This window comes from Alteromonas salexigens (assembly GCF_025628895.1).
Taxonomy (GTDB): Bacteria; Pseudomonadota; Gammaproteobacteria; order Enterobacterales; family Alteromonadaceae; genus Alteromonas; species Alteromonas salexigens.
In genome coordinates this window covers 57,672-115,342 of sequence record NZ_JAOTJC010000002.1, presented here as the reverse complement: position 1 = coordinate 115,342, position 57,671 = coordinate 57,672, and the positions used below count along the sequence as shown (strand labels likewise).

The following is a 57,671-nucleotide window of genomic DNA, read 5'->3' as shown; positions in this document are numbered from 1 at the left end:
TACGGTTACCGAAGAACTTACTAATGTTGACGGGTGTGGGGACACAATGTGCCTGGAGGCTCATTGCCTTAACTTACTTCAGCTGCGCCAGCCTGACCTGCAAATAGGGCGGGTAGCCAGATGACATGGCTATTTGGATGTAGTGATAAAAAACGGAGGGCCCGGCCTCCGTTTTTTATCCTGCTACCGTAAAGAGTTAACTGTCTGTTTCGCCCTTGCGGTAAGGAATATCTTCATCCATTTGCGCTATTTGCTGCGTACGTCGTAACGGCGAGCCGGTGTGCCGGGCCAGCCACGCGTACGCGGTAGGCACCACAAATAACGTCATAAACGCAGACACCAGCACCCCGGAGAAAATTACCATACCAATCACGGTGCGACTCTCCGCGCCAGGGCCGGTGGCCAGGACCAGCGGTAAAGAGCTAAAAATAGTGGTGAAACCGGTCATCACTATTGGACGCAGTCGTTGGCGGGCAGCGCGGCGTAACGCTTCCTCAAATTCTATCCCGGCGTCACGCAGCTGGTTGGCAAATTCCACAATAAGGATGCCGTTCTTCGCCGCCAGCCCTATCAGCATCACCAGACCAATCTGACTGTAAATGTTCACCGTCAGCCCGCTCAGATACAGCCCGATAAACGCCCCCACCAGCGCCAGTGGCACGGTAAGCATGATAACCAGCGGATGGATCCAGCTTTCGAACTGGGCAGCCAGAATGAGATACGTCACCGCCAACGCCAGTATAAAGACATAAATAAACGAATTACCGGCTTCCTGATACAGCTGCGACTCGCCTTTGTAGTCAATTGACACAGTGTCGGGCAATTCTGTCTGAACAATGTTTTCCAGATAGGCCAGTGCTTCACCCACTGTGTAGCCCTCAGCAAGATTCGCTGAAATAGTAATGGCGCGCATACGGTTATAGCGGTTCAGTCGCGATGAAGTGGCTTGCTCGGTGAACGTTAGCAGGTTGTCCATAGGAATTAATTCGCCACTGCGCTGCGAACGCACATACAGATTGTCTATACTGCTGGGGCTACGATAATCGGCTTCGATGCCCTCCATAATGACATTGTACTCTTCGCCACGGTCCAGAAAGGTCGAGACTCGTCGCTGGCCCAGCATAACTTCCAGCGTGCGACCAATATCACTGATGGATACGCCCAGATCAGCGGCGCGGTCGCGGTCAATATTAATCAGCAGCTGGGGAAAGGTCTCTTTGTAATCAGAGTCCATGCGGATCAGATTAGGGTTTTCTGCGGCCCGCGCCATCACGGTGTCCCGCCAGTCTACCAGATTTTCGTACGTATCCCCCTGCAACACGAACTCAACGGGCCGGCCAAAGCCGCCGCTGATACCACTTCGCATGATGGCAAAGGAGCGCACATCCGGCACTGCATTGAGCTTTTCGCTGATTTCATCCATCAACTCAAACGTACTGTGCTCCCGTTCGTCCCAGGGCGCAGCACCGACAATAGCAATACCGGCATTGCCTCCGAAGCCAGGTGTGCGCACCAGTAACCGTCCAATGCGTCCGTCCTCCCGGTAGGGCATCAGAATGTCTTCAATCTTCTTGAGATTTTCTGCATTGCTTTTGAAGCTTGCGCCTTCCTGTGCCTGCATCAAAATGAAGAAGTTGCCGCGATCTTCACGGGGAACAAATTCACTTGGCACCCGCTCAGACAGCTGCACAATCAGCGTGACCGCCACGGCCAGCAACAGCACCATCAGCAGCGGCTGGTGCAGAGTTTTACCCAGGCTGTTGTAGTAAGCAGATTCCAGCTTACTGAAGCGGCTGTCCATCCAGCTGCCAAAACCTGACGAGCGCTGGCGCTTTTTCAGTAATAACGAGCTCATCATGGGTGACAGTGTCAGTGCGGTTACGCTGGAAAATGCCACCGCGGCCGCAATGGCCAGCGCAAACTCGGTGAACAGGCGGCCGATATTGCCTTCCAGGAAAATAAGCGGCACAAACACGGAGATTAGTACCAGGGTGGTGGCTATTACCGCAAAGCCGACTTCTTTGGCCCCGCGGTAGGCAGCCAGCATAGGAGGCTCGCCCATTTCAATGCGCCGGTAAATGTTTTCCAGTACCACAATGGCATCATCCACCACCAGACCAATGGCCAGCACCATGGCTAACAAGGTTAGCAGGTTAATGGAGAAATCCAGTGAATACATCACGATGAATGCGGCAATCAGTGACACCGGTACCGTCACTGCCGGGATCAGAGTAGCGCGAATGTTACCCAGAAACAGGTAAATCACCACCACCACCATGAGCATGGCGATGCCCAGCGTGTTATAGACCTCACTGATAGACTCTTCAATGAACACAGAAGAGTCGTAGCTGGGTACGATAAAGATGTTATCGGGCAGGGTTTTCTCGATGTTTTCGATTTGTTCCCTCGCCGCCCGGGCCACTTCCAGCGTGTTGGCTTTCGACTGCTTAACAATCCCCAGTCCTATCATGTTAACGCCGTCACCACGAAACTCGGTTTTGTCATCTTCGGCCGCCAGCTCTACCGAGGCAATTTCACCCAGACGCACCAGATAGCCGTCCTGACCGCTCGCCACGGTTAACTGCGCAAAATCATCAGGGGTTAAGTAGCTGCGTGCCACACGTACTTCAAAGTCACGATCCTCAGACTCTACCTCACCGGCCGGCAGCTCTACGTTCTCCGAGCGGATCACCTGCTCCACATCGGTGACAGTGACGCCCCGGGCCGCCATCGCATTGCGGTCCAGAAACACTTTCATGGCATAAGTACGACCACCGCCCACTCTCACCCGGGCCACGCCCTCGACAATGGACAAGCGGTCCACCAGGAACCGTTCGGCGTAATCGGTCAGCTCCATGGTGTTAAGATTGGTACTGCGCAGGTTGTACCACACCACCACATTCTCATCGGAATTGGCTTTAGCCACCTCCGGCGGCTCCGCCTGGTCGGGCAAATTGTTCAGCGCCCGGCTAACCCGCTCCCGTACGTCGTTGGCAGCAGCATCAATATCACGGCTTAGTTTGAACTCGATGGTGATATCAGAGCGGCCATTGCGACTGGTGGAGGTGATATTTTTGATGCCCTCGATCCCCGAAATCCGATCCTCCAGCAACTGGGTGATCCGGGTCTCTACAATGTTTGCCGATGCCCCGGGGTACTGAGTATTGATGCTTACTATGGGCGGATCGATATCCGGGTATTCCCGCAGAGACAGCATACTGACCGCCACAATCCCAAAAATAATCAGCAGCAGGTTAACTACTGTGGCAAAGACCGGGCGTTTAACAGAAACGTCTGACAACCACATGGTTACTCTCCCTGGCCGTCATTCAGTACATTCACCCTGGAGCCGTCCCGTACCCGCAGGGTGCCTTCGGTGACGATGCGCTCTCCTGCGCTCAGGCCACTGGTAATCTCGACCAGACCAGGTTTGCGTTCACCAATGGTCACTTCCGTTTCACGTACGGTGTCGCCGTCCAGCACAAACACATATTGTTTGTCCTGCACCGGTACCAGCGATTTTTCCGGCACAACAAACGCGTCCAGCACCCGTTTTTCTACCGTAATTCTTAACAGCATACCTGGCCGTAACCGTCCGTCGCTGTTATCCAGCTGCGCACGTACCAACACCGAGCGGCTCACCGGATCGATACGCGAGTCCACCGTAGTAATCGTGCCGCTGAAGGTCTGGCCCGGGTAGGCTACCGAGCTGGCGGCAATTTTCTGGCCCACGGCCAGACTGGCCAGATGATTCTCTGCCACACTGAAATCCACTTTGATAATACTGATATCATCCAGCGTCGTTATCACATCGGCGGGGCGTACCAGCGCGCCCTTACTCACTGCGCGAATGCCCAGTAACCCGGCGAACGGTGCCCGGATCTGCAAATCTGCCAGCTGCGCCCGGGCCACGTCCAGCTGTGCGGTAAGCGCTTTTACCCGCGCCTGTTGCTCATCAAACAGCTGCTCTGAGGCGGCACTGGTCGCCCGCAGGTTTTTTACTCGCTTAAGCTGTCGCCGGGCTTCCGCAATATTCGCTTCCAGCTCCTGAATACGGGCCAGCTCTTCCTGGTTGTTAAGCTGGATAAGAACCTGACCGGCGGTAACTGTCTCACCATCATCGAAATTTACTTCAGCGACTACATCGGTATCCTGCGCGGTAATAGTCACGGACTCATTGGCTTTGGCCGTGCCCAGCGCCTCAATGGTAATAGGAAAAGGTTGCCTGATGACTTCTGCTACGCGTACAGGGGTGGGACGTTGTTCACGGCCCTGTGACTGTGTTTCCTCGGGAAGATATAAGTACACCAGCAAGGCGCCCAGCATTACAATGGCTATCAGTAACGGTGAAAATACGGCTTTTAGAGACATTATCCATTCCTATTGGTTACAGGGCCACGCGTGCTAAAGTACCCATTCAACAGCGTTTCCCTGTACTACATGATAAAAAATCATCTGTAATGATCTGTAATAAGGTGCAGTGCGACGCTGACCACCGCGTGTCTGGTGGCTTAATTTTAATTGTGAGGCGCGCGCTGTCGGCCCGCTCTTGGAACAGCTCTATTTTACCGGGATTTATGTATAAGAATTTTCGCTTATCAGTAATTTTAGCGGTTTTAACGATTTTTGGCTGTGCGGATAACGCCCCGCAGCCACCGGTATGCCGTACCAGTGCGTCTGTAAGCATTGAAGGAAGCGCCGCTGCCTGTATTATCCGTACGCAAAACACCCTGCTGTTTATCACACACCGTCTGTCCGGCAAACTGGATGTGCCCGGCGGCGGACGTACTGATGACAGCTCGCTGGCCTGCACGGCGCACCGCGAGACCTGGGAAGAGACCGGTCTGAATGTGGAGGTTGGGCCGGTGCTGGGTACCACCGCCAATGGCATGGTTCTGTTTTACTGTGCAGAGTCGGCCAACCTGGCTGCCCTGCCCTCTGAGTTCGCCGCGCCCGGCTGGGCAGCAGTGGAAGTCGCCGGACTGCAAAAAACCTCCCCGTTTGAACTGCGCCACGAGCAACTGCGTTTTGCCGACGACCTGGTCCCGCTACGGGACGCGTTTGTGCAGGCAGGCAAGCTTCAGGCGAGCTTGCCGGAAGACGCCAGGTAGCCATTCGTTATGCCATATTCCACGTTGCCGGTTGTTGCTGCTGAGCTGCTCTGGTAATTTCTAGCTCTACACAGCTCACAGGAGAATTCCATTGTTCGAACTGCAAGACCGCAGCCTTAAAGGCAAGGTGTCTGACGAAGAATGGCAAGCCCGGGTAGACCTTGCTGCCTGCTACCGCCTGGTTGCCGACATGCGCTGGGGCGACCTTATTTATACCCATATTTCGGCAAAAGTGCCCGGCACCTCACACTATCTGGTCAACGCGTTTGGTCTCACATTTGAAGAAGTCACCGCATCCAACCTGGTGAAAGTGGACTTGCAGGGCAATGTCCTGGATGACAGCGACTATGGCATCAATCCGGCTGGCTTCACCATTCACAGTGCCATCCATGAAGCCCGCGAAGATGCCCACTGCGTGGTCCATCTGCATACGCTGGCCACCATCGCTGTAGCCAGCTCTGAGTGCGGTTTACAACCGTGGAGCCAGTACGCCATGTTCTCGCTGCCGTCACTCAGTTATCACGGCTATGAAGGGCTGGCGGTGGATGATAACGAGCGTCAGCGTTTGCAGGACGACCTGGGCGACACCAACCATATGTTGCTGCCCAACCACGGCGCGCTTACTCTGGGCCCCACGGTGGGTGACGCCTTTATGCGCTTCTACGACTTACAACGCGCCTGCGAAATTCAGCTGGCACTCATGCAGTCGAATGAGGAGGTCATCGCCATTCCTCCTGCCATCGTAGAGAACATCTATGCCCAGGCAAAGGTCGTGCACAGTGGCGAGACCGGTGGCACAAAGGCCTGGCCGGCCATGCTGCGTAAAGCCTACCGGCTCGACCCCGGATTTTGTGAATAAGCCCCCATTTCAGGAACAATATGAAAATTACCAAAGTTGAAATTTTTGATACTCACTGCCCTAAGCGACCAGCATGGAATCCGGTCTTTGTGCGGGTCTACACCGACGAAGGGATCACCGGTGTCGGCGAAGCGGGGCTGGCGTATGATCTGGGCCACAGCGCCGCGGCACATATGGTCAAAGAAATTGCCGAAGCCATGCTGATCGGCTGGAACCCGTTTAACACCGAAGGCCTGTGGGCCCGCATGCTGCGGGAGAGCTTTTGGGGACTGGGCGGTGGCCCGGTGATTTATGCTGCCATGAGCGCGATCGACACGGCACTATGGGACATTCGCGGCAAAGCGCTGGGCGTGCCGGTCTATGAACTACTGGGCGGCAAAACCAACGGTAAGCTACGTTGCTATGCCAGTCAGCTGCAGTTCGACTGGGATAAAGAAGTCACCAAACTCAATCACCCTGACGACTATGCCCGAGCCACCGAGAAAGCCTTGAAAGACGGCTATGATGCCGTGAAAGTCGACCCTATCGTATATGATAAAGAGGGCGTGACGCACTACGACCGCACCAAGCTGTTTACGAAAGCAGAAATGAAATTGTTTAAAGCCCGCTTGCAGGCCATCCGTGACACCATGGGTGATGAGGGCGATATCATTTTTGAGTGCCACAGCCTGCTGGGCGCCAGCACGGCTATCCAACTGGGTGACATGGTTGAGGAGCTGGGCTGTTTATATTACGAAGAGCCGGTCAATTACCTGAACGCTAAGCTACACGATAAAGTGGCCCGCCGGGTTAATGTGCCTATCGCTGGCGGCGAACGGCTGTATAACCGCTGGGACGTGCGGCCCTATCTGGAAGATCAGTCGGTGGATGTGCTACAGCCCGATGTGGGGCTGTGCGGTGGATTTACTGAAACCAAAAAAGTGTGTGACTACGCCGATATTTATGATGTGCGCATTCAGGCGCACGTTTGCGGCGGGCCGGTAGCGACAGCGGCCAGTCTGCATTTGGAAACTGCCATTCCAAACTTCCTTATTCATGAGCACCACACCTATGCCATTAAAGACTGGAACCGTGAGCTGTGTATACAGGATCCGCAACCGGTGAATGGCTTCATTGAAGCACCGGATACGCCGGGAATTGGTATTGAGCTGAATGACGAGGTGGTGTACCGCTCACCACATATGGTTGTGACAGAGCTGAAGTAAGCCGGCTCAGGAGAACCGGTAATAATGCGCCGCGTTGTCGTATACCACGGCATCGCGGTACGCGTGCGGCAGCTGTTGCGCTACCTGTTGCCAGTATCGCCGGTAGCTGTATTGCCAGGAAATGAGGGGGAAGTTGCTGGCCAGCATCACCCGCTCTTTTCCAAAATGCTGCACGGCAAACTCGGTCGTGCGGGTAAGCTCTCGCCAGTTCAGTGGCCGGAAACACATCTCAAACCCCGACACTTTCACCGCCAGATTCTTAAACCGGGATAACATCCGCATCGCCGTCTGCCACTGCCGGGAAAAACTAGCTGCATCGGCCACGCCGCCGGCATGATTTAACACCACCTGGAGACGGGGATAGCGCTGCAACACTGCTGCCAGTTGTTGCACAGCTGCGGTATCAGTGATGGCTAACTGCGCCTCAAACACCAGGTTGCTATCGGCCAGACAGCCGAGATGATGCCTGACCTGTGGCTGGCGCAACAGGTCCGCCGCCCGGTCATCCAGAATATCGCGGACGCCGACCACCTGCCCGCATGTGGCCAGCGCACTCAACTGAGCACTAAAATGCGGTGATGAGAGTGCCACGCTGCCGATAACACGCATAGGCAAACGGCAGTGTTGTTGCAACCAGTGCACTTCACGCCAGGGCCTGACGTTATCGAAACCCGCTTCAATATGCACATATCCCTGCATGCCCGGCACGTTTAGCTCATGCTCAGACACATCCCGTCGCAATGCCGCCTTCTGAGGCCAGAAAGGGGGATTGTCCGCAGCAAGCCACTGATAATTGCCGCGGGCCTGTGAAAACAGATGGATATGGGGATCGATAAAACGCATGAAAAGCCTATTGAGCAGTATATCCGCCGTCGATGCTGTGCAGACTGCCGGTAATAAAGCCGGCTTTGTCGCTCCCCAGAAAATACACCAGTTCCGCGACTTCTTCCGGTGTTCCCAGCCGACCCAGCGGCTGTTCGGCTGCCTCGCTGGCTACAACCTGCTGTTTGTCCTCACCGGCCTGCGCTACATAGTTGTCGATGGCGTTATGAAACAGCGGCGTTTCGATGGTGCCCGGGCACACCGCATTGGCACGGATGCCATAAGAGGCATAATCCAGAGCCGTGGTTCTGGCCATGGACGCCAGCGACGCTTTCGACAGGTTGTAAGCAAACGAGCTGCGCTTCCCTACCATAGCCTGGTCGGAAGACATCAGCACAATACTGCCGCTCTGTTGAGCCTTCATCGTCGGCAGCACCGCCTGTACGGCATGGTAGGCGCCTTTCACATTAATACTGAAAACTTTGTCCAATAAGGCTTCATCGGTTTCTTCAATGGTGGCCGATACGTGGATCCCGGCATTAGACACCAGCACATCCAGCCGCCCGTGTTGCCTGGCAAAGCGTTCGATTGCGTCATGCACCTGGGTGGCATTCGTCACATCACACTGCTGCCAGGTAATATAACCGTGGCGTTCCTGTGGCTCAGCCACATCCAGATTCAATACCCGATAGCCTGCCCCGGCGAATTTGTTGCACACAGCCAGGCCAATCCCCACACTGCCACCTGTGACAATACACACTGCCTGTTCACTGCTCATAACTTATCTTCCCGCCGGTTAACGTGCCCTAAGCATGCCAATGCTGACAGTAAAAGCAAGACTACGCCGGTCAGATTTTGGGGAAAGCTGGTGAAACAGACTACTCTCAGAGAAACATTTATGCGTATAATACGATCAAATTTAAACACCTGTTTGAAAAGGAGTGCAGCATGCCTCAATACCAGGCTCCTCTAGCCGATTTTCAATTTCTGATGCAAGACTGGCTGGCACTGAACGATCACTATGCCCACCTGGGGTTAGATGACTTCGATGGCGAGCTGGCCAATGAAGTGGTGGCCCAGGGCGCCAAGTTTGCCACCGACGTAGTGGCTCCCCTTAACCGCTCGGGCGATGAGCAAGGCTGTACGCTGGCAGACGGGAAAGTGACGACCCCAGAGGGTTTCGCTGCAGCGTACCAGGAATACATTGCCAATGGCTGGAACGCCATGCTGGGCCCCGTGGACTATGAAGGCCAGGGCCTGCCTTACACCATGGCGGTGCCGGTTCATGAAATGCTGAACTCTGCCAATCTGAGCTGGCGGCTGACCACCATGCTGACCGAAAGCGCGGTGCTGGCTATGCGCAAGCATGCCACCAAAGAGCTGAAAGACCTTTATCTGAGTAAGCTGGTCACCGGTGAGTGGACCGGCACCATGAATCTCACCGAGCCCCAGGCCGGCACCGATCTGGCGTTGCTGTCTACCAAAGCGGAGCCGCAGGACGATGGCAGCTACGCTATCACCGGTAACAAGATATTCATTACCGGTGGCGATCAGGACTGGAGCAGCAACGTTATTCACATGGTACTGGCAAGGCTGCCGGACGCTCCTAAAGGCGTTAAGGGCATTAGCCTGTTTCTGGTTCCTAAATTACTGTTGGATGAGAACGGTGAACCTGCAGAGCCTAATGCGCTGTCGGTGGGCAGTATCGAACATAAAATGGGAATTAAAGCGAGCCCGACCTGTGTAATGAACTACGACGGGGCCACCGGCTGGCTGGTTGGAGAGCCGCATCAGGGACTGGCGTGTATGTTCACTATGATGAATGATGCCCGTTTCCAGGTGGGTCTGCAGGGGCTTGGCGCTGCAGAAGCGTCTTTTCAGGGCGCGCTGACTTATGCCCGCGAGCGCCAACAGTCGCGGGCACCACAAGGGGTACAACAACCCGATGAAAAAGCCGACGCCATTGTTTTTCAGCCGGATGTGGCGCGTATGCTGCTCACCCAGAAAACCCTGACCGAAGGGTGTCGGGCGCTGTCTATGCTGTATGCTAAGTACATGGATATTGAACATCACGGCAGCGCTGACGAACAACGTGAAGCCGGCAAAGTCATCCAGTTTCTCACGCCGGTTTGCAAGGCCTTTATGACCGATATGGGGCTGGAAGTCACCAACCATGGTATTCAGGTATTTGGTGGACACGGCTATATTCGGGAATGGGGAATGGAGCAGCTGGCCCGTGATGTGCGGATTGCCCAGTTATATGAAGGCACCAATGGTATTCAGGCGCTGGATTTAATTGGCCGTAAACTCACCCGGGATGGTGGCGACATGCTGGCGGCCACCTGTGATGCGTTTGGCGAACTTATCAGTGCGATGGACAACCAGGAGCGTCGTGCCCATGCACAGGCCCTGCTGGATGACTGGCGCGCTACCTCGGCGGATTGCCTGGGTATGGAGCCTGCGGATGTCGCGGTAGCGGCCTGTGATTATCTGGCCTATACCGCCTATTCCTTGCTGGGCGTACTGTGGTACAGCATGGCAGATGCAGCGCAACAGTCTGATAATTCAACGCTGGCGGCAGCCAAAGAAAAATGCTGCGCGTTCTATGAAGCCCGCATATTGCCCCGCCGCGACAGCCACCGACTGGCCTTTCAGTCCGGCGCCGCGAATGTGCTGAGCGTCACTGGCAGTGAATTCGATTACCTGTAAGCGAGAGTTCTACACAAATAACAACGCCCCGTAATCCGGGGCGTTGTTTATTTTCACACAATGGTTTTTATCAGCCCGGTAAGACCGGAGCAGATAAGGCCAGGTTACTTTCTGGCAACCACCGCTGACATTTCTTCGTCAAACCATTCCTGCAACATGTGTTTTTCGTAACGCAGCTGGTCGTTGTAGCGACTGCTGGCGATGGTATCCATAAACCCCATGTCTTTTAGGGACACGTCAGCACTTTTTACCACCGCGCCGGTGCTGTCAGTGAGCGTATAGCTAAACTCAATGCGTGGAATGCCAATCCGCCGGATCACCCGTACATCGGATCCCGTGGCATGACCAAAGCCAACAAAGCTACTTGGCCATACCTGCCCGGCTAAATCCAGGTTCGTCACGGTGACCGCCAGGGTATTATCGTCTGGCAGTACTTTCGCCATTCTGGCAAAATGTTTATCCAGACCACGGAAAACCCGCTCCCGAAACCCCTTACGGGATTCGTTGGCAGGACGCACGTCTGTGTAGGAGTCTGGCTCTTGCCAGGTGACCTCTACCTGAGCAGCAGAGATTGCGGGCAATGATGTTGCTGCAAGCATCAACGCCGGAACAAAGGTACGTAACTTCATAGTATTCCCCTCCTATCGTTACCCTTAGTATACGCGCCAAGCCTGAATTTAGCCTGAACGGGTAACCGGGTTATGCAGCAGGGTGGTTTGTTGAATCGAGGAGCAGAAATAGCGCAGTGACGCACCGGAAATGTACGGATTTTTATCCCCGCGTACACAGTATAAATCATAAAAATGATTCACCTGAGATTTGCTTTCCAGCACTTCATGCAGGTAGTTTTTTTGATACGGGCGCATGGCTTCAAAATTAGGCGTGACCTGTTCCGACAGCTTCGCCAGTTCGGCCTGATCTGGTACCTCAGACAAGGCCACCAGCCAGTCTGATACCGTACGCTGCGCATCAGCAAACAGATATTGCACAAACGAGGATTGCAGCACTATCACCAGCACCACAATTTCTGTGAAAATCATTAACGACCGGAACATTTCTTCATCGCGCGAGCTGCGCGCCACCTTTTTATAACTATGACAGAGTGATGATAGCCACACTTATGCAATGATGCGGTAGTAACTTTCATACACAGATATGGCGATCAATAAATAACCGCTACCCATGCAATGGGTGCCACTACATCAGCCAATGCCAGCGGGCACTCCGGCGTAGCGACTACCATGGCAAACCTGTGACTGTTCAGGCTAAAATAGCCTTCTGCGGCTGGCTGAGTAAGTCCGCACATAATTCAGTTAACGGCATCCTCCCCGCAAGTCTTCCTACCGGGGTTGCCATGGCTGTTATACTCATCATCGCACACATGCATTTTTGCCACACAAAGGTTGTTGAATGAAAGATCAGATCCCGGTAAAGAATGTCACACCGGTGAAAGTCCATAAACCTGCCAATGCGGACAAGGGCCAGCGTTACGCTTCACGCAGCCGTATTTACGTGCGAGCGGTAAAAGGGCCGCTGGAAACATTCCGGCGCTTTTTCGGTTTTTTCTTTCTGGCGCTGTTCGCCGTTATACCGTGGCTGCGCTATGAGGGGCGGCAGGCCGTGCTGCTGGATATCATGGAGCAGCGCTTTACCTTATTCGGCCTGACCCTGTGGCCTCAGGATCTGACCCTGCTGGCCTATATCCTGATTGTCTCTGCGTTTGCCTTGTTTTTTGTTACCACCTTTGCCGGCCGGGTATGGTGTGGCTTTATGTGTCCGCAAACCACCTGGACCTATATTTATGTCTGGCTGGAGAAGAAGATAGAAGGCAGCCGGAACAAGCGGATCAAGCTTGACCAGCGGCCGATGGACGCAGACAAATTCTGGCGTAAAACCCTCAAGCAGACTGCCTGGGTGGCGGTGGCACTGGTCACCTCACTCACTTTCGTGGGCTACTTTACTCCAATCGGCCCGTTATTTATCGACTTTTTCACCTTTAATACCAGTTTTGCCGCCGCTTTCTGGGTGCTGTTTTTCGCCGCCTGTACCTATGGGAACGCCGGCTATATGCGGGAGATAATGTGTACGCATATTTGCCCGTACGCCCGTTTTCAGTCAGCCATGTTCGACAAAGACACCTTCACCGTGGCCTATGATGCCAAACGGGGTGAGAAACGCGGCCCCCGCTCCCGCAAATTGTCTTATGAAGAAGTGAAAGAGAAAGGCATGGGGGACTGCATCGACTGTAACCTGTGCGTTCAGGTTTGCCCTACCGGTATTGATATCCGCAATGGCCTGCAATACGAATGCATTAATTGTGGTGCCTGCGTCGATGCCTGTAACGGCGTAATGGACAAGATGAATTACCCTAAAGGGCTGATTAGCTTCACCTCCGAGCAACAGCTGGAAGGGGGCAAAACCAAAATCATCCGACCCAAGCTGGTTGGGTACTTTGTGGTGCTGATGGTGATGATAGGGCTGCTGACGGCTAATATCCTGTTGCGGGTACCGCTGGAAGTCGACATCATCCGGGACCGCAACTCGCTCTACCGGGAAACCAACGACGGATTAATTGAAAATGTTTACACGCTGAAGATCCTCAATAAATCTCAGGAAACCCAGACCTACAATATTGCCATTACCGGTCTGCCGGACTACCGGTTTATTGGTGAAACCTCGGTCACGGTTGCAGGGGGTGAAGTATTCAGTAACCCGGTCTCGGTGGCGACGGACGCCTATAACCTGGAAGAAACCGTGACCGATATCCGCTTCCGTGTCTCTACAACAGAGGCTGACGGTGATAAAGTAGTGGTCGACGAACCCACTAAATTCCTCTATCGGTAGTAACCATGACAGATTTCGCTTTTTCGGGGCTTGAGCCGGATACCATCCTCAATGCCCTGGAAGCGCACGGCATTTTTCTTCAGACGGGGCTGCTGGCGTTAAACAGCTATGAAAACCGGGTATACCAGTTTCAGGCCGATGACGGCCAGCGGATGGTGGTGAAGTTTTATCGGCCGGGGCGCTGGACCGACGAACAGATTCAGGAAGAACACGACTTTGCGCTGGAACTGGCAGCGGCAGACATTCCTATGGTACCGCCGTTACTATTCAACGGTCAGACGCTGCTGCGTGCCGAGGGCTTTCGCTTTGCAGTGTTTCCGTCCGTGGGCGGGCGTCAGTTTGAAGTCGATAACCTGGACCAACTGGAGTGGATGGGCCGGTTTATCGGCCGCATACACCGGGTGGCGCAGAGCCAGCCGTTTCAGCACCGCCCTAAGCTAGATACGGCCAGTTTTCTGGATACTCCAAGAGAGACGCTGGCCAGTAGTACATTGCTGCCCGACAGTCTGAAGACGGCGTTTTTTGCCATTCTTGACCCGCTCATCCGGGAAACCCACGCTCGTTACTTCGAAGTGTCGTCACCTATCCGCCTGCACGGCGACTGCCACCCGGGTAACATTCTGTGGCGTGACGGCCCGATGTTTGTGGATCTGGACGACTGTCGTATGGGTCCGGCAATGCAGGATTTGTGGATGATGCTGTGTGGCGACCGCCAGCAGCAGTTACTGCAAATTGATACGCTGGCCGAAGCCTACGATGAATTTCATACTTTCGATAAAAAACAGCTGGCGCTGATTGAGCCCCTCCGTGCCATGCGCATGGTGCACTATATGGCCTGGTTGTCACGGCGCTGGGAAGATCCGGCGTTCCCCCGCGCGTTCCCCTGGTTTGCAGAGCCTAAATACTGGGAAGGCCAGATTCTGGCGCTAAAAGAGCAACTGGCTGCCCTCGATGAGCCTGTGCTCACAGTGGGTATGTAACCACCGCCATCTTCCCATCCTTTACTGTCCATTTATCAGACGGTTAGATATACTACCCGTGTTCGTGGTGCCTCACTGCTGTCAGCGGTGAGGGTAAACGGGAAGTCAGTGAAAACCTGACGCTGCCCCCGCAACGGTAATTTTTGTTCGCACAGCGAGCTTTTGTCACTGCACAGACGTGCAGCCACTGTCAGTTGTACTGACGGGAAGGCGTGACAAAAGTCCGGCGCAAGCTGGTGCAAAATAAGCCCGGAGACCGGCCCGACATTCACACCTTGTAAAAGGAATTTTTCACCGTATTGCACTCGGGCGGAGTGCCAGCGAGAGACAACATGACAATCAACCACACTATAATGCTGGCGCCACTGGCGACGGCGTTGTTTAGCTATTCATCTGCCATCCTGGCCGCAACACCTTCTACCCCCTCCGCGGTCGAATCCATTACCGTTACCGGCTCCTATCTGCCATTCAGCCTGCAACAGTTGCCCGCATCAGTGAGCGTATTGACCGCTGATGATATTGCGGCGTCAGGGGCCATCCAGCTAACCGAGCTATTACGGGGGATGCCTGGCGTGAGCATTGCCGGTTCCGGTAGTCCTGGTTCACTGACTGAAATCCGCGTACGCGGAAGTGAAAGTAACCATTTACTGGTACTTATCGACGGCGTAGTCGCCAATGACATCGGGCAAGGCAGTCTGGTCGACCTTGCTCATCTCACCACGGCCAATGTACGGCGTATTGAATTGCTGCGGGGGCCGCAAAGTGCGCTTTGGGGCAGCGGCGCGGTGGGTGGCGTACTGAGTATTACCACTGCCAATGGGAGTGACACGACTGCCGGCAATCATATTTCAGCCACCGCCGGAGCAGGCACACAACAAACCTGGCGCGGTAGCATGAACGCCGTTAGTCAACATGAGCAAGGTAGCCTCCGCACCTACGCCAGTTACTTTACTACCGACGGTAGTAACATTGCGCGCACAGGGTCGGAACCGGATGGCTATGAGAATATGACCGCCGGAATAAACGCACAGGCAACCATTCACCCTCAGCACACGCTATCGCTGGCGGTACGTACAGTAAACTATGAAAATGATTACGACAGCACGGATTATGTCGGTACAGGGTTACCGGCTGATGCGGATAATGTGACCCACGGCGAACAGGTAAGCGCTAATGCAACCTGGCGCTTCGCGGCGGCATCACTGCCTTATGAAAGTCAGTTATCGCTGCAATACCGCAAGGATGAAAACCGCAACACTGTGGCCGGCTATGAAGACGGTGGTACCACAGGTAAGCGCCTGCAAACCCGCTGGCTTAACCGGTATCTCACCAATGATGGCTGGCAGCTGGCCGGCGGCCTGGATTATCTACAGCGCTTTTTTGAGCAGCAAGGCCCGGTGGTGTTCGGCGACCCTAACCAGTCGCAGCACGATACCACCAGTAGCGTATTTGCTGAACTCGGCCGACAGTTTGATGCCCTCACCGCCACGGTCAATGCTCGCTACGACAATAACAGCGAATACGATAACGCCACCAGCTATCGCGCCGGGCTGAGCTGGCACGCGACGTCCCACGTGACCGCGTTCGCCAGTCTCGGGCAGGCGGTGAAAACGCCCACCTTCACAGAGCGCTTCGGCTACTTCCCCGGCAGCTTCATTGGTAACCCGGAACTTGAACCGGAAACCAGTACGGAAGCTGAGCTGGGTATCCGCTTCGACTATCGCCACTGGCAGGCACAACTGAGTACGTATGATACCCGCCTGCAAGATGAGATCCTGGGTTATGTATTTGTCAGTGACCTTGGTGGAGCCACCGCGCTGAATGCCAGTGGCGATAGTCGCCGCCAGGGCGTGGATACGAGTATGACCTATATCGGCGACCTGGCTGAAATTGTCCTGAGCTACAGTTACCTGGATGCCAGTCAGAATGATGATACCGGGGCATTGGCCGAACTACGGCGAGCGCGCCACCAGGGGTCATTGACCCTGCGAAGTGATTTGGGGAATGACAAAGTCGGCGCCTACGCCCGACTGGCCTACACCGGGTCGCGCACCGACACTTTTTTTCCGCCCTTCCCTGCTGCGCCTGAGACTGTTGCCCTGCGGCCGTACAGTCTGCTTACCGTTAACCTGCGCTACGCGCTTACCCCGCACTGGTCGTTGGCGTTGCGTATAGACAATGCGCTGGACGCCCAATACGAAGACATCGTGGGATACCAGGGCAACGAACGCCGGGCCATGGCCAGTGTTGGCATGCAGTTTTAAACCTCAAACCGATGAAACCTGCGTTCTGCCCGTGCAGCCGGCGCGGGTGTATTGTCGCACGATACCCCACAGTCGCCGACGAATACCCGCTTCACTCTAGGCGAGTCAATTTGGCTGTGGTACTCTTTTGCGCTGTTGAGCATTACCCCAAGGGAATACGAAATGAAAAAATTTGCGTTATTTATTCTGATGGCGCTGTTGCTACCGCTGCAGGCGTGCGCACAGGAACAAGAGGCGAAGTGGAAAGAAGGCACGCACTATACAGTGCTGGATGAACCTGCTTCCGCCAAACCAGAAATTAAAGAGTTTTTCTCATACTGGTGCCCCCATTGCTACCGCTTTGAGCCGCTGGTAGCTCAGATGAAAGAGAAAATGGGCGATGATGTAAAATTCACCAAGGTACACGTTAACTTCATGCGCTTTACCGGCCCTGACGTGCAAGACGATGCCACCCGCGCCATGATGATTGGCCGCGCTATCAAGCAGGAAGAAGCCATGAATGCGGCTATCTTCAAGTATATCCACGAACAGCGGGCCACTATTACCGGCCTGGACGATCTGCGTAACGTGTTTGTGGTAAATGGTGTGGAACCAGCGGAGTTCGACAAGCTGGCTAACAGCTTCGGCGTGAACAGCATGTTGAAGAAAAATAACCAGCAAATCGATCAGTACCGCGAGTACCTGAGTGGCGTGCCTAACTTTATTGTGAACGGCAAGTATCAGCCAACATTTACATCAGACATGACAATGGATGATATTGTTGATCTGATCGTGTGGCTGTCTACGCAAAAATAAGCGCCTGGCCGCACTCATTGAAAAGCGCGCCCTGGTGGCGCGTTTTTTCGTTTTCTTCATTGAATCACAGCAGGTATTTATGACTAACCTAGCCGCTCTGGCAGATTTTATTAGTGAACTGGATAAACTGAAAGCCGTGAAACGTCAGATCCGTCTGCCCGCCGATGGCGACCGCCAGGAAAATTCTGCGGAGCACAGCTGGCATGTGGCACTGATGGCCACAGTGCTGGCCGATTACGCCGCTCACGATGTGGACATGACGCGGGTGGTGCAGATGATCCTGATCCACGATCTGGTGGAAATTGATGCCGGCGACATGTTTGCCTTTGCCAGCGACGCCCATCATGAGGCCCAGGAAGCCCGAGAACAGGAAGCGGCGGATCGCATCTTTGGCTTGCTGCCTGCCGAGAGTGCCAGACGATTCCGTGCGTTATGGCAGGAATTTGAAGACGCAGCCACTGCGGATGCACGTTTTGCCAAAAGCATGGATCGCTTACTCCCAGTGTTTCAGAACATGCGCGCTAACGGGGGCAGCTGGAAGCGACACGGCATAACCCGTGACCAGATATTACGCCGTAATGCTGAGCTGGAGCACAGCGCACCGGCGTTGTGGAATTACGTACAAGAACAGACCGCACTGGCGGTGGATAAAGGTTATTTACTGGCAGAGGAACCGGCAGCATCTTCCTGAATCAAAGCTTCGGCCAGTTCAGCAAACTTACACAGGATGGCAATATCGTCATCCGAAAAAGTTTGCGGGGTGTCATACAACAGACACAACGTGCCGATTTCATAGCCGCCGGGCGAATGCAAAATAACCCCTGCATAAGCCCGGATAAAGGGTTCGCCTCGCACCAGCGGATTGTTGGCAAAGCGGTCATCGGCTAGCGCATCGGGCACTATCAGGTAATGCTCTTCAGCAATGGCATAGGTACAGAACGACACGTTGCGCGGCGTTTCATCCGCCGCCAGTCCCTGCTTCGATTTAAACCACTGCCGGTCTTCGGCCACCAGCGATATCAGCGCTGACTTACTGTTAAAATGGGTCTGCGCAGCATTGGTGATCGCATCGAAGCGACTGTCTGGCGGGGAGTCCAGCAGGTTAAGGTCCAGCAAGGCCTGCAGGCGCTGACTTTCCTGGGGATGGGTCGGGTATTTCAAGTGACAACTCCGGCGTAATTCTGCATAAATAGATAGAGTGTCCGGCGCAACAGCCTGGGTCTGCGGCTGAAAATATTCACGCGGGGCAGCAAATGTGGGCGCCAGTATAGGCTTATTGGAGCGGCTGCACATCCCCTTTCGACAGTTTATTTACGCCACGCTGTTACCCTCACAATTTACTGAGCGAGGAGAAGGGTAAGCACTCACTATTTCTCGTTTTCCAGAGACTTTGTGCCTGCAAAACAGCCTCGTTCACCGGTAAATTTTCGGCCAGCATCAGTAAGCTGGCCAGGGTACCTGTGACCGCATACTCACCATACGCGTGCTCGCTTTCTCCACGCCAGTAGCTCAATAAATCCTCCACCCGCATGGTTTTGTCCTTGAGTGCCCACCGGGGCGCCAGAGCCGGTAGTTCTGTCGTAACGGTGGTGGCCTGACGGGTGATAAATAGTTCCGTGGGCCGCTCACCGTTCACTTCCGGATCCCCCCCGTCGCCCCGGAAACACAGCGCATCGAACTCAGGGAACTGTTCGTTTACCCGGCAGTGCTTGTGGTCCAGGTGCATATGATAAACACCCTGTACGGCATAGCCTGCCTGCGACGGGTTAAGCAGTCGCGCCAGCGTATTAGCGCAGGAACGCAGGCCAAACCATTCCCGTAGCTTTATAATTTCGTCCAGTGGCGGCAGGATAATCCCCAAATCCAGGTAGCTCACCCCCATCTGTTGCAGTTGCTCCCCAGCCTCAGCGACGGTCTGCACCGGATCCAGTCCCAGGGCCGGCAACACATGACTGGCATACAGGCGCCCGGAACCGGGCTCGTGGGCGCCATGCAGTAACACACGGTGCCCTGCCCGGGCCAGCACTGCCACTGCCAGCAGGTACCAGGGGAGCTGGCGTCGTTTGCCCGCATAACAGCCAATATCCAGAGTCACGGGCAGCGTGGTTAATGCTGGTGGGATGCGTTCCCTGCAGGCTTGCAAAAAGCCGGTAATTTCTTCCGGCGTCTCTTCCCGGGTGCGCAGCAACATCAGAAATGCGCCCCGCTGCTCACCGGTCACTTCCCCGTCGAGCACCATGGCCATGGCGTCTCGCGCCTCCTCACGGGTTAAGCTGCGACTGCCTTTCTTGCCCTTACCGATAATTTTAATGAATTCACTGAACGCATGTGCCATGCGGCGCCCCTTCTGTGCTGTTTCCTGCCTGATTACTTAATACTACCGGCCCGGATTAAGGGCGCAAGCACAGTGACCTGGCACCCAAAAAAAAGCCCGGTGACAGGGCACCGGGCTTGTGGACGTGCGGGCGAATTAGCCCAGTTCGTCTGTCGCTACCCGATAACGGGGATCTTCATTCACGTTCATTTCAACAAATTTGCCCGCCTTACGCAGTAAGCCCCGGCATTCTTTACTGATATGACGAATGTGCAACTTCTTGCCTTTCTCTTCGTATTTGTCGGCCAGCGTATCCAGCGCATCAATGCCGGACGAATCCCAGATGCGGGATTCGCGGAAGTCAATGACTACATCCTCTGGGTCGTTCGCCACGTCAAACAGATCTTTGAAATGCGTCACCGAACCGAAAAACAGCGGACCTTCCAGCTCGTACACTTTCCAGCCATCGTTATCGATATGCGATTTCACCGCAATGTGACGGGCGTGCTTCCAGGCGAACACCAGCGCCGAAACAATCACACCCACTACCACGGCTATCGCCAAATCTGCGATGACGGTGACGGCAGTAACCAGAAACAGGACAAACGCATCTTCTTTGTTCACCCCTCGGATTATTCTGAATGAAGCCCATTCAAACGTTGCGATAACGACCACAAACATGACCCCAACCAGCGCCGCCAGTGGCACCATCTCAATCAGTGGCGCGGCAAACAGAATAAAGCCCAGCAGCACCAGCGCGGCGGTGATACCGGATAACCGCCCACGACCGCCTGAGTTGATATTAATCATGCTCTGGCCAATCATCGCGCAACCACCCATACCGCCGAAGAAGCCGTTTACAGTATTGGCCACGCCCTGGCCGATACACTCTTTATTACCCCGGCCCCGGGTGTCCGTCATCTCATCAATCAGCGACAGGGTCAGCAGCGACTCGATCAGACCCACCAGACACAGGATCACCGCCGTAGGCAAAATAATCATCAGAGTATCCCAGGTGAAAGGCACCATAGGAATCGCAAAGCTGGGCAGTTCCCCTGCCAGCGAAGCCGTCGCCTGCTGATCGGCAGGTAGCAGATCACGCACAAAGTCGATAACCGTGCGCGCTTCGAGATCTAAACCATGAACCAGCAGGGTTACCGTGACAATAGCCACCAGCGAGGCCGGCACGGCAGTTGTTAACTTTGGCAGCAGGTAGATAATTGCCATCGTCAGCGCAACCAGTCCGACCATCCAGTACAACATGGAGCCCTGCATCCACTGCAACTCACCCATGGCATTGACGACCTTAAACTGGCCCAGCTGGGCAAGGAATATGACAATTGCCAGTCCGTTTACAAACCCCAGCATAACCGGGTATGGCACCAGCCGGATGAATTTTCCGAGCCTGAACACGCCGCACATCACCTGCAATAAGCCGGCTAACAGTACAGCGGCAAACAGATATTGCACGCCATGCTCGGCGACGAGGGCTACCATGACCACCGCCATGGCTCCGGTTGCCCCGGAGATCATACCGGGGCGGCCGCCAATTGCAGACGTTATCAGCCCCATCATGAAGGCCGCATACAGGCCTATCATGGGTTCGACGCCGGCCACAAAAGCGAATGCGACGGCTTCAGGGACCAAAGCAAATGCGACGGTCAACCCAGACAGCACATCGTTTTTTACGTTGCTGTCACGCTTAGTTATGAGATCAAACATGTCTGTCCAAATTTGATTACTGGTTAAATTTCGGGCGGCGATTCTATCACCATCGTCGGGGAAAATCTTTTAACAGTTTGTTAAAGCGTGGAATATCCCTGACTTAATTACCTCAAATCCGCCGCAAGGGTTAGGTACTCCACGAGAGTCTTACCAGACATCACCGCTCTCTCCATCAACCACTGAGCCTGTAGCAATGGGTGAGCTGCGGCCAGGGTATGGGACGCACTGCCCCGGCTGGCGATTCTATGATAATATAGTGGGCTCGATACAGGCCGGTATAACCCTTATCCCGGCTGCAATTCAACGTAACAAGGGGGTGCCGTGGTACCGTATTTATTAACCGGGTTGTCAGTCTTAGTAGCCGGTATTATTCACTGGAATGCACCGCGTACGTTCTGGAAGGCGACGTTGATGTCAACGGCGGTCATTTTGCTGCTGTCAGTGGCAGCGCTGTTTATCTTTGAGGCATCCGGTATGCTCAACTCCCAACAGGCCGGTGAAACGCCTGATTTGTCAGGGTACCTGATGTACATCACCGCCCTGGTGTCGTTTTTCGGGTTGTTAGTGTCATTGTTCGTGGGCTGGTTCCTGCGGGTTGTCCGCCACTAAGCCGAACCATTCAGCAGGCCAGGCCCCTTCGTCTGATTAGCCTGCATCCAGCACCCTCAGCGCTGGCCATATTGCCTGCCAGCGCTTTGATTGTACTCGTTTGCGATACACCTCAGGCCGTGGGTAGTCAGGGTTTATTCTCACTTCACATAACCAGTTTTGCGCCAGCCCAAACGGCGCGGTAAATGTCAGTGTGTCATCATTATTCAGCCGCACACCCACGCAGGTCGGCACCTCAATCCAACGGCTTATCGCGTCGGCCGCAGACTGATACGGCGCATGGCCATGACGGCTGTGCATGCGAGCCTGATTACGCACCTGCCAGTTTGCCTCAGGTATTTGTTCAGCCAACTGTTGCTCGGCGACACGCCCGGCGTGATCTGCACTATCCCCTGGATTAAAATACACTAGGTCAACATCATTCAGCGGCGTTGAATGGGAATAGCAATGACACGCATCCCAGATAGCGTTACGCAAAAAACCTGCGCCAATATACCAGTCACCCAATGCCTGCTCGCGCGCTGCTTGCAGGCATTGCCAGCGCCAGGGATCCTGCTTTAGTAAGCTGGCAGTGCGAGTAACCGCTCCGGCCTCACTAATACGCTGCTCAGCCACCGCGAAAGGGCAGGCGTTTTGACACCTGATAGCAGAACAGTGCCCAGAAGCCCCCGGCACACCAACCTGCCAGAACGTCTGACGGCCAGTGCACCCCAAGGTAAACCCGGCTAAACCCTATCCACACCGTGAGGATACCGGCAGCCACAAATAACAGTGACTTCACGGTCCGGCGACGCTCCACATTAGCCAGCAGCCCTGCCAGTGTAAAATACACCAGGGTAGACATCATGGCATGAGCAGAGGGAAAGCTGGCGGTGTACACCTTAGTGGCATGGGGGACCAGGTCAGGACGAGGCCGGTCGATGCCGTGCTTGAGACTGAAGGCCACCACGAAGCCAGACAATATGGCGATAACTAAAAAACCGGCGAGCCGGGTTTGTCGAATCAGCCGCAAATACACCGCCGCAATAATGACGATGAAAAACAAGATCCAGTTACTGCCCAGCGCGGTGCCATCCCGCATCATCTCTTCCAGCCATTTCGGCCCCAGGGGATTAGTAGTATCCCCGGCTTCCCGCAAGGCCAACAGTACCTTACGGTCAAGCTCAACCGTCTCCACCGCATTGACCACGTAGGCCAGTTCAATAAACAGCCAGCTCAGGCCGCAAAAAAGCCAGAGCACCAGTATATGTTTGGGCGTCATTTTCACCCGTTTTAGTATTTCCATAGCGAGCCCTTTCATTTCCTTATCAATTTATTCGTTTTCGCTCTGAAATCGTTCACTATTTTCTGCGTCACCCGCGACGTGCCGTGGTCATACTAATGAGTTGCCGCATGACCTTAGCATCACGTATGCTTAACGTCTCGCTCCTGCATCGGGCTCATATGGATACCGCCACCTTTACCTTTGCGCTCAACGTGACCGGTCCTGTACTGGGGCTGCTGGCTATCGGACTTATTCTCTACCGCCGGAGAATGCTCACTGACAGCTTTGTAGTGGGCGCGTCAAAACTGGTGTTTAATCTGGCCCTGCCGGTGTTACTGTTTCTGGCTATCAGCGAGGCTGACTTCAGCGAAGCGGCCAACCCGACCCTCATTGGTACCGCCATCATCGCCACACTGGTGTTCTTTCTGTTCCTTATGGGCCTGTGTCACCTGACAGTATCCCCACGCTCGGCCAGGGGTGTGGTGGTACAGGGCGGGTTTCGGGCCAACATGGGGATCATTGGGCTGGCATATTGTGACAACCTTTACGGTACCCACGGCATCGCGGTGGCGTCGGTGTTTCTGGGTTGCATTACTATGGTGTATAACGTGTTGTCGGTATTTGTACTGAATTATTATCTGCCTGCCCGGCGCTCTTTTGTTCAGCATGTGCAAGGTATGTTTACCAACCCGCTCATTATCGCTATCGTGCTGGCGCTGCCATTTTCATACTGGCAAATCACGCTGCCTGAAGTCATTACCCAAACCGGCAGCTACCTGGCGCAACTCACTTTGCCCTTGGCGCTCCTGTGTACCGGGGCGTCGCTGCAATTTCGAGGCATCGGTCGCGACATGGCTGGCTTAGCGGTGAGCATGCTAAGTAAATGCTTACTTTACCCGCTTGCCTTGACCCTGGCTGGGTACTGGGCAGGCCTGCGCGGCATGCCGTTAGGCGTGTTATATCTGATGACCATGGCCCCTACCGCCGCGGCCAGTTATGTGATGGCGCGTGGGCTGGGCGGTGACCCGCGGCTGGCGGCCAATATTATCGCCCTTACCACCGTGGTGTCGTTACCCACCACGGTGGCCGGCTTTGCGTTGCTGAATTACTGGCAGCTGTTATAACGGGGTGACTATTCGTTAAAGCGGCTGCCGCCGCGACATGCCGGTGAGTCGGCAACCTGGCCGCCTTTCGCCTCCCACTCTGCGGGTGTGTGAGTATGCAGTGCCAGCGCATGAACCGGTCCTGCCAGCGCGTCCGCCAACACACTGTTTACCTGCCGGTGTCTGGCAATTAAACGTTGCCCTTCAAACGCCTGACTGACAACGGTAACTTTGAAGTGACTCTGGGCGCCTTCCGGGACATTGTGCATATAGCTTTCGTCCTGTACGTCCAGGTGCTCAGGCGACAAGGTCTCTGTCAGTGTGGATTCGATATAGGTTTTCATATTCATCTGCAACTCCTTACGATCGCGGATACAAAAATCGGAAGGTCAGATTAATCCTTCCCTGAATCGGTTTTTTCGTTTTCGCAATACCATGCAGGTAATGGCTTTGCGTACTTCCCGCCATCACCAGCAGACTGCCGTGCTCAAGCACCTGCGTATAGCGCTGACCGGTTTCCCGGTGTTTAAAAATAAATGGCCGGGCTTCGCCCAGTGTCACTGACGCAATAACCGGTCTGGGTCCCAGCTCAGGCTCGTTATCAGCGTGCAGGCTCATACTGTCCTGGCCGTGTCGGTACCAGTTGGCCAGGACACTGTTAAACCGTGTGTTTAGGGTGCGCTCACACCGTTCTCGTATGCGTTGTAATGTGGCCGTCCAGGGCTTAGGTGTCATGGTCAGCCCTGAGTAAGTATAGGCGCACTCCGGGTCACCATGCCATGATTGCAGACGGGGAATTTTTACCGCCTTTCCAAACAGTTTAATGGTATCCTGCGCCCAGGGCAGTTCGTCTTCCAACGCATGCTGACAGGTGCTGGCTTTACCCGCCGCTAACCAATTGGGATAATAGCTCACGTCGGCTTCGGGCAGCCTCAGCTCCTGTCGCACCGGGTGCGCAGCACTGCTGTCGTCAAATAGGGAATACTGCACGGTTTCCTCCATCTGAGCCATTGGCTCACGAACAAAACAAAATACTATGACTAATACGCAATTTTCGCTCGACGGGCGCAACTTAACACTTATCCGCTACCCCGCCGAACATCAGCACAAGAGCCTGCAAGCCTGGGACAGCGCCGACGAATTAATGATACGGCACTGCGATGAGCTGCTCACTGATCAGCACCAGCTTAGCATTTTTAACGACGACTTTGGTGCCTTGGGGTGCTGTTACGCCGACCGACAGCCGCTGTGGGTCTCCGACTCATGGATTGCGCACCAGTCGCTGCGCGAAAACCTGACCCGTAATGAGGCCCCCCCCGAGCTCGACCCCAGCGGCCGGGTAAACGCGCCCGTGCAGGCGCAGTCCAGTACACAGCCGTTGACCGGCAAAAGTGATGTGGTATTAATTAAAGTGCCCCGGACACTGGCGTTACTGGAGCAGCAACTTATCGATTTACGCGCCGTGATCACGCCAGGCACCCACATTATTGCCGCAGGCAAGGTGAAGTCGGTAACCCGCTCCGTGCTGGCCCTGTTTGAGCGTTATATCGGCCCGACCCGCACGTCCCTGGCCAGTAAGAAATCACGGTTAATCTTTACTGAACCCGCGCCCGAAATACTCAGCCAACGGCTCACATCGCCCTACCCCACGAATTGGACAGCCCGGTTAGCAACAGGCCAACTAGTCAGTGTGAGCAACCACGCCAATGTTTTTTCCCGTCAGTCACTGGATATTGGCGCACGGTTTCTGCTTGAACACATGCAGGTAAAGGCCGGAGAAAAGGTGGTAGACCTGGGCTGTGGCAATGGGGTGCTGGGACTTAACGCGTTGGCCTTGGCACCCGATTGCGAAGTTATCTTTGCTGATGAATCTTTTATGGCACTGGCCTCGGCAGAGCGCAATGTGGCCGAAAACTTCCCGGCGCAACTTTCCCAGTGCCGGTTTGTGGCGAGCAACTGTTTAGAGTCATTATTGCAGACACCTGATCCGACTCCGGTAAACCGGATCCTGTGCAATCCGCCCTTCCATCAGCAAAATGCCATTACCGATCATATCGCCTGGCAAATGTTTCACGACAGCCGGGCACTGTTAGCCAAAGGGGGCCATCTCATCGTGGTAGCAAACCGTCATCTGGATTATCACGTAAAACTGAAACGCCTGTTTGGCGGGGTGAAGGTACTTGCAAGCCAGCAAAAATTCGTTATTTTAAGCGCAGCAAAACGATAAGGAATGACCCATGATCCGATTATTAATGACTTTGCTGATGCTAACCAGCGTCGGCGCGTTCGCCAGCAACAAAGAAGATGGCTCACACGTACAGCCTGATAATTATTATCCCCGGGTTAAGATTATTACCAGTATGGGTGACATTGTGGTGGAACTCGATCGCCGCCGCGCGCCCATTACAGTAAACAACTTTTTGCGTTATGTAGACAAACAGGCATTTAACGGCACCATCTTTCACCGGGTAATGCCCGGCTTTGTAGTACAGGGTGGCGGCTACACAACGGACTTTAAAGAAAAGTCTAAATTTCCGGCCATTTTCAATGAGTCAGGTAACGGCTTAAAGAACGAGTTACACACTATCGCCATGGCCAGACAAAACGATCCGCATACCGCGAACCGGCAGTTTTTCTTTAATGTAAATGACAACAGCAGCCTGGATCCCGGTCGTGAGTGGGGCTATGCCGTGTTTGGGATGATCGTGGAAGGCAGTGACGTGGTCGACGCCATGTCCGAAGTGGAAACGGAGTACTCCATAAAACTCAATGCACCGAATGTCCCGGTTGAGCCCATCACTATTGAAAAAGTAGAATTGCTACCGCCTTTCTGATAACGCCGCTGCTGGTTTTTTCCTGACCGGGCTAGCAATCAAACGTCCGGCAGGTGCGCCCCCATAATCCGGTCAATTCGCTCATACATATCGGCTGAAACGCGACCGGCCCGCGGGTAAACGGGCGTACCCCGGTCGTTAATCCGCGGGTGATCCCACAGTTGGGTGGTTTCAATAAAGCGTACCGCTTCCTGGTCGCCCGCGTGTTCAATGCATCCGGCCAGGCAGGTATCTATATAGGTCTGGTGAACCGGAAACTCCTCATCGGCTGGCTGCTGAAGCAAGGTTTCACACACCCATAACGAACGGGTTTCCAGCCAGGGAAGCAGCATCGCTTCCGCATGCGGATCTATGTCGAAGTGCAAATCGGCCACACTCACACTAACAAACTGATAATCACGTTCCCGCTGAGCGAGACTGGGATCCATCAGGCTGGGCAGTAACTGAGCATTTAACACCGCATTGCTGTCGGGCATCGCCCCTACATAAGTCTGGCGCTCTTGCTGGCTGCGGGTCACCCAGGCTCGCGTGAACCCTTTCAGCTCAACCGGGATCCCGTCGTGAGGAATTGCGGAAAAACGCTGCCGACTGTCGGTGTTCATCAGACTGCCATAGCCCACCACTATATGGGGCTCATGGATATCGCTCAGCCAGCGCTCCAGTGTATTCACATCAATCATTATAAAACCTGTTCCTGCTCAACGAATAAAGCCCTGTGCATACAGTGTAACGCGTATGCAACAGGGCCTGGCGTTAGTTACGTTAACTACGCGCGGGAACGTCAGCTGATCAGAAGTACGTCCTGATACCAAGGGTGAAATTACGACCCGGCAATGGGGCCTGGTCTTTCAGGAAAGAGGTATGCACCCGGGCTTCTTCGTCAGTCAGGTTATTGCCCTTCGCGAATACCACCCAGTCGAGTCCGGCTTTGCGGAACTCGTACTGTACATTGGCGTCGAGCAGGGTATAGCCCTTCGTCGCTGTTTCATAGGGCGCCAGCGTGGTCTGGTCGTCGTGCCAGGTTGCGCCGACACTGGCCGACAGCGCATCGCCCACATAACTCAGTTCCGCGCCCAACCGCATAGGGGGGATACGGGGCAGATTTTCACTTGCTACCTTGGCACGGATAAGGTCTGAGAAGACCGTCACCCGCCAGCTGGATGTCAGATCAACATACCCTTCTGCTTCCATGCCCCAGATATCGGCATCCGCCTGCTGAAAATAAAATACCGGCAGGCCTTCTTCTTCTGCGTGGTCATCTTCCATACCCTCAGCGTGGTCGTCAGGGACGCCCTCTGCATGTTCTTCGTGCTCTTCATTGAGCGCAGTCAGGCCGGTGGCACTCTGGTAAATGTAATTGTCGGCCTGATTATAAAAGAATGAAACCGAGTAGCCCCAGTCGCCGGTAAACTTACGGAAAGTAAGATCTAAGTTAGTACTTACCTCTTCTTTCACGTCCCTTAATCCCTCACCAATTTCACCGTCGTCGCTCAGGTCAAAGACCAGTCCTACCTCAAAGGTCTCTGTGGCCAAATGCTGGCCGGCGGCAAATAGCTCCTGCAGACTTGGGGCCCGTTCGCTGCGGGATAAGGTCAGTGCTACAGCATGCCCGGTTGTATACTCCCAGTTAAAGCCCGCTGACAGAGACGTGGAGGTAAAGTCATAACTGTCAAAGCTGAAGACGTGTCCGTCTTCATCGTGATGCTCTTCGTCTTCATGATGAGCTTCCTCTTCGTGGTGCTCTTCTTCGTGGCCATGTTCACTGTGATCAACATGTAAATCGACGGCCGTATCCGCGGCATCGTAGGAAGTGCGCTCGATGCGTCCCCCTAACTCCACGATGACATCGCCTATTGCCCGCTGTTCTACCAAATACAACGCCACGCTGTTGGAGTCGGTGGCCGGCGTAAACGCTTCTGCACCGATGGCCTGGTAGTCTGCCTGGTTAAACTGTAGCCCCATCACACCATGCCAGCCTGCCAGCTCCTTATGCGTCGCAGACAATCTGATATCAGTAGATTTATTGCTAAACACCGTGCCAGGCTCGCCGTCTTCAATTTCAGCATGCTCGTAATCGGTGTACGCCGCGGCAAATTTCGCGGTAGTCAGGAAGTCGATGGGCGTGTGCCACTCTCCGGCGGTCTGATAGCGGGTCATGGCCACATCAAGTACTACGCCCTCGTCGCTATCTTCTGCACCGTGCATGTCTTCATCATGGTGCTCTTCTTCCTCTTCATGATGTTCGGCGTCGTGCTCTTCGTCGTGATGCCCGTGGCTGTGGCCCGGTACACCATACAGATTATCCAGCTTTTCCACGGCAAAACCAAAATAGCCCTCATCCTCGACCCAGGACAAGCCAGCGGTGACATTGGTGGTGTCCATGCTACTGTTTTCCAGCGTGCCGCGCGGCTCATCGTCATCGGGGTTAAGCGAGGCGTACCCGGGAATATCGGTATCCTGTGTGTCACGGGAAAACGCATCGAAATGATAGGCTAACTTACCTTCGCTGCCGGTAACATCTACTTTGCCGTACTTGCCGTTATCGACGGTGCTGTAGCTCGCCGCCGCTTCTCCTTCCACCCCGGTGGGCAAATACTGCGGGATGCGCCGGTCAACCACATTGACCACACCACCAATGGCACCACTACCAAATTGCAGTGTAGCCGGTCCGCGCAGGACTTCTACCTGCGTCGCGCTGCTGGTGTTACTGGCCACGTTGTGATCAGGGCCCACCCGGGACACGTCTGACACATCCAGGCCATTCTGGACAATCTTCACCCTTGGGCCATCGTTACCGCGAATAATCGGGCTACTGGAGACCGGCCCGAAGTATGTACTGTGCACGCCCGGTGTGCTTTTAAGGGTTTCACCCAGGGTGGGTTGCTGAATTTTTTTCAGTTCCTCGGCACCGATGACGGTGACCGGCGTGACCGATTCGAGTACCGAACTCTGCATAGCGGTGGCCGTCACCACAATGTTTTCTACCGAGGCCGGTTCCAGTACAAAATTGACCTGTTGGTCGCCGTCCACATCGCCTAAGTCGTTATCACCGTGTATGTACCTGTCGCTGTAGACATGTAAATGAATATGTCGCACAGGCAGGTCAGTCAGCGTATAACGGCCCTGGCTGTCGGTGACGGCGACTCTGCGGGTGCCCTCCACTTTGACCTGCGCTCCGGCCACCGGCTTTCCGCTGGCACTGGTTACCGTGCCGGATACCGAGACCGGCGAGACGGACTGGTTGGTGGTGGCGGCCGATTGCATGTCGCTGTGTGCGTTGGCGGAAGCAAGCGGCAAACCTGATAGCGTACTGGTTATAACCAGCGATAGCAGTGAAACTCGAAACATGGTGTGTGTGATTCCTGATGCACGTTTTGTTATGTTATAACATTTTTAACTTTTGAGCAGGGTTTGTCAACGGTCGATGATCGGTTATTCCCTGCCACTGGTCGACCTAAAACCTGCTAAACACCTGCTTACATTTTCCCGCGATACATCGTGCGCACACACCTTATGATACTTACTTCTGAGGATTGCCGGAGTAACAAGAATGAAAAGCCTTCAACGTTATGGCGCATGGGCTGCTGTGGCTAATGCCTGCATTTATATTGCGATGTTTGTGTATTACGGGGCGGTGGCGGAGCTGTCTGCTTCCGCTTCTCCTCAGGACAAGCTGCTGTTCATGCAAGACAACCTGTATACCCTTGCTACCTTAAATGTATTTGGGTACATGGTATTTGGAGTCCTGCTCGCCGTGGTGGTACAGGCCTGTTATGAACGTATCAAGCCCGTTGGGCTGGCCTCGGCGCACCTGGCGAGCGTGTTTGGGTTTATTTGGGTGGGTGTCATCATTGCCGCGGGGATGGTCGCCAATATCAGTCTGTTCGGCGTTACTGAACTATATCTAACTGATCCGCAGCAGGCGGCCACTGTGTGGTTGTCCACGGCCCTGGTACAACAGGCCCTGGGTGGCGGCGTGGAATTATTAGGGGGACTGTGGGTCCTGCTGTTAAGTATTTCTTTTATCACCTCGGCGCACCTTTCTAAGGCACTTAATATATTAGGTGTGGTGGTGGGCATAACTGGCATTCTGACCCTGATCCCGGCCGGTATATTTACCGAGCTGTTTGGTCTGCTACAAATTATCTGGTTTGGCTGGCTGGGCGTAGCGTTGCTGCGTGCACCTCAACCCACCGCTGGGGCAGACGGGAAAGCGCCCTAGTAGAATTCAGAGCTTACCGGTCACCCGCGGCCCGGCTCAGGCCCTGCTGACCGGAAAGTTCAACACCTCGTCAATCGCACTGGCTCCGGTCGCCAGGATTAACAGCCGGTCGATGCCCAGTGCCACACCGGCACAGTCAGGCAGGCCATGGTCGAGTGCCGATAATAACCGCTCGTCCGCCGGTCGCTGGGGTAACTGATTTGCCTCACGTTGTTGGTTATCCTGATTAAACCGTTGCCGTTGCTCACTGGCATCGCCCAGCTCGAAAAAGCCATTAGCCAGTTCGATCCCTTTGAAATACACCTCAAAGCGATCGGCAACCCGGGGATCAGTCTGGTTCACCCGTGCCAGTGCCGCCTGTGACGCCGGGAAGCTGTAAATCATCACAGGGGTTTGCTGCCCCATCAGCGGCTCAGCCACCATACTGAACAGCAGCTGTAAAAGTGAGTCACGGGGAAGTGTGTCAGGCGCATCAATATCTATCTGGTGGGTGTCCAGCGCAGTGATAAGCTGATCCTGCCTGGCGGTTAACGGATCTATACCCACATGGCGCTGGAACGCCTGCTGGTAGGTCAGCCGTTCCGCCCTGTCACACTGTAGTGTTGCGACAAGTAACTCGTCCACCTCATCCATCAAAGCATGGTGATCAAACCCCGGTCGGTACCACTCCAGCATCGTGAACTCAGGATTATGAAAACGCCCGGCGCCTTCGTGACGAAAGGCCTTACAAATTTGATAAATCGGCCCACTGTCTGCACACAGCAGGCGCTTCATGGCATATTCCGGGGAGGTTTGCAGCCACAAGGTCTGCGCATCAGGCCCGGCAGCATGGGCAAAGGTGGTGTTGAATGCATCCAGATGCACATCTGTCACAGTGGCCTGTGAAAGCAGCGGCGTATCCACTTCCAATACGCCACGGGCATCAAAGAAATGACGGATGGTTTTCAGTAACGCAGCGCGGGCCAGCCGGGCTGTATGAGAGGTAGTGGGAGTCCAGTCAGTCATGGTGCCTCACCAGGCCGGCCTGCATGGCCGGCGCACGAGTAACCTTACTTTTGAACCCGCGAGACGTATTCGCCGGAGCGAGTGTCTACTTTAATGACTTCACCGGTTTGCACGAACAGCGGTACGCGCACAACGGCGCCGGTGCTCAGCGTGGCGGGTTTGCCGCCAGTGCCCGCGGTGTCGCCCTTCAGACCGGGATCAGTTTCAGTGATTTCCAGCTCGACAAAGTTGGGTGGCGTTACCGTAATCGGTGAACCATTCCACAGGGTAATTGTGCAGACGTCATTTTCTACCAACCATTTGACGGCGTCGCCTACCGCTTTTTCGTCGGCCGCGATTTGTTCGAATGTATCGTTATTCATAAAGTGGTAGAATTCGCCATCGGTGTACAGGTAAGCCAGTTCGGTGTCCATGACATCGGCGGCTTCAACGCTTTCACCTGAGCGGAACGTTTTCTCCAGGACTTTGCCGGAAATCAGTTTACGAATTTTAACGCGATTAAACGCCTGCCCTTTTCCGGGCTTCACGTATTCATTTTCCAAGATGTTACACGGTTCGCCGTCCAGCATGATTTTCAGGCCGCCTTTGAACTCGTTGGTGCTGTAATTAGCCATAAATCCTCATTCAAATCATAAGGTGCAAAAGACAAAGTGGCGCAAATAATACCTAAAAAAGCGATTGCTGTAGAGCATAACTGGCAAAAAGAGTTAGCTTTTAGTTTTACGGACCCGCAGGCCCTGCTTGAATATTTGCAATTGCCGGTAGCCCACTACCAGGAAGACATCAAAGCGCGACGCCTGTTCCCCATGCGGGTACCCCGCCACTTTGCCGCCTTGATGGAAAAAGGTAACCCCGCCGACCCTCTGCTGCAACAGGTGTTGCCCTTGAAAGAGGAGTTCGTGGTGACCCCCGATTTCAGTGACGACCCCCTTGCCGAACATGATACTGCCGCCCGCGGGTTGCTGCATAAATACCAGAGCCGGGTGTTGCTTATTGTGCGGGGTGGCTGCGCGGTGAATTGCCGGTATTGCTTTCGTCGTCACTTTCCGTATGCCGACAACAGTATCAGTAAGAGCCAGTGGCTGGACACCTTGACATATCTGCGTGAGCATACTGAAGTTAACGAAGTGATTTTCTCCGGTGGCGACCCGCTTATGGCCAAGGACAGTCAGTTGCGCTGGCTGGCCGAAGAGATTGCTGAATTACCGCATATTAAGCGATTAAGGATCCACACCCGGCTGCCCGTAGTACTGCCGCAACGCCTGAACCAGGAGTTCAGCGAATGGTTTACTCAGTTACCTTTGCAGCGGGTGTTGGTATTGCATATCAACCATGCCAATGAGGTCAGCCCGGCACTCAGTGATGCGCTGCGCGGTTTGACGCAACAGGGTGTAACCTTACTGAATCAGGCGGTGCTGTTAAAAGATATTAATGCCACGGCCGATGCGCAGGAAGCCCTCAGTGAGGCGCTGTTCGCAGCGGGGATATTACCTTATTACTTGCACGTATTGGATAAAGTACAGGGAGCCGGGCACTTTCTGGTCACCGATGACGATGCCACGGCGCTCATGGGTGAGCTGATAAGACGTCTGCCAGGATACCTGGTACCCAAACTCGTCAGGGAGATAGGTGGCCAGCCTGGCAAAACGCCAATTGACTTACGTCTGCATCCGTAAATTACGCGAAGGTATCAACGTTGGCGCCTAAGGCGGGATTTGACGGCGTGCTTTTTGGTACGTCAGCGGCTGTCTCCAGCAGCTGAAGCGTCGCCTGACCCTCTTGCTTTTGCTGGTCTTTAGCAAGTTTCAGAGAGGCCAACTCAAGTGACGCACCGGACGTTCCAGAGGTGTTTACACCTTGTAGATCCATACCAGTTTCCTTTGTTGCTTGTCGCAAAGTTAAAAAGTAGGCAGAATTGCCCACTTCTCTCGTTATCGACGGCAGGTTGATAATCTTTAGTTTTTATTTCCAACTCCGGGACCCGTATGCAAGAAATACATCAACAGCTTCAGGAAACCCTGCAAACCCTTTACCGCAAGTCTATCGACGCCGACCAGGTGCTGGACAAACTGCAGCAGAGTCAAAAGGGCAAATTTGCGGCTATTTTTCCCAGCGATACACCGTTTGAGACTGAATCGAAACGGTTTGGCCCCTATGTAGAAGAAATTGCCGGTGACTGGCAAGCGCTTAAAGAGCTGGACGACGAGGCTGCCAAGCAGGCATTGCCTGCCCTGGTGAAGAAGATTGAATTAATGCTGACAACACTGGCACAGTTTCAGAGTACCGTCGCCAAAGGTTAACGCGTAAGCCGCAGCCAACAGTCAGGGTGAGGTGGCGTAGAGCGGAAGTTCTGCCAGCCGGGCCCTGATTTCAGCTACCTCTTGCAGATACTTGTCGCTGTCTACCTGTTTATACTCGCGCTCGAATTCTGCCTTAGAGAGCCCTTCCGGAAGCCCTTCAATCGCGGGCATAAACACGCCCTCCTCACGATTCGCAGCAATCACGGCCTGCACCTGACGGGCCAGATCCGGATCGGTGGCGACCCGGGCAAACTCCACCCCCGCCATATCAGCTGCCAAATCAACAAAGCTATACCCAGAGCCGCCCATGGCGCGGTCCATAAGTTCTTTAAACTCGCCAATGGCGAGACTAACACCCTGCTCAGACAACACTTTCAGTGCCGCCGAAATAATAAAGTGCCGGGCCAGATCTTCACGCCCGGCGAGGTGCGCGGGACGAGCGGGACGCAACGCGCGATCGGCATCCGGTTGAATATCGCCGACAAAGTTGGCAATCCGGTGATGACCAACGAACACTGCCAAGGCCAGAATGGCCGCTTTATTATGTTGTACGGCGGTATCCGGGTTACTGCGGGCTGCCGCGCGGGCCAGCGTCAGCTGCATATAGCTGGCTAACGACTGCGGTGTACTGTCCAATGACAAATCCTGCCAGGAGATATAACGCAGGTAGTAGGCGGTCAAATCGCGCAGCTCCGTGTCCTGCTCGACGGTGAGGCCGTTTTTCACCTCGTTAAGACGCCGTAGCAGGCCTTCCAGCGGGGCCAGACGCACCGTAATATCCTCATCGGTCATGGTTATCCCCCGCACCTGCTGGCGGGCATAGCTGGCGATATCACTGTCTGTCCAGACGTTGACCAGCCATTCCAGCACCCGTAGTGCCAGTCCGCCGGGGATCTGTAAATCGCCCAGGCTGACCTGATCCACTTTCACTTCTTTTCCCGGTAACAGAGTAACACTGAGATTTAACCAGCCCTGCCCGGCGGTATAGGGTAATTGCAGGCTTACTGCCAGCATACTGGCGCTGGGCGTCACATTAACCTTGCCGCGAAACCCTGCAGCGGCGCGTTGGATAAAACCCACCAGCGAGTCTAGCTGGGGCTCAGTGATCACCAGGGTCTGACTTTCATCGCGGTTCTTGATGCTCTGCTGTAACTGGCTGAGCAGTGCGTTGACGGTATCGGCGTCATTGACCTGCTCGGAGGCCCGGGTCGTTACCAGCGGCGTGGTTTCTACTATGACTACCAGTAAGGTGGCACTGATTAGCAGCAACAACGCGAATACCGCAATGAACACCCGTAAAATCATTCAGCCGACGTTCCTGATGGTAAAAAAGAGCGGGTATTTTTGGGCAAGTCCGGCAGGATTGCAACTACTGAACAACGCGCTGCGGGAACTGCCACGTATATCGGCTTACCGGCCAAGCTCATTGGCCACCCATTCCTGTAGATTTTGGTAACGGCTGGTTGCCTGTGAGAAGTCATGGGTCGCTGCATGCGGCGTAGGGATCACCGCGCACCGCATCCCAGCATTGAGCGCAGACTGCATACCGTGCTGCGTATCTTCTACCGCCACACAGGCGTCCGGGCTCACGTTCAGATGCGATGCTGCCCGTAGATAGCAATCCGGTGCTGGCTTACTGTTATCCACATCCTCCACGGCCACTACCGTGGTTATCCATTTACCCAGATCATAGGTTTCCAGGGTTCGGGTCACCGATAAGCCACTGCCACCGGTCACAATGCCCACCGTATAGCCGGCCTCAATACACGCGGTGACAGCCTCAATCGCATAGGGCATCAGCGGGAATGCCTGTTCAGAAAGAAACGCACGGGTTTTGGCGTGCTTCGCGTTCGCCAGCGTTTCGGCCGGCACATCAAGCTGAAAATAATGCACCAGATCCACGGCGTTCTGGTTAACAGGAATGCCAGCCATAGTCTGGGTATAGAAAGCCTCGGTTAAGGTTACATCATGTGCCTGCATGACCTCCTGCCACAGCTGCAAGTGGGTTTGCTCTGAGTCAATAAGCGTCCCGTCATGATCGAACAGTACGACCTGAGTGGATGAAGTAATGGTTTCGGGCACAATGAGGGGTCCTTTCTGATAGCGTGGTTAGGCGGTCTTAAAATTGTAATTTGCGCATGCGATGGAAAAGGCGCAGCAGACCCACCCGGGCTTTTTTGGCAAACAGCAGGTCCGCTTTGCTCCACGGCAGGGCTAAGTCGCCCTTTATTTCGCTCCACTTAGCAAACGAAGTCCGCGGCGAGAGGGTATCATTCGTCTCGCTTTGAGCCTGAGTTTTATCCGGGTTCCCCGCCCATTCTGTCAGTTGTTTTTCAGGCGGACGGAATACGTATAAGCGGGCAGTGTCCCGGCCATGGTCAAGCTTTATGGCCAGCACGCCGCGCAACGCCGGATCCTCGACGTCTGCCAGTTCCGGTAGCGACTGGATGTTCTGACAATGCAGTACATGATCAGAGGTATCCCGGGCAAATACCTTATCAATTTTTTTGAGCAGGCTGATATCGGCGGTGTCATCTGAGGTCAGCCACTCACCACTCACCGTTGCCGCTGCGAGAGTGCCATTACACACTTGTGCGGTAGCATCCAGCATGGCCTCAAGGGCGGCCCGGGTATCCTCCAAGATGTCCAGTTGTGCCACCAGACTCTTAATCTTTTCATCAATGGCTTTGAGCAGTTCCAGCTTCTTTCTGGACAGGTACATGGCGTAAACAGAACAGAAGTGCTGTACCAGCTGCTCAGACTGATAGCGGCTACGGGCATCCACATGCAGCGGCTCACGGTGATGGCAGGATACAATGCCCCACAGCTTGCCCGACAGGATGATGGGAACCGAATAGGATGTTTGGATGCCCATGTTTTTCAGATACTGGGCATGCACGGGTGAGACGCTGCGTAAATCAGACCAGGTAAGATTGGGGATCTCATCGGACAGACTGTGCACCGCAACCGGCTCTTCCGTGATATTACTAATAAGTCGTGAGGGGTTTTCAAAATACAATTTGCGCGCAATGGCGGGGATATCAGACGCCGGAAATTTAAGCCCAAGGTATTGCTGGTTATTGTCCTGACTATGCTCCGCCACCACCTCACCGGACCAGTCACTGTCGAAGCGGTACAGCAACAACCGGTGGAATGGCAGCACCGAGGCTATAGCGGTCAGCAAGCTCTTCCAGTAGTCCTGATGCTCCCACTGTTGCCCTGCGGTCGGATACACCATGGTCCGCAGCTCAGCCAGAGACCACACTGGCGCATCGTCGTTGGTGGGTTCTAACTCAAGCAGATAACAGCCGTCTCCCTGCAGTAACCGCAGGTGAACAGACTGCTCGTCTAACCGGAAGTTAAAAATATTCTCACGGTTGCCAGTCTTACCATCGAGTTTTTCCAGCAGCTCGGTGGGAAACGCACTGATATCAGTCAATGCCTCGCCCAGCAAAGGGCGATTGCCAAACAAGCTAGCCGCGTTGGCGCTGACGTGTGTGATGGTCAGATTGTCGCTGCCGACCACCAGCAGCACACCGAAAGACTGAATATGTCCGCTAAGATGCAACTGCTCCTGTTCGCAATTGGCGATTAGCTCGTCGGCTGCTTCAGAAGCACTTTGTGGTTGCATCATAAGCTTTTGCTTTGCTCTCTTTTTACCAGTGCCGCAAATTCATCCGGATCCAGTGGTTCATAAAAATAATAGCCTTGCGCAACTTCACAGTCAGCCTGCTTCAGTATCTCAAACTGTTCATCGTTCTCAATGCCTTCGGCAACCACTCTCAGTCCCATGGCAGTGCCCATCTTAATAAAGGCCTGGGTCAGCACCCGACTGTCTTCGTCGTCGGTGATTTTCTTAATAAAATCGCGGTCAATTTTAATCTCACAGATCTGCAACCGGCGCAGATAAATCAGCGATGACTGGTGCAACGCAAAATCATCCACGCTGAGGGAGACCCCTAACTCCGCCAACTCGCGCAACGTGCCCTGCACTTGCTCCACCCGGCCTAACAGGGCCCGCTCGGTAATTTCAAATTTCAGTTGTGACGGGGCAAGCTTATGTGCGTTGAGCAAACCTTCAACATCATCAGCAAAAGAAGGCGAACGCAGCTGACGGGTAGAAATATTAACTGCGATCTGTGGCAGTTTTTCGCCTCGAGCGTTAGCGGCCCCGGCCACCCGGATAACTTTCTCCAGCATCATGATGCCAATTTTATCAATCAGCTTGGTTTGCTCGGCGACCTCGATCATTCTGGCGGCCGACAAGCCGGACAGGGCTTCATCACTACTGCGCAGCAAGGCTTCAGCCCCCACAATCGTGCCGGTAAGCACTTCTATTTGTGGCTGTAACGCGACCTCAAAGGTGTTGTCTGCCAGCGCTTTGCGCAGTGCGTTTTCTACCCGCACGCGCTCGTTAGCCTGTTGTTTCATCTCGTGAGTGAAATACTGATACTGATTACGGCCGTGCTCTTTGGCAATGTACATGGCTTCGTCAGCGTGTTTCAGCAAACTGGCGCTGCTTTCGCCATCGTCCGGATAAATACTAATACCTACACTGGCAGATACATTCAATTCGTAATCGTGTACCTCAAATTTCTCTGCCAGCAGCCCCACGATACGCTTGGCTGCATCATCAATTTCGTTCAGTTCATTGGCCGGGATCAGCGCCACAAACTCATCGCCGCCCAGACGGGCCAGCATGTCTGTATCACGGGTACAGGACTGCAAGCGACGGGTCACCTGTTTTAATAACAGGTCGCCGATATTGTGTCCGAGGTTGTCATTTACCTGTTTAAAGTCATCCAGATCAATAAACATCACGGCACATAACGAATTAGACCGTTTGGCGTTATTCACCATCAGCTCCAGCCGTTCGTCAAGGACGGTGCGATTGGGGAGCTTGGTGAGTTCATCGTGGGTGGCCAGAAACTCAATCTTTTTCTGCACCCCTTTAATTTCATTCACATCACTATAGGTGGCCACGTAGTTCTGATGTTCGCCCTGAGCATCCCGCACCATATTGATGGTGACCCACATGGGTATTTCGTGACCGTCCTTGTGCCGGTTGACCATTTCGCCCTGCCAGTAACCTTTCTCCTGCAGGGTTTCCCGCATAGTGGCATAGAACTTATCCGAGTGTTGCCCGGATGCGAGAATAGAAGGACGCTTACCGATAATGTCGGTCAGTGCATACCCCGTGAATTCGGTGAACGCATCATTACTGGTAATAATGGTTTCATCTTTATCCGTGATCAGGATAGCCTCACCCACCCGGTCGAATAATTTACCCGCCAGTTTAAGCTGCTCATTGGCGTGACGGTTTTTAGTAATATCCGTGGCCTGCGTACAAATAGATTTGATCGTACCTTCGGCGTCGAAAATGGGGAAGCGTACACTTTCCAGCACTACCCGACCCTGCCCGGCATCGAATTCATCGATGGTTTTCTGCGGTGTCAGGGAACGCATGGTATCGAGATCTTTTTCACGGAAGTTGGTGGCCACTTCCCGCTCAAATAATTGTAAATCGGTGCGCCCCAGCACGTCCTTTGCTTCCAGCCCGAAAATTTCTTCAAAGCGGGCGTTCACAAACTCGTAGCGACCGGAATTGTCTTTCAGTGCTACCACGGCCAGCGAGTTGTTCATAATCGACAACAACTGCTCCTGGTTTTTCTCGATGCGCTCATGGGCCAGCACCAGCTCTGAATTATCGATAATTACCGCAATCGCACCGGTGATGCGATTACGGTTGTTGTAAATGGGGGTAACGAACACATTGTAGGTTTCGGTAGTGGACGGCTTAATCACAATGTTGGTTTTAGCGCCATTTTTCAGTGTATTACTGATACGCCGGCCAATGTCGTCAAAATACTCAGGCAGGTTCAGGTCACCGACCATGCGGTTATACGACCCGGTGTTCAGATGGTATCGGCGATTGGCGGCGTCGTTGGTACGGTTCAGGCGCAAGTCTGTGTCGAACACCAGAATTGGGAAATCGAGAGTGTTATAGACGCTTTCCAGCTCATTGTTCACTGCCGCCAGTTCCGACGACTTCTTCATGCTTTCTTCGTTAACGCTGATCAACTCTTCGTTGGTTGCCTGCAACTCTTCGTTGGTAGCTTCCAGCTCTTCGTTGTTGGCCTGCAATTCTTCGTTAGCAGCCTGCACTTCTTCGTTCAGGGCCTGCATCTCTTCTGCCGACGCAGCCATTTCTTCGGTCAGTGTTTGCAGCTGTTCACGGGCCGTAATGAGCTCTGCGACGTCCGTATTTTCGGTATCGTATTCGTTGGTCTCTTCTTTTACCGCTGCGTCACTGTCAGCTTCACGGAAATTTACCAGGTAGTGTTCAGCTTCCCGTTTCTCCAATGGAATGATGACCAGCCGCCAGGGACGGTTATAGTCCCCTTCAATTTTACGCACCCGGCTAAACGTAATCTCACCACTACGTTTTGCCTTGTTCATGGTCGAAATAAGCTCGGCAGAAAACTCCTGGGTGATAAGCTTGGACAGGTTGAGTTCTGGCACCCCGGCGGGGAAGTTAATGAACGGCTTCAAACGGCCGTGTGAATGCAGCACAGAGAAACGGGCATTGATTAAAATGGATGGCCCGAACTGCTCCATTACCGCACTCGTGAAAATACGTTCATAGCTGTTGCCGGAAGACTCTTTCACCCGCGGTGAAGGCAAACTGTTTTTGAGCACCTTAGGAATTGCCGGGCGCTTGGAATTCTCCGTTACCTTAAAAATGCGACAACGCCGATCCAGCGGCACGAACATATCTTCCTTAATGCCGGTGGACTCTGATTTACCCAGAAACAAGATGCCGTCATCCACCAGCGAATAACGGAACAGGGATAAGACCCGGTTCTGCAAATCGTTATTAAAGTAAATCAGTACGTTGCGGAACGACACCATATCCAGATGTAAGAAGGGCGGATCCCGGGTGATGTCCTGCCGTGAAAAGGTAATACTGTCACGGAGTTGCTTAGTGGGGTGATAGGAGTCGTTGGCGAAATTAAAATACTTTTCTACCAGGGCCTGATCCATACTGTTAACCGCGTGGGTGCTGTAGGCACCTTTGCGGGCCAGTCCCAGTGCATGGTCATCGATATCAGTGGCAAACATCTGCAGTTTACAGTCTTTGCCCTGCGCTTCTATTTCTTCCAGAAACAGGATCGCAATAGAGTAGGCTTCTTCGCCCGTGGCACACCCTGCGACCCATACTCTGACACTGTCGGTTGAGGCTTTCCTGTCGACAATATCGCCAATATAACCCCGGATGGCTTTAAACGCATGTTTGTCGCGGAAGAAGTCGGTGACTGAAATAAGCAGTTCTTTGGCCAGTGCCGTGACTTCCTCAGGATGTTCATCAAGGTATGTCAGGTAGTCGGTGAGGCTGTGCTTCTGCGTGGCGATAAGACGACGATTGACCCGGCGTAGCAGCGTCGACTGCTTGTAAAAACTAAAATCGATTTTGGTGGCATCACGAATTTTTCCGTACAGCGCCGACATCATTTCGGCGCGAGCCTCTTCGGAGGGCGGGAAAAAACTGCGGCCGAAGTTCTGGGTGATGTGAGCAATTTCCTGACCCACATCTTCCGGCTCGATAATTTTATCTACGTCTACCGTTTCCAGAGCCGATTGGGGCATGCCATCGTACTTACTGGAACGGGGATCCTGCACAAGGGCAAAGCCGCCTACGCTTTTGATCGCTTTCAGCCCCCGGGAGCCATCATTACCAGTACCTGATAACACTACCCCAATGGCATGGTCGCCAAGCTCATCAGCCAGCGACTCAAACAGTAAATTTACCGCCGGTTTAGGCGCCAGTTCCGCAGGCTCTTTATCCAGGTGCAAATGACCGTTTTTGTACAGAACATGATGACCGGGGGGCCCCACGTACACAGTTTGCTTCTCAACCAGCGTGCCCGAGCGGACTTCTTTCACCGGAAAGTCTGTTTCTCGGGACAGAATGTCGGCCATCTGACTTTTGTGACTGGGAGATAAATGCTGAGCAATTACCAGACTGGCGTTGAGATCATCCGGCAAAGCCGAGACCATGCTAATAAGCGCCTCGATCCCACCTGCAGAGGAACCAATGCCCACAACAAACGGGGTATGTGCGTTATCTTTGTCTTGCTGCGCCTTGTCAGCGTCTGCGTTCATATATTCGTGTCAGCCTGTCTCTGTTAAATCATCATCATGCTGGCACCACTAGGGCCTGCATGCTTCAATGACATAAATGTAATATTTCACAGCCCAAAGCTGTGTACCCGAAAAGGTGGGAACTGGTTCAGTATAAAGCGAGTGATTTTCTCTGGGAGCAATGACAGAGGGGGCTATACCGCCACCTCAGCCATATTGCCTTTGCTTTCAAGCCAGATTTTGCGGTCGCCGGAACGTTTTTTGGCCAGGAGCATGTCCATAATTTCCAGCATGTCTTCGGCATCGTCGATGGTAAGTTGCACCAGCCGGCGGGTGTTGGGATCCATAGTGGTTTCGCGCAATTGGATAGGATTCATTTCACCGAGCCCCTTAAACCGCTGCACGTTCACCTTGCCACGCTTTTTCTCGGCTTCGATGCGATCCAGAATCCCCTGCTTCTCGCCTTCGTCGAGGGCGTAAAAGACTTCTTTCCCAACATCGATTCGAAACAGTGGCGGCATGGCCACAAACACATGGCCGTTGTCCACCAGCGTGCGGAAATGGCGAACGAACAGTGCACACAGCAAGGTGGCGATATGCAGACCGTCCGAGTCGGCGTCGGCAAGGATACAAATTTTGCCATAGCGCAGTCCGGACAAATCGCTGGAATCAGGGTCAATACCCAGCGCCACGGAAATATCGTGGATTTCCTGTGAGGCCAGGACCTGCGACGGATCAACCTCCCAGCTATTCAGGATTTTCCCGCGCAACGGCATAATCGCCTGGAACTCCCGGTCCCGGGCTTGCTTGGCTGAACCACCGGCAGAATCACCCTCGACTAAAAATAATTCAGAGTATGAAATATCCTGAGAGGCGCAGTCAGTCAGTTTGCCGGGTAACGCCGGTCCCTGAGTAACCTTTTTACGCGCCACTTTTTTATTCTGGCGCAGACGTCGCTGGGCGTTATTAATGCACAGTTCGGCCAGCGCTTCGGCGATATCGGTGTGCTGGTTGAGCCACAAACTGAAGGCATCCTTGACCACCCCGGACACAAATGCCGAGGCCTGCCGCGAGGACAGCCGCTCTTTGGTCTGGCCGGCAAACTGGGGATCCTGCATCTTGGTAGACAAAATGTAGGCACAACGGTCCCAGATATCATCCGGTGTCAGTTTGACCCCACGGGGCAGCAAATTACGGAATTCACAAAATTCACGCATCGACTCCAGTAACCCCTGACGCAACCCGTTAACGTGGGTGCCGCCCTGAGCGGTGGGGATCAGGTTCACGTAGCTCTCGGTGACCAGCTCGCCGCCTTCCGGCAGCCACATGACCGCCCAGTCCGCAGCTTCGGTATTGCCAGAGAAGGTGCCCACAAACGGCGCTTCCTGTGGCAGGGTCTCATACTGGGACACCGCCTGGTACAGGTAGTCCTGTAACCCGTCTTCGAAAAACCATTCGTCAGTTTCTTTGGCAATTTTGTTATCGAAACGAATGCGCAGCCCCGGACACAACACGGCTTTAGCCCGCAAATTGTGCTTCAGACGGCTGACCGAGAATTTTGCCGAGTCGAAATATTGCGGATCGGGCCAAAAGTGTACCCGGGTACCGGTGTTGCGTTTTCCGCAACTGTCGATGACCTGCAAGTCTTCAATTTTATCGCCGTTGGCAAATACAATCTGATAAACATTACTGTCGCGCCGAATAGTGACCTCGACACGGGTGGAAAGCGCGTTGACCACTGAAATACCGACCCCGTGCAGGCCGCCGGAAAATTCATAGTTTTTGTTCGAAAACTTGCCCCCGGCATGGAGCTTACTCATGATGAGCTCGACCCCGGAGATTTTTTCTTCCGGGTGGATATCTACCGGCATGCCCCGGCCATCATCGGTGACTTCGAGGGACTGATCTTCATGCAGCACCACTTTGATGTTGGTGGCATGGCCTGCCAGCGCTTCGTCCACAGAGTTATCAATGACTTCCTGACCCATGTGGTTCGGACGCATAGTATCTGTGTACATGCCGGGACGCCGTTTGACCGGGTCGAGTCCGTTAAGGACCTCAATGGCATCTGAATTATATTGATTTGACATAGTTTTCGTTATGCTTAGCGCTATTGGAGTTATTTCAGACCGGTTTGATGTTAGCAGGGGTTACCCACCCCGGCAATGCTCACGTCACCGCCCGCTACCGGGCGCGTCAGTCTGCAGACAACAAAAAGTCGGCGATATCAGGCAGGTGCGACGCAAAGTTCGTGAAGCTGTGATCGCCGCCCTCTTCTATGACTAACGCGCTGGCTGCATATTTGTGGCTGGCCTGACGGTAATCCAGGGTTTCATCACCGGTTTGTAACATCACCCGGTACGCATCAGGACGTGCCAGCGAGGGCGAGTCCAGTTCCCTGAGAAACTGCATGTCATCGGCCACCAGCTCAAACCGCTCGCCCGTATAAGGGTTAACATGCTGGCCCAGAAAGTTCTGCAACAGCTCGTAGGGCGCGACCGCAGGATTCACCAGCACAGCGTGGCCGCCGAACGACTCCACCAGCCAGGTGGCCAGAAAGCCGCCCATAGAACTGCCGATCACTTTCAGTCCCCCACTCCGCAGCGCGGGCTGACTATCGAGCAGGGTCAGCAACTGGTCTTTCACCTTGCCCGGCGAGTTGGAAAGCTGAGGAATGTGAAGTTTTACTTCAGGCCGGTTTGCTTCAAACCAGGCCTGGGTGGCCTGTGCTTTGACCGACTGCGGTGAGCTGAGAAAACCATGCAGGTATAACACGTGAGTCAAGAAAGTCTCCTTATAACCGATTGCCATGTGCCGTCATCATACAATAGAAACTCCCGGAAACCGGGGGCATCGTTGGTCACGCCAAATTTTGCTGTCATGGCAAACTGCCAGCAGGTAGCAGGGGCACTCAGAATAACCTGCGCGCCCAGCTGGTGTTCACTGGCATCATGAATATGACCATGCATGACCGCCCGGATACCGGGTGTATCCTGTAGCCAGCGGCGAACCGTAAGCGCGTTCACCAGGCTATGGGTATCCATCCAACTCAGGGTAGGTTCAATATGATGATGAATTGCCACCATATGATACTGGCTGACATGCTGACTGATGGTGTCCGCGGTTTCCCGTAACTGGCGTGCTGAGACCTTGCCCCGGGCCCCCTCGAAGCGGGTGTCCAGACCGTGTATTTGCCAGTTGCCCAGCGCCAGCGGCTGCCGCGGCGTCAGCTGATGGTCCATTAAGGCATCATCGAAGGCCTGGTTGTCATCATGATTGCCGGGTATGACCATCCAGGGGGTGGCGGGCACGGTTTCGTCCATCAGGGTCAGGAAATGCTGATAGCTGGCAGCCGAATCATCGCCACTGATATCGCCGGTAACAATAATCCCGTCGGGGCGTCTGTCACGGACACTGGTCAGTACCTGACGAAACGAATCATACGGATTGATATCAGCGTAGCCACGGCGGCTTTTGTCAGCGTAAAGGTGTAGATCAGTGAGCTGAATGAGTCTGTTCACGCTTCCGTCTTCACCGGCGGCTTTTGTTTCAGACAAAAGTCCAGCCACTCGGCCAGAAACATATTCACCATTTGTTTTTCATTGCGCTGCCGCATATTGCGATTTGGGTACACATAAGACGGCGCCAGCGCGCCGGTGTTCTGGCTACTGATCACCTCGGCCATCCGCGCATCATGATAAAGCCGAACCACCATAGTTGGCTTAAGATAGGCAGGCGCATTGTCGTGGCGCTGCTCGATGCAGATGGTACTGGTGTAGCGCGCCGAGTCCATAATGGTGATGGCATAGCACAACCCTTTCCCTACCTGAAATTCATACGCCAGGTTTTCGGTGTCACAGTCGGGCAGAATACGCATAAAGTGCGTATAGTTCAGCTCGCCCAGTGCCTGCATAGTGGGCAGATGCGGGACATATTTGCGGGATGAAGGGTTCACGGGGATTGCCATTGCTCCAGAAGATCAGATTTGTTTAAGAAGAACCATTGTAGCGCAATAATTGCTGCTGCGTTGTCTATATGGCCAGATTTAATCCATTCAAGCGCGGTCTCTTCTTTCACCCTGTGGACCCGAATATCTTCGGATTCATTATCCAGGCCATGGACCCCTTCCGCGGTGGTCGCATCGGTTTTTGCCATGAATACATGGAGTCGCTCGGTAGTACCGCCGGGGCTGGACAAATAACTGCATGCCCGGGTCAGGTGACTCAAGGTGATGCCAGCCTCTTCCTCAGACTCACGATGACAGACTGCTTCAGGTGTTTCTCCAGTATCAATAATCCCGGCAATAATTTCTATCAGCCAGGGACTTGAAGACGTGGCCAGTGCCCCAATTCTTACCTGCTCAATCAGCACAAACTCTTGTTGTACCGGATCGTAGGGAAGTACGGCGACCGCGTGGCCACGTTCAAATATTTCCCGTTTGACCTCGTCACTCCAGCCGCCGGCAAACAGTTTGTGCCGAAACGTGTACTGCTGCATTTTGAAAAAACCATCATACAGCGGCTCTACACTGAGGATCTCAACATCATTTGAGGTAAACGTCGGGATTTCATTGCTCATTGGCAGTCACTTTTATACATAAAACGATTATGATGCATGGTACAGACTGACAGCCAGCTTGTGAATGCAGACCTGACATTGTCGCCTGCACTCACACCAGAGCCCCGGTAGAGGGTCTACGTCTGCATGTCCAGGGTATCCGGCACGTACAACTGCAACATATTCTGTTACAGTTGAACACCAACTGTTACCACTAAAGACTGTCGGCTAGCCTTTGACTTTCATACACTTACAAGCATCTGCAGTCTCGCGGAAAAAGACACTTAAAAATTGGAAGGCGCAAGCATGAAACGAACACTACTGTCGCTGATTATCGGAATGGGCCTGGCCGGCTCCGCATTAGCAGACGATTTAAAGCAGGTCTACCAGCAGGCGCTGGCCAATGATCCGCTGGTAAATCAGGCCAAGGCACAGCGCGACGCCGCCTATGAAGGCATTTCGGTGAGCCGGGCGAACCTGTTACCCCAGATTTCAGGCACTGTAGGCTATACCATGTCGAGCAGTGAGCGTACCGATTTTGCACAGGGACCCGACCAGGAACTGCAGATAAACATCATCGACTCAGACAGCGACACCCTGTCCTATGGACTGGATCTGGACATGTCACTGTATAACTACGCGAATTGGGTAGGTCTGGACCGCGCCGAGAAAGTGGCTGAACAAAGCGATGCCCAGTATGCCGCCAGCATGCAGCAGCTGATTGTTCGGGTTGTAAATGCATATTTCGATGTGTTGCGGGCCCGCGATAATGTGGAGTTCGTCCGCGCTGAAAAACGTGCCATTGAGCGTCAGCTGGATCAAACCCGGCAGCGTTTTGAGGTGGGCTTAACAGCCATTACCGACGTGCATGAAGCACAGGCCAACTTCGACAACACGGTGGCGCAGGAAATTCAGGCTGAAAATCAGCTGGAGTTTGCGTTGGAGACCCTGCGGGTTATCACCGGTAAATATCATGACCGTTTGTACGCACTGGATACCGACAGTTTCTCTGCCACTATCCCCACGCCTAATACGGTGGATGCCTGGTTGGAAACCGCCGAGGAGAAAAACCTGGCGTTACTGGTAGACCGACTGGCCATGGACATTGCAAAAGAAGATATTTCTTCGGCGCGCGCCGGGCACTTTCCTACCTTAGGACTGAGCGCTACAGCCGGCCGCACCCAGTCTGATGTATCCAGTCAGGGCCGTGATATCGATTTACCCAGCCTGGACAGCTATAGCGTTGGGGTGCAGCTGAATGTTCCGATTTTTCAGGGCCTGCGGGTGAGCTCACAGACTGACCAGGCACGCTACCTGTATGTAGCAGCCAGTCAGCAGGTTGAGCAAACCTATCGCCAGACGGTGCAGTCTGTACGCAGCTCGTACAACAATGTCAAAGCCGCCATTTCTACTATCCGGGCGCTGGAACAGGCGGTAGTGTCAGCAGACAGCGCGCTAAAGGCAACCGAGGCCGGGTTCGATGTAGGTACCCGCACCATTGTGGATGTACTGAACTCGACCCGAAACCTGTTCGACGCCCGGCGTAATCTGGCCAGCGCGCGCTATGACTTTATTCAAGCTATTGTGAGTCTGAAAGAGGCAGCGGGCACGCTGACGAAAAGCGATATTGAACAAATTAACCGTGGGCTGCAACCGCCTTCCACTGAATAAGTCCCTACGGCGACGGCCCGGCGCGCCTGCGCCGGGCTTTATACAGCCCAAACTGTGAAGGGCCTTATTCCGCCCCTGACGGTATTACCCGGATGCTGTCTTTAGCCGCACCCCGCGGCAAAACGGCTCCAGCATTTGCAATGTAATGAGTAACTCGGTACGTAACTGTTGAGCGTGTTCAAGGGTAAGATTACAATCCTGCAGCAACATAGAGAGTTGCAACAACTTCTGTTGTAAGTGTAAGCGCTGTTCATCCATGACGCGATCCCGGTAATTAGTCTGTCTTACTGTAGACAACCTATTGATTATTGCACAGTTAATGAACAAAAATCCCGTTATTTTTTAAGTGGTAAACTAACAAGCATGCAAGCCTCCGAACTGCAAAGCCGTTTTGAACGCATTCGCGCCAACAAACTTTTCGAAATATTTGTCATTAGTGTCATTGTCGTATCAGCGCTGCTGGTAGGGGCAAAAACGTACGATATGCCTGCCGGGGTGGCCAGTCTTACGCTGGTGCTGGACTGGTTTATCAGTGCTTTCTTCCTCACTGAGTTAACCATTCGCTTTCTCGCCGAGCGACGCAAGCGCGACTTTTTCAAAAGTTTCTGGAACTGGTTCGATACGCTGATCGTCGCGGTATCGCTGATCCCTGCCGACGATACCGAACTGGCACTGATTGCGCGTCTGGTCAGGGTTTTCCGGGTACTACGGATGATCTCCATTATCCCCGAACTGCGTCTGTTGCTGGTCTCCCTGGTAAAAGCCCTGCCCCAACTGGGCTATGTGATGCTACTGATGTTCATTATTTTCTACATCTACGCAGCTATCGGCAGCACCCTGTTCGAAGCGATTAATCCAGTGCTGTGGGGTGACATTACCATTTCGTTACTGACGCTGTTCCGGGTGATGACATTCGAAGACTGGACTGACGTGATGTACGAAACCATGGAGGTGTATCCGTTAAGCTGGCTGTTCTACCTGAGCTTTATCTTCTTCACCGCCTTTGCTTTTTTAAATATGGTGATTGGCATTGTGGTGAATGTGATGGAGCAGGAAAGCGCCAAGATCCGTCAGGAAGCAGCCGAAGAAAATAACGAGCCCACGCTGAAAGACGTTATGCAGGAAGTTTCTGCACTGCGAGCGGAGTTAAATGCCCGGAGCCGGGAGCACTAAGCATAAAAAAACGGCAGCGTGTATACCGCGCTGCCGCCAGACTTACTGAAAAGCGCGCCCTACAGAGAGTAGGTGGCCCGCAACTTATCTGCCTTTGCTCGCGCCCTGGCCGTGGTCAGTGTACGTTCTTCCAGGCGCCGCTTGGCGAGGGCTGTCTGGTCAGCTACCAATAGCGCTTCAATATAGTTAAGGTAGACTTCATCTGAGCGAATCTCGGTATTTACTATTCGCTCGTACAGCGACAGCGCCGCTTGGGTATCGCCCTTTGACATCTCTATCTGAGCCAGAGTATCGACAATTTCGGGATTTTTAGGCTGCTGTTTTACTGCCTTTTCAGCTAAAGACTGCGCTTTGTCCAGATTCCCGGCCTGAAAGTGCAGGTAAGCCAGGTTGTTCAGCACCACCACGTTCTCAGGCATGAGAGTGAGGATGTGCTCATACACTTGCATGGCTTTGGCTGTATCGTCCGCTATCAGCTGCTGCGCAAACAATATCTGAATACGAATATCGTTTGGATATTGCTCTGCATGTTGCTGCAAAAATGCCAGTGCCTGCGCTTCTTGTCCGGCCTGGCCGTACGCGGCAGCCAGTAGCATGGCGTTTTGCTCATTATTTTTTTCATCATAGGCGGCCTGAATATAAGGGATTGCTTCAGCCGGTTTCCCCTCTATTACCAACACCCGCCCTGTGACGCCCTGAATAAAGGGTAATGCCCGGGTTTCTTCGGGTAGCGTTTCCAGAATGGCGCGGGCTGGTTCGGCTTCGTTATTCATGGCGTGAAAATACGCTTTGAGCACTTTAACCTGGTTATCAGGGCGTTTTGCCAGAAACTTTTCCGCAAAGCTCAGCGCGTCCTGATACTGGTTGCTAACATCCATGACTAGCAGCATACCCAGGGCTGCGTTCTTATCCTGAGGATAAAGTTCAAGCCATTCTTCAAAATGCGCTCTGGCAGCCTCCAGCTTGTTTGCTTTCAATAACGTCTGACCTTTCAGATTCCACATATCCATAGGCGAGGACTTATCTGCGCTGATGCTGTCCAGCGTTGCTAGCGCCTGCTCACTGTTGCCTTCAGCAAAATACATACGGGCCAGCAGTATGCGCATGTTGGTATTATCAGGTTGGTTGGAGAGCTGCTCTTCAACGTGCTTTATTAATTCGGGGGCGCCGTCCTCAGCCTTAGAGGAATACAACATAGAAATAGCTTGCAGGTTGGCAGGTTCCTCATTAAGTAGCCCCTGCAGGGTTGCTTCCGCCTGTTGTGCTTGCTCGGTAGCTAGCTCAAAACGCGCTTTCATCATGATTACGTTGGACGTTACAGGTTCCTGCGCCAGCGCCTGATCAAGATACTGCTTAGCCTGTTCAGTATTCTTTTCCAGAAGTAAAATTTCCGTCATCGCAAGCAGTGGCGCGACGCCGTCAGGCTCCTTTTCTATCCATTTTTTTGCCAGCTTGCGCGCATTTTCCAGTTGCCCGGTAGCTACGTAAGCGGTAAGCAGCGTGCGCTGGGTGACATTGGAATCAGGGGCTTTCTCCACTGCTGCCTCTAAGTTAACCAGCCCCTCGATATCATTTAACGAAAGCTGCAAAACGCCGAGTTTAGCAAGATCTTCAGAGGTCGAGCTTATCGCTGATGTCCGCTCGATCATTTTCTGCGCATCGACAACATTGCCCTCTTTGAGCAGCTGAAAACCGGCTTTGGAAAACAGCGCAGCATCTTCACTAACGTCACCGGTTAACCGGCTAAGGACTTCGGTAGCATCCGCACTTTCGCCCTGCTGTAGCAAGCTATCTGCGTACATACGCAACCCGGCGTGGTTATCCGGCAGTACCGACGCCACCATAGAGAGGTGACGGCTGGCCGCTTCATAATCGGCCAGTTGATACGCGCTGTAGCCTGCAATTAATCTTACTACCGGCTCATTACGTCCGTTCTGGATGGCTTTTTCTAATAACCCGAGTGCTGACTCAAAGTCCTCTTCGGAGGCCGCAATAATGCCTTTGAACTGGTTTAACAGCCCATGTTCGCTGTTTACTTTTAACAGTTCATCTACGTGTGGCTTGGCTTCCGATAACCGGTTCATATCAAACAACAGCGTAATTAGTGCAAAACGGTTATCGATGTCTTTCGGATACCGTTCCACGTACGTCTGGTAGACTTCTATTGCTTGCTCGGTCTGCTCCATATTCAAATGGAGCCTGGCCAACTGCATTAATACATCTTTATTCAGCGGTGCCTGTTCACGCAACGCCTTCGTCTCGGTGAGGGCCTTATCATAGTCTTCATTAAGAATGGCGGCGTAGGAGTCTATTAGCCCTTTATAGACGCTGGATGTGTCCAGACCGCGTAATTCGTTCAGCAGCTCCCGGGCCTCGTTCTCTTTATCCAGCTTAACGAGCGCCTGTAGCTTATAGAAACCGACTTCAGCTTTTTGTACCGATGTAAGGTCACTGCTTTGGTGATCGAGATCTAAAAGCGCATTTTCAGCGCCGGTTTGTTGATATGCCTGTGACAGTAACGGGACGACATCAGCAGCGGGCTGACCCAGCTCCAGCGCTCTGTTCAGTTCTTTTTCAGCCCCCTGATAGTCGCCCTTTTGCAGATACAGTTTACCCAGCGCAAAACGGGGGGCGGGTGCCTCCGGTGCCTGCTGAATGGCATTTTTATATTCAATGATGGCTGCCTGGCTGTCATTTTCGGCAATATAGGCCTCTGCGGCAGCCAGACGTTCTTCCAGCGAAGACTCACTGCAGCCAGAAAGGGTAGTCGCCAGACACACCGCCATACTCGCGTGTACAAAAGTCCGTTTGAAAAAAGTGTTATTTATCATCCTGTTCACCTGGAGTTAGTTATTATTCGACGTGTTCCGGGCAGACGACTTGAGTATTGCATGGCAACTGACCCGTTATTCTAATATAATACAAGTTTTGCAACCTTTGCCGGCAAGTCTTTTTTCGGACGTCACGCCCTCAAGCATCAGGACCATTAATGACCAACACTGTCGAAACGACATTCAGCGACCTAAACCTACCTGAACCCATCTTACAAGCCTTAGAAAAAGTTGGCTACGAGAAACCTTCACCCATCCAGGCGGAAAGTATTCCTTTGCTGCTGGAAGGCCACGACCTGCTTGGGCAGGCACAAACCGGGACAGGGAAAACGGCTGCGTTCGCGCTGCCTATGCTGGCCAATATAGACGCAGACGCGAAAACCCCACAACTGCTGGTGTTAGCGCCGACCCGTGAGCTAGCAATACAGGTTGCTGAAGCGTTTCAGGTGTATGCAAGTTTCAGTAAGAAAATTAAAGTATTGCCAGTATACGGCGGGCAATCTTATGACAACCAGATTCGCCAGTTGAAGCGCGGCGTACAGGTGATAGTGGGCACGCCGGGCCGGGTCATCGACCATATTAAACGTAAAACGCTGGACCTGAGTGGTCTGAAGTTTCTGGTACTCGACGAAGCTGACGAAATGTTACGTATGGGCTTTATCGATGACGTTGAACTAATCCTCAGTCACGCCCCGGCAGAACGTCAGACAGCACTGTTCTCAGCAACGATGCCCGGGCCGATCAAAAAGATTACCCAACGGTATCTGAACGATCCCAAGCACGTAAAAATTGCCTCTAAAGTCAGCACGGCAAGCACCATTCGCCAGCGCTTCTGTCAGGTTTCCGGGCACCACAAGCTGGAAGCCCTGACCCGCATTATGGAAGTCGAGCCGTTTGACGGCATGATTATCTTTGTGCGCACCAAGACGGCCACAGTTGAACTGGCAGACAAGCTGGCTGCACGGGGTTTTGACGTTGAAGCACTCAACGGCGATATTCCTCAGGCGGCGCGTGAGCGCACGGTGAACAAACTTAAGCAGGGCAAGATTGATATTCTGGTCGCCACCGATGTGGTAGCCCGGGGTCTGGACGTCGAGCGCGTCAGCCACGTTATCAACTATGATATTCCCCATGACACTGAGTCATACGTTCACCGTATTGGCCGGACAGGTCGTGCCGGACGTACCGGTGACGCCATCCTGTTCATCTCGCACCGTGAAAAGCGTCTGTTGTTCGCGATCGAGAAAACTACCCGTCAAAGCATTGAACAGATGCCAATTCCTTCTATCAGTGAACTGAATGAAACCCGCCTGGCGCGCTTCAAACAGTCAGTCATGGAAGCCACTAAAGACGACTCGCTGGAATCGCTCATGCCAATTGTGGACATGATCCAGAGCGAGTCTGAAGCATCGCCGGAAGTATTACTGGCGGCACTGATTAAAGTTGCCCAGGGTGATGAACCATTGCTGCTGAAAGAAGGGGATCGTCCCGACCTGAACAGCAAACCACCCCGTGAACGTGAGCGGGAACGCAGCCCACAGGGCCGTGATCGGGACCGCACCAAAAAAGGTCCGCGCGCCAAGCGCAGCCCGGAAGCCGGTATGCAGCGCTACCGCATTGATGTAGGCCACAGCCACGGTGCCAAGCCGGGCAATATTGTGGGCGCCATCGCTAACGAAGCCGACATCAGCTCGAAAAATATCGGTGCTATCGAGATTTTCGATAAGTTCAGTACCGTAGACTTGCCGGAAGGCATGCCGAAGGAAACCCAGGATTTGCTACAGGGCACCCGTGTCGCCGGTCAGCGTCTGAACATCCGCGAATGGTCAGACACGCCACCGAAGCGTAAAGACAGCCGTAAACGCAAGTCATAGCAGCCCAGCCAGGTTATAACCTAAAACTATAACTTGGCGCGATTTGTTGCTTTTGAAACTATAAGAATTGGCGCAAAATAGCGCCAATTCTCGTTTTAGGTGACCAAAAATTTCATGAATTACTTTCCGCTGTTTCTCGACGCCAAAAACTTACGCTGCCTGATTGTGGGCGCCGGTGAAGTGGCGGCGCGTAAGCTGGAACTCATCATGAAAACACCTGCCACCATCACCGTGGTCGCCCCCTGGGTTTGCGACACCGTACGCCGGTTAGCAGAATCTGAGCAGGTCACACTCATTGAGCGGGAGTTCGCCGATAACGACCTGCAGCATCAGGATATGGTGTTTATCGCCACCAGCGATGAAATGGTCAACCAACATGTCCACGACCTCGCCCGTGCACAGAAAGTACTGGTCAATGTGGTCGACAATACCCCTCTGTGTCAGTTTATTACTCCATCTATTGTGGACCGCTCACCGATTATTGTGGCCATGAGCAGTGGCGGCGTGGCCCCGGTTTTATTGCGCTATCTGCGCCAGAAACTGGAAACCGTGCTGCCCACCAATTTAAGTCGTCTGGGCGCCTTCTCAGAAAAGTTTCGCGATAAGGTCAAGCAAACCCTGAAGGGGGTCACTGCACGACGTTATTTTTGGGAAGATGTACTGGATGGTGATATCGCTGAGTATGTCGAGAAAGGTCAGGATCAGCAGGCCGAGCGGGCATTCCATAAAGCCTTACACGCCGCCGCCACTGATTCCAATACAGAAGGTCAGGTGTACCTGGTGGGCGCCGGCCCCGGTGACCCGGACTTGCTCACGTTCCGTGCGTTGCGATTAATGCAGAAAGCCGACGTGGTGGTGTACGACAGACTGGTGTCCCCGCAAATTCTCGAGTTGGTACGCCGGGACGCAGAAAAAATCTATGTCGGCAAAGCCCGCAGTAATCACACTTTGCCTCAGGAAGAAATCAACGCCTTGATGGTCAGTGAAGCCAAAAAAGGCAACCGGGTAGTACGGCTGAAAGGCGGTGATCCGTTTATTTTTGGTCGGGGCGGAGAAGAAATTCAAACCTTCATCAGTGCGGGGATCGATTTTCAGGTGGTGCCCGGTATTACCGCCGCCAGCGGCGCCGCCAGTTACGCCGGGATCCCGCTTACCCACAGGGATTACGCGCAGTCGGTGGAGTTTGCTACCGGTCACCTGCGCAACGGCACCATTGACCTGGCATGGCCATCACTGGCACAGCCGAACAAGACGCTGGTATTTTACATGGGGCTTACCGGGCTGTCTGTCATCTGCGAAAAGCTAATTGCCCATGGGTTGGCGGCCACCACGCCTATCGCCCTGGTGCAATCGGCCACCACTGCAAATCAAAAAGTGGTCACCGGCACGCTGGACACCATTTTAAACAATCCCATGACGGCAACCCTGCAAGCGCCTACCTTAATCATCGTGGGTGGCGTGGTCGCACTGCACAATTCACTGGACTGGTTTACCCCTGAAGCACAGAAAGGCTAGTGACCTGCCTGGCGAAAGGCTAATGGCCGGCCTGGCGAATGGCTGGCTCAGACATCCTCGCCGTGAAAAACTTGCCGGATAGCTAACCGCTCACCATAATGGGTAGATGACTGTATTCCCTAAGTGTTTGCCATCTTGCCGCACACTGATGCTGATCTGCCTACTGGGCTGGGGCAGTGACGCAGGCGCTCGGCAACAATTTTTTGAGCGAACCACCACCGACACCGGCTTCGGCTTTCACTATCAGTGGGTCGATCGCAATAATGCCATGCAGTCGGTGCGCTTTACGCTTGCCCGCGAGGCACTTGCCGACGTGCCCTTGCAGCAGACCGCCTACCGGCCTGCCATTGCCCAACGCTATGTGTATGTGGAAATGCTGAAATCAGCCAGAGAGATCGATCCCAGAGTAGCGCGGGTGAACCTGAGTCAGCGGGGGAACGACATTCAAATGGCCGTGGTGGCCGGTAACAATAACCAGATTACGCAGGTAAAGCAGCAACTGACCCGCGCCCGTGAACTGGCCTTCGATGAATACCTTGATGAGCACTACTTCACCGAATATCGCACGCCCATGAATCAGCCCGCCATTAAACCGGACCATGTCCGCTATGTGTCAGAAAACACCATGGCGCTTATTCCGTTGTCGCAGGCATTTTATGAGAAAGTAGATCAGCAGTCCGATGCCAGAAATTATATGAACCTGATGCTGGGCTGGTTACAGAGTATTCCGTACGATACGCTGGAAGACCGGGCGGACAGTCATGGTGCCGGATTCTCTCCGCCGTTCACCCTGCTATCCCAGAATCTCGGCGACTGTGACAGCAAGGCGGTGCTGGCTGCATCCATTGTCAGAGCCTTTCTGCCGTCCACCCCCATGGTACTGGTGCTGCTAGACCAGCATGCGTTGCTCGGCTTAGCCATAGCCCCTGTGGCAGGGGATACC

At 53.8% G+C, this 57,671-nt stretch carries 51 protein-coding genes and 1 riboswitch (1 of these 52 only partly in view); of the genes, 21 read left to right on the top strand and 30 right to left on the bottom strand.

Features of this window, described 5'->3' with window-relative positions; genetic code table 11:
- Window positions 1-196: 196 nt before the first annotated feature.
- Window positions 197-3,307 (bottom strand): efflux RND transporter permease subunit, encoded by a 3,111-nt coding sequence (locus OCL06_RS00490; protein WP_262991759.1) that lies wholly within the window; start codon window positions 3,305-3,307, stop codon window positions 197-199.
- A 2-nt stretch (window positions 3,308-3,309) separates the two neighbouring features.
- The gene (locus OCL06_RS00485; RefSeq protein ID WP_262991758.1) at window positions 3,310-4,371 is read right to left on the bottom strand and encodes an efflux RND transporter periplasmic adaptor subunit; all 1,062 of its coding nucleotides are present in this window, start codon (window positions 4,369-4,371) and stop codon (window positions 3,310-3,312) included.
- Window positions 4,372-4,577: 206 nt separating this feature from the next.
- Between OCL06_RS00485 and OCL06_RS00480 the strand changes: the two genes are divergently transcribed.
- The 3 genes from OCL06_RS00480 (at window position 4,578) to OCL06_RS00470 (ending at window position 7,175) form a co-directional block, all read left to right on the top strand.
- On the top strand, window positions 4,578-5,111 hold the full coding sequence (locus OCL06_RS00480; protein WP_262991757.1) for an NUDIX hydrolase: 534 nt from the start codon (window positions 4,578-4,580) through the stop codon (window positions 5,109-5,111).
- Window positions 5,112-5,202: 91 nt separating this feature from the next.
- A complete protein-coding gene (locus tag OCL06_RS00475; RefSeq protein ID WP_262991756.1) occupies window positions 5,203-5,970 on the top strand; it encodes a class II aldolase/adducin family protein in 768 nt (255 codons plus the stop codon).
- Window positions 5,971-5,990: 20 nt separating this feature from the next.
- Complete coding sequence (locus tag OCL06_RS00470) at window positions 5,991-7,175, top strand: mandelate racemase/muconate lactonizing enzyme family protein (RefSeq protein ID WP_262991755.1); 1,185 nt, start codon at window positions 5,991-5,993, stop codon at window positions 7,173-7,175.
- Between the two features lie 6 nt (window positions 7,176-7,181).
- On the opposite strand, the gene OCL06_RS00465 is transcribed toward OCL06_RS00470, so the two are convergent.
- Together OCL06_RS00465 and OCL06_RS00460 are read right to left on the bottom strand one after the other, a co-directional pair.
- Window positions 7,182-8,018: an amidohydrolase family protein gene (locus OCL06_RS00465; protein WP_262991754.1), complete on the bottom strand. Its 837-nt coding sequence runs from the start codon at window positions 8,016-8,018 to the stop codon at window positions 7,182-7,184.
- A 7-nt stretch (window positions 8,019-8,025) separates the two neighbouring features.
- Complete coding sequence (locus tag OCL06_RS00460) at window positions 8,026-8,775, bottom strand: SDR family NAD(P)-dependent oxidoreductase (RefSeq protein ID WP_262991753.1); 750 nt, start codon at window positions 8,773-8,775, stop codon at window positions 8,026-8,028.
- 170 nt (window positions 8,776-8,945) lie between these two features.
- Here OCL06_RS00460 and OCL06_RS00455 point away from each other — a divergent pair, with 170 nt between their 5' ends.
- On the top strand, window positions 8,946-10,706 hold the full coding sequence (locus OCL06_RS00455; RefSeq protein WP_262991752.1) for an acyl-CoA dehydrogenase family protein: 1,761 nt from the start codon (window positions 8,946-8,948) through the stop codon (window positions 10,704-10,706).
- Between the two features lie 104 nt (window positions 10,707-10,810).
- Here OCL06_RS00455 and OCL06_RS00450 read toward each other — a convergent pair whose 3' ends face one another.
- The 3 genes from OCL06_RS00450 to OCL06_RS00440 form a co-directional block, all read right to left on the bottom strand.
- Entirely contained in the window at window positions 10,811-11,335 is a 525-nt protein-coding gene (locus OCL06_RS00450) for a DUF3016 domain-containing protein (RefSeq protein WP_262991751.1), read from the bottom strand.
- Window positions 11,336-11,383: 48 nt separating this feature from the next.
- Complete coding sequence (locus OCL06_RS00445) at window positions 11,384-11,746, bottom strand: hypothetical protein (RefSeq protein ID WP_262991750.1); 363 nt, start codon at window positions 11,744-11,746, stop codon at window positions 11,384-11,386.
- Window positions 11,747-11,868: 122 nt separating this feature from the next.
- Window positions 11,869-12,012, bottom strand: a complete 144-nt coding sequence (locus tag OCL06_RS00440; RefSeq protein WP_262991749.1) for a hypothetical protein — start codon at window positions 12,010-12,012, stop codon at window positions 11,869-11,871.
- 104 nt (window positions 12,013-12,116) lie between these two features.
- Here OCL06_RS00440 and ccoG point away from each other — a divergent pair, with 104 nt between their 5' ends.
- The 5 genes from ccoG to OCL06_RS00415 all read left to right on the top strand — a co-directional run bounded on the left by ccoG (window position 12,117) and on the right by OCL06_RS00415 (window position 18,280).
- Entirely contained in the window at window positions 12,117-13,550 is a 1,434-nt protein-coding gene (gene ccoG / locus OCL06_RS00435) for a cytochrome c oxidase accessory protein CcoG (RefSeq protein WP_262991748.1), read from the top strand.
- A 5-nt stretch (window positions 13,551-13,555) separates the two neighbouring features.
- Window positions 13,556-14,530, top strand: a complete 975-nt coding sequence (locus OCL06_RS00430) for a serine/threonine protein kinase (protein ID WP_262991747.1) — start codon at window positions 13,556-13,558, stop codon at window positions 14,528-14,530.
- A gap of 48 nt (window positions 14,531-14,578) precedes the next feature.
- Window positions 14,579-14,809, top strand: a riboswitch (cobalamin riboswitch).
- Window positions 14,810-14,862: 53 nt separating this feature from the next.
- The gene (locus tag OCL06_RS00425) at window positions 14,863-16,794 is read left to right on the top strand and encodes a TonB-dependent receptor plug domain-containing protein (protein ID WP_262991746.1); all 1,932 of its coding nucleotides are present in this window, start codon (window positions 14,863-14,865) and stop codon (window positions 16,792-16,794) included.
- Between the two features lie 162 nt (window positions 16,795-16,956).
- A complete protein-coding gene (locus tag OCL06_RS00420) occupies window positions 16,957-17,589 on the top strand; it encodes a thiol:disulfide interchange protein DsbA/DsbL (RefSeq protein ID WP_262991745.1) in 633 nt (210 codons plus the stop codon).
- A gap of 79 nt (window positions 17,590-17,668) precedes the next feature.
- Complete coding sequence (locus OCL06_RS00415) at window positions 17,669-18,280, top strand: HD domain-containing protein (RefSeq protein WP_262991744.1); 612 nt, start codon at window positions 17,669-17,671, stop codon at window positions 18,278-18,280.
- Here the strand turns inward: OCL06_RS00415 and OCL06_RS00410 are convergent.
- From OCL06_RS00410 to OCL06_RS00400, 3 genes are all read right to left on the bottom strand, one after another.
- On the bottom strand, window positions 18,244-18,750 hold the full coding sequence (locus tag OCL06_RS00410) for a GAF domain-containing protein (RefSeq protein WP_262991743.1): 507 nt from the start codon (window positions 18,748-18,750) through the stop codon (window positions 18,244-18,246). The genes OCL06_RS00415 and OCL06_RS00410 overlap by 37 nt on opposite strands.
- A 169-nt stretch (window positions 18,751-18,919) precedes the next feature.
- Window positions 18,920-19,957, bottom strand: a complete 1,038-nt coding sequence (locus OCL06_RS00405; protein WP_262991874.1) for a glycosyl transferase family protein — start codon at window positions 19,955-19,957, stop codon at window positions 18,920-18,922.
- A 102-nt stretch (window positions 19,958-20,059) separates the two neighbouring features.
- On the bottom strand, window positions 20,060-21,625 hold the full coding sequence (locus OCL06_RS00400; RefSeq protein WP_262991742.1) for a SulP family inorganic anion transporter: 1,566 nt from the start codon (window positions 21,623-21,625) through the stop codon (window positions 20,060-20,062).
- Between the two features lie 324 nt (window positions 21,626-21,949).
- On the opposite strand from OCL06_RS00400, the gene OCL06_RS00395 reads away from it, so the two are divergent.
- Window positions 21,950-22,237 (top strand): hypothetical protein, encoded by a 288-nt coding sequence (locus OCL06_RS00395; RefSeq protein ID WP_262991741.1) that lies wholly within the window; start codon window positions 21,950-21,952, stop codon window positions 22,235-22,237.
- Window positions 22,238-22,273: 36 nt separating this feature from the next.
- Here the strand turns inward: OCL06_RS00395 and OCL06_RS00390 are convergent, their stop codons facing one another.
- On the bottom strand, window positions 22,274-22,852 hold the full coding sequence (locus OCL06_RS00390; RefSeq protein ID WP_262991740.1) for a nucleotidyltransferase family protein: 579 nt from the start codon (window positions 22,850-22,852) through the stop codon (window positions 22,274-22,276).
- A complete protein-coding gene (locus OCL06_RS00385; RefSeq protein WP_262991739.1) occupies window positions 22,845-23,522 on the bottom strand; it encodes a phosphatase PAP2 family protein in 678 nt (225 codons plus the stop codon). The genes OCL06_RS00390 and OCL06_RS00385 overlap by 8 nt, the downstream gene beginning before the upstream one ends.
- Before the next feature lie 107 nt (window positions 23,523-23,629).
- Here OCL06_RS00385 and OCL06_RS00380 point away from each other — a divergent pair, with 107 nt between their 5' ends.
- A complete protein-coding gene (locus OCL06_RS00380) occupies window positions 23,630-24,625 on the top strand; it encodes an AEC family transporter (protein ID WP_262991738.1) in 996 nt (331 codons plus the stop codon).
- Between the two features lie 8 nt (window positions 24,626-24,633).
- Here OCL06_RS00380 and OCL06_RS00375 read toward each other — a convergent pair whose 3' ends face one another.
- Together OCL06_RS00375 and OCL06_RS00370 are read right to left on the bottom strand one after the other, a co-directional pair.
- Window positions 24,634-24,954, bottom strand: coding sequence for a BolA family protein (locus tag OCL06_RS00375; RefSeq protein WP_262991737.1), 321 nt, complete (start codon window positions 24,952-24,954; stop codon window positions 24,634-24,636).
- Between the two features lie 10 nt (window positions 24,955-24,964).
- Window positions 24,965-25,594, bottom strand: coding sequence for an alpha-ketoglutarate-dependent dioxygenase AlkB family protein (locus tag OCL06_RS00370; protein WP_262991736.1), 630 nt, complete (start codon window positions 25,592-25,594; stop codon window positions 24,965-24,967).
- A 46-nt stretch (window positions 25,595-25,640) separates the two neighbouring features.
- On the opposite strand from OCL06_RS00370, the gene OCL06_RS00365 reads away from it, so the two are divergent.
- Window positions 25,641-26,831, top strand: a complete 1,191-nt coding sequence (locus OCL06_RS00365) for a methyltransferase (protein ID WP_262991735.1) — start codon at window positions 25,641-25,643, stop codon at window positions 26,829-26,831.
- A gap of 10 nt (window positions 26,832-26,841) precedes the next feature.
- A complete protein-coding gene (locus OCL06_RS00360) occupies window positions 26,842-27,438 on the top strand; it encodes a peptidylprolyl isomerase (protein ID WP_262991734.1) in 597 nt (198 codons plus the stop codon).
- A 38-nt stretch (window positions 27,439-27,476) separates the two neighbouring features.
- On the opposite strand, the gene OCL06_RS00355 is transcribed toward OCL06_RS00360, so the two are convergent.
- Window positions 27,477-28,118 carry a gamma-glutamylcyclotransferase gene (locus OCL06_RS00355; RefSeq protein WP_262991733.1) on the bottom strand — a complete coding sequence of 214 codons (642 nt, stop codon included), beginning with the start codon at window positions 28,116-28,118 and terminating at the stop codon, window positions 27,477-27,479.
- 109 nt (window positions 28,119-28,227) lie between these two features.
- Window positions 28,228-30,702 carry a TonB-dependent receptor gene (locus OCL06_RS00350; RefSeq protein WP_373318422.1) on the bottom strand — a complete coding sequence of 825 codons (2,475 nt, stop codon included), beginning with the start codon at window positions 30,700-30,702 and terminating at the stop codon, window positions 28,228-28,230.
- 286 nt (window positions 30,703-30,988) lie between these two features.
- On the opposite strand from OCL06_RS00350, the gene OCL06_RS00345 reads away from it, so the two are divergent.
- Window positions 30,989-31,660 (top strand): hypothetical protein, encoded by a 672-nt coding sequence (locus tag OCL06_RS00345; protein ID WP_262991731.1) that lies wholly within the window; start codon window positions 30,989-30,991, stop codon window positions 31,658-31,660.
- A gap of 36 nt (window positions 31,661-31,696) precedes the next feature.
- On the opposite strand, the gene epmA is transcribed toward OCL06_RS00345, so the two are convergent.
- On the bottom strand, window positions 31,697-32,665 hold the full coding sequence (epmA, locus tag OCL06_RS00340) for an elongation factor P--(R)-beta-lysine ligase (RefSeq protein WP_262991730.1): 969 nt from the start codon (window positions 32,663-32,665) through the stop codon (window positions 31,697-31,699).
- A gap of 44 nt (window positions 32,666-32,709) precedes the next feature.
- Window positions 32,710-33,279, bottom strand: a complete 570-nt coding sequence (gene efp, locus OCL06_RS00335) for an elongation factor P (protein WP_262991729.1) — start codon at window positions 33,277-33,279, stop codon at window positions 32,710-32,712.
- A 36-nt stretch (window positions 33,280-33,315) separates the two neighbouring features.
- Here efp and epmB point away from each other — a divergent pair, with 36 nt between their 5' ends.
- Entirely contained in the window at window positions 33,316-34,341 is a 1,026-nt protein-coding gene (gene epmB / locus OCL06_RS00330) for an EF-P beta-lysylation protein EpmB (RefSeq protein WP_262991728.1), read from the top strand.
- Window position 34,342: 1 nt separating this feature from the next.
- Here the strand turns inward: epmB and OCL06_RS00325 are convergent, their stop codons facing one another.
- Window positions 34,343-34,534 carry a hypothetical protein gene (locus OCL06_RS00325; RefSeq protein ID WP_262991727.1) on the bottom strand — a complete coding sequence of 64 codons (192 nt, stop codon included), beginning with the start codon at window positions 34,532-34,534 and terminating at the stop codon, window positions 34,343-34,345.
- Window positions 34,535-34,650: 116 nt separating this feature from the next.
- On the opposite strand from OCL06_RS00325, the gene OCL06_RS00320 reads away from it, so the two are divergent.
- A complete protein-coding gene (locus OCL06_RS00320; RefSeq protein WP_262991726.1) occupies window positions 34,651-34,965 on the top strand; it encodes a hypothetical protein in 315 nt (104 codons plus the stop codon).
- 21 nt (window positions 34,966-34,986) lie between these two features.
- On the opposite strand, the gene OCL06_RS00315 is transcribed toward OCL06_RS00320, so the two are convergent.
- From OCL06_RS00315 to nudF, 9 genes are all read right to left on the bottom strand, one after another.
- Entirely contained in the window at window positions 34,987-36,270 is a 1,284-nt protein-coding gene (locus OCL06_RS00315) for a YfiM family lipoprotein (RefSeq protein WP_262991725.1), read from the bottom strand.
- 105 nt (window positions 36,271-36,375) lie between these two features.
- Window positions 36,376-37,047, bottom strand: a complete 672-nt coding sequence (locus OCL06_RS00310; protein ID WP_262991724.1) for an HAD family hydrolase — start codon at window positions 37,045-37,047, stop codon at window positions 36,376-36,378.
- Window positions 37,048-37,084: 37 nt separating this feature from the next.
- Window positions 37,085-38,599: a GAF domain-containing protein gene (locus OCL06_RS00305; RefSeq protein WP_262991723.1), complete on the bottom strand. Its 1,515-nt coding sequence runs from the start codon at window positions 38,597-38,599 to the stop codon at window positions 37,085-37,087.
- On the bottom strand, window positions 38,596-43,128 hold the full coding sequence (locus OCL06_RS00300; protein WP_262991722.1) for an EAL domain-containing protein: 4,533 nt from the start codon (window positions 43,126-43,128) through the stop codon (window positions 38,596-38,598). Before OCL06_RS00300 ends, OCL06_RS00305 begins: the two co-directional genes overlap by 4 nt.
- A 173-nt stretch (window positions 43,129-43,301) precedes the next feature.
- Window positions 43,302-45,197 (bottom strand): DNA topoisomerase IV subunit B, encoded by a 1,896-nt coding sequence (gene parE / locus OCL06_RS00295; protein ID WP_262991721.1) that lies wholly within the window; start codon window positions 45,195-45,197, stop codon window positions 43,302-43,304.
- 106 nt (window positions 45,198-45,303) lie between these two features.
- Window positions 45,304-45,891 carry a YqiA/YcfP family alpha/beta fold hydrolase gene (locus OCL06_RS00290; protein ID WP_262991720.1) on the bottom strand — a complete coding sequence of 196 codons (588 nt, stop codon included), beginning with the start codon at window positions 45,889-45,891 and terminating at the stop codon, window positions 45,304-45,306.
- A complete protein-coding gene (locus OCL06_RS00285) occupies window positions 45,888-46,628 on the bottom strand; it encodes a metallophosphoesterase (protein WP_262991719.1) in 741 nt (246 codons plus the stop codon). The genes OCL06_RS00290 and OCL06_RS00285 overlap by 4 nt, the downstream gene beginning before the upstream one ends.
- Entirely contained in the window at window positions 46,625-47,020 is a 396-nt protein-coding gene (locus tag OCL06_RS00280) for a DUF1249 domain-containing protein (RefSeq protein ID WP_262991873.1), read from the bottom strand. Before OCL06_RS00280 ends, OCL06_RS00285 begins: the two co-directional genes overlap by 4 nt.
- Before the next feature lie 38 nt (window positions 47,021-47,058).
- Window positions 47,059-47,685 carry an ADP-ribose diphosphatase gene (gene nudF, locus OCL06_RS00275; RefSeq protein WP_262991718.1) on the bottom strand — a complete coding sequence of 209 codons (627 nt, stop codon included), beginning with the start codon at window positions 47,683-47,685 and terminating at the stop codon, window positions 47,059-47,061.
- A gap of 285 nt (window positions 47,686-47,970) precedes the next feature.
- Between nudF and tolC the strand changes: the two genes are divergently transcribed.
- Window positions 47,971-49,335, top strand: coding sequence for an outer membrane channel protein TolC (gene tolC, locus OCL06_RS00270; RefSeq protein ID WP_262991717.1), 1,365 nt, complete (start codon window positions 47,971-47,973; stop codon window positions 49,333-49,335).
- Between the two features lie 84 nt (window positions 49,336-49,419).
- On the opposite strand, the gene OCL06_RS00265 is transcribed toward tolC, so the two are convergent.
- Window positions 49,420-49,593 carry a hypothetical protein gene (locus OCL06_RS00265; protein WP_262991716.1) on the bottom strand — a complete coding sequence of 58 codons (174 nt, stop codon included), beginning with the start codon at window positions 49,591-49,593 and terminating at the stop codon, window positions 49,420-49,422.
- 105 nt (window positions 49,594-49,698) lie between these two features.
- Between OCL06_RS00265 and OCL06_RS00260 the strand changes: the two genes are divergently transcribed.
- Entirely contained in the window at window positions 49,699-50,508 is an 810-nt protein-coding gene (locus tag OCL06_RS00260) for an ion transporter (RefSeq protein ID WP_262991715.1), read from the top strand.
- Window positions 50,509-50,567: 59 nt separating this feature from the next.
- Here OCL06_RS00260 and prsT read toward each other — a convergent pair whose 3' ends face one another.
- On the bottom strand, window positions 50,568-53,339 hold the full coding sequence (gene prsT / locus OCL06_RS00255; RefSeq protein WP_262991714.1) for an XrtA/PEP-CTERM system TPR-repeat protein PrsT: 2,772 nt from the start codon (window positions 53,337-53,339) through the stop codon (window positions 50,568-50,570).
- Between the two features lie 158 nt (window positions 53,340-53,497).
- Here prsT and OCL06_RS00250 point away from each other — a divergent pair, with 158 nt between their 5' ends.
- The 3 genes from OCL06_RS00250 to OCL06_RS00240 form a co-directional block, all read left to right on the top strand.
- Window positions 53,498-55,213 (top strand): DEAD/DEAH box helicase, encoded by a 1,716-nt coding sequence (locus tag OCL06_RS00250; protein ID WP_262991713.1) that lies wholly within the window; start codon window positions 53,498-53,500, stop codon window positions 55,211-55,213.
- A gap of 114 nt (window positions 55,214-55,327) precedes the next feature.
- Window positions 55,328-56,728 (top strand): siroheme synthase CysG, encoded by a 1,401-nt coding sequence (gene cysG / locus OCL06_RS00245; RefSeq protein ID WP_262991712.1) that lies wholly within the window; start codon window positions 55,328-55,330, stop codon window positions 56,726-56,728.
- Window positions 56,729-56,876: 148 nt separating this feature from the next.
- Window positions 56,877-57,671: the 5' portion of a hypothetical protein gene (locus OCL06_RS00240; RefSeq protein ID WP_262991711.1), read on the top strand. Its footprint extends 135 nt past the window's final position; 795 of the gene's 930 nt are visible here — the first part of the coding sequence; the start codon lies at window positions 56,877-56,879; the stop codon falls past the right edge of the window.

Bases quoted from the DNA above. Each gene is read 5' to 3' on its own strand.
- OCL06_RS00490 (WP_262991759.1), bottom strand. From the start codon at position 3,307: ATGTGGTTGTCAGACGTTTCTGTTAAACGCCCGGTCTTTGCCACAGTA.
- OCL06_RS00485 (WP_262991758.1), bottom strand. From the start codon at position 4,371: ATGTCTCTAAAAGCCGTATTTTCACCGTTACTGATAGCCATTGTAATG.
- OCL06_RS00480 (WP_262991757.1), top strand. From the start codon at position 4,578: ATGTATAAGAATTTTCGCTTATCAGTAATTTTAGCGGTTTTAACGATT.
- OCL06_RS00470 (WP_262991755.1), top strand. From the start codon at position 5,991: ATGAAAATTACCAAAGTTGAAATTTTTGATACTCACTGCCCTAAGCGA.
- OCL06_RS00465 (WP_262991754.1), bottom strand. From the start codon at position 8,018: ATGCGTTTTATCGATCCCCATATCCATCTGTTTTCACAGGCCCGCGGC.
- OCL06_RS00460 (WP_262991753.1), bottom strand. From the start codon at position 8,775: ATGAGCAGTGAACAGGCAGTGTGTATTGTCACAGGTGGCAGTGTGGGG.
- OCL06_RS00455 (WP_262991752.1), top strand. From the start codon at position 8,946: ATGCCTCAATACCAGGCTCCTCTAGCCGATTTTCAATTTCTGATGCAA.
- OCL06_RS00450 (WP_262991751.1), bottom strand. From the start codon at position 11,335: ATGAAGTTACGTACCTTTGTTCCGGCGTTGATGCTTGCAGCAACATCA.
- OCL06_RS00445 (WP_262991750.1), bottom strand. From the start codon at position 11,746: ATGATTTTCACAGAAATTGTGGTGCTGGTGATAGTGCTGCAATCCTCG.
- OCL06_RS00440 (WP_262991749.1), bottom strand. From the start codon at position 12,012: ATGTGCGGACTTACTCAGCCAGCCGCAGAAGGCTATTTTAGCCTGAAC.
- ccoG (WP_262991748.1), top strand. From the start codon at position 12,117: ATGAAAGATCAGATCCCGGTAAAGAATGTCACACCGGTGAAAGTCCAT.
- OCL06_RS00430 (WP_262991747.1), top strand. From the start codon at position 13,556: ATGACAGATTTCGCTTTTTCGGGGCTTGAGCCGGATACCATCCTCAAT.
- OCL06_RS00425 (WP_262991746.1), top strand. From the start codon at position 14,863: ATGACAATCAACCACACTATAATGCTGGCGCCACTGGCGACGGCGTTG.
- OCL06_RS00420 (WP_262991745.1), top strand. From the start codon at position 16,957: ATGAAAAAATTTGCGTTATTTATTCTGATGGCGCTGTTGCTACCGCTG.
- OCL06_RS00415 (WP_262991744.1), top strand. From the start codon at position 17,669: ATGACTAACCTAGCCGCTCTGGCAGATTTTATTAGTGAACTGGATAAA.
- OCL06_RS00400 (WP_262991742.1), bottom strand. From the start codon at position 21,625: ATGTTTGATCTCATAACTAAGCGTGACAGCAACGTAAAAAACGATGTG.
- OCL06_RS00385 (WP_262991739.1), bottom strand. From the start codon at position 23,522: ATGGAAATACTAAAACGGGTGAAAATGACGCCCAAACATATACTGGTG.
- OCL06_RS00380 (WP_262991738.1), top strand. From the start codon at position 23,630: ATGACCTTAGCATCACGTATGCTTAACGTCTCGCTCCTGCATCGGGCT.
- OCL06_RS00375 (WP_262991737.1), bottom strand. From the start codon at position 24,954: ATGAATATGAAAACCTATATCGAATCCACACTGACAGAGACCTTGTCG.
- OCL06_RS00365 (WP_262991735.1), top strand. From the start codon at position 25,641: ATGACTAATACGCAATTTTCGCTCGACGGGCGCAACTTAACACTTATC.
- OCL06_RS00360 (WP_262991734.1), top strand. From the start codon at position 26,842: ATGATCCGATTATTAATGACTTTGCTGATGCTAACCAGCGTCGGCGCG.
- OCL06_RS00355 (WP_262991733.1), bottom strand. From the start codon at position 28,118: ATGATTGATGTGAATACACTGGAGCGCTGGCTGAGCGATATCCATGAG.
- OCL06_RS00350 (WP_373318422.1), bottom strand. From the start codon at position 30,702: ATGCAATCGGCCGCCACCACCAACCAGTCCGTCTCGCCGGTCTCGGTA.
- OCL06_RS00345 (WP_262991731.1), top strand. From the start codon at position 30,989: ATGAAAAGCCTTCAACGTTATGGCGCATGGGCTGCTGTGGCTAATGCC.
- epmA (WP_262991730.1), bottom strand. From the start codon at position 32,665: ATGACTGACTGGACTCCCACTACCTCTCATACAGCCCGGCTGGCCCGC.
- efp (WP_262991729.1), bottom strand. From the start codon at position 33,279: ATGGCTAATTACAGCACCAACGAGTTCAAAGGCGGCCTGAAAATCATG.
- OCL06_RS00325 (WP_262991727.1), bottom strand. From the start codon at position 34,534: ATGGATCTACAAGGTGTAAACACCTCTGGAACGTCCGGTGCGTCACTT.
- OCL06_RS00320 (WP_262991726.1), top strand. From the start codon at position 34,651: ATGCAAGAAATACATCAACAGCTTCAGGAAACCCTGCAAACCCTTTAC.
- OCL06_RS00315 (WP_262991725.1), bottom strand. From the start codon at position 36,270: ATGATTTTACGGGTGTTCATTGCGGTATTCGCGTTGTTGCTGCTAATC.
- OCL06_RS00305 (WP_262991723.1), bottom strand. From the start codon at position 38,599: ATGATGCAACCACAAAGTGCTTCTGAAGCAGCCGACGAGCTAATCGCC.
- OCL06_RS00300 (WP_262991722.1), bottom strand. From the start codon at position 43,128: ATGAACGCAGACGCTGACAAGGCGCAGCAAGACAAAGATAACGCACAT.
- parE (WP_262991721.1), bottom strand. From the start codon at position 45,197: ATGTCAAATCAATATAATTCAGATGCCATTGAGGTCCTTAACGGACTC.
- OCL06_RS00280 (WP_262991873.1), bottom strand. From the start codon at position 47,020: ATGCAGGCACTGGGCGAGCTGAACTATACGCACTTTATGCGTATTCTG.
- nudF (WP_262991718.1), bottom strand. From the start codon at position 47,685: ATGAGCAATGAAATCCCGACGTTTACCTCAAATGATGTTGAGATCCTC.
- tolC (WP_262991717.1), top strand. From the start codon at position 47,971: ATGAAACGAACACTACTGTCGCTGATTATCGGAATGGGCCTGGCCGGC.
- OCL06_RS00265 (WP_262991716.1), bottom strand. From the start codon at position 49,593: ATGGATGAACAGCGCTTACACTTACAACAGAAGTTGTTGCAACTCTCT.
- OCL06_RS00260 (WP_262991715.1), top strand. From the start codon at position 49,699: ATGCAAGCCTCCGAACTGCAAAGCCGTTTTGAACGCATTCGCGCCAAC.
- prsT (WP_262991714.1), bottom strand. From the start codon at position 53,339: ATGATAAATAACACTTTTTTCAAACGGACTTTTGTACACGCGAGTATG.
- OCL06_RS00250 (WP_262991713.1), top strand. From the start codon at position 53,498: ATGACCAACACTGTCGAAACGACATTCAGCGACCTAAACCTACCTGAA.
- cysG (WP_262991712.1), top strand. From the start codon at position 55,328: ATGAATTACTTTCCGCTGTTTCTCGACGCCAAAAACTTACGCTGCCTG.